This window comes from Herbaspirillum sp. BH-1, from assembly GCF_002870055.1.
Classification (GTDB): domain Bacteria; phylum Pseudomonadota; class Gammaproteobacteria; order Burkholderiales; family Burkholderiaceae_D; genus Herbaspirillum; species Herbaspirillum frisingense.
Map to the genome: position 1 here is coordinate 57,672 of NZ_PKOI01000001.1, position 57,671 is coordinate 115,342.

Below are 57,671 nucleotides of genomic sequence, written 5' to 3' on the forward strand. Positions count from 1 at the left end.
AAGTTTCCACCATGAAATGCCTCGGTGATCAGGACGACCATCACCGAACACGATCCTCCTCCGACCAAGTCCCTGTGCTTGCCCGCTGTGACCTGTGTGCAGCTTGATTTCAACGTAAGTCAAGCTGGACAGCTAGCATCGCTCATTGCGATTTATCTTTTAAAATCAATGGCTTGGTGATTCATCAACAAAATACCAACAAAATTGTTGAAAATTTTTGTAAAGCTAGAAAATTGTGTCGCGGAAAGTTATGATCCTGCCTGCTATTTCACTTTGGTGGCATTTACATTCCGATTCGATTCAATTAACAGCTCGTTGGCGCCCATGCACATACTGCAGGTACGAAACAAGACATCCCATCGCAAGCTGACCTCCTTCACAGGTGGTTCCCTTTTCGCTGTTTCCCTGCTGCTGACCGGTTGCGGCTCGGTGGGCATGAAGCCGTTCTCGCAAGACGAACTGGCCATCCAGACGGCCGCCGACCGGGCTGCCGCGCAGGAGGGCGTCGCCCCGATTGCCGGTCCATTGACCATGGATGAAGCCGTCGCCCGGGCCTTGAAGTACAACCTCGATCGTCGCGTCAAGATGATGGAAGAGGCCGTGGCGCTGGATCAGCTGGATGCCGCGAGCTGGGACATGCTGCCGCGCATGATGGCGCAGGCCGGCTACAGCAAGCGCAACAAGGATCTGATCACCCGCAGCGTCGACTCGGTCACGGGTCAACCTTCGCTGGCCAATCCCTATATCTCCTCCGAGCGTTCGCACGAGACCTACGACCTCGGGCTGACCTGGAACCTGCTTGATTTCGGCTTGAGCTATATCACGGCCAAGCAGCAGGCCGATCGCGTGCTGATTGCCGCAGAGCGTCGCCGCAAGGCCATGCACACCCTGGTGCAGGACGTGCGCACGGCCTTCTGGCGCACTGCCAGCGCACAGAAGCTGCATGATCAGGTCAAGCAGGTCATCACCGTCGCCGAAGACGCCTTGACCGATGCCCGCAAGGCCGAGACGGAGCGTGTACGTTCGCCTCTCGATGCCTTGCGCTATCAGCGTCAGTTGCTGGAAAACCTGCGCCTGCTGGAAAGCATCGAGCAGGAACTGGCCTCCGGCCGCATCGAACTCGCGCAACTGATCAATGCACCGCTGGGACAGCCATTCCAGGTGCAGGAACCCGATGACAAGGCTGATACCGTCCTGCTGGACATGCCGGTCCAGCGCATGGAAGAACTGGCGCTGACCCATAATGCCGACATCCGCGAACAGCACTATGCCAGCCGCATTGCGGTGGAAGAGACCAAGCGCACCATGCTGCGTCTTTTCCCCAACCTGTCGTTCAACTACACCCTCCGGCATGACAGCGATCGCTACCTGATCAACAACAGCTGGAACGACACCGGTCTGGCGCTCTCCTACAACGTATTCAACCTGCTCTCTGCGCCTTCGCAGAAGAGATTGGCCGAGGCAGGCGTCAAGCTGGCCGACCAGCGCCGGATTGCGACCCAGATGACGGTGCTCACCCAAGTGCATCTGTCGCGCCTGCAATACCAGACCGCCTATCACCAGTTCCAGCGTGCCGACCAGATCTGGCAGGCCGATTCCAAGATCGCGGACCACATGAAGAACCGTCAGCTGGCTGAAACGCAAAGCAAGCTGGAACAGGTTTCCAACAGCACCGTGGCCATTCTCAGCTTGCTGCGCCGCTATCAGTCGCTGTCGCAATTGCAGAACGTCAGCGGCCGCCTGCAGGCCACGATGGGGCTGGAGCCGGAGATCGGCAGCGTGAGCGAATTGTCGCTGGAAACGCTGACCCGCCAGGTGAATGCCTCGATGCAGGGATGGACGCAGGAAATGCAGCAGGAAGTGAACCAGAAAGTGAAACCGGAGGTGAAGCAGGCCACGCCCACACCCTCCGCAGCCCTTTCTGTTCCGGTAGCCACCGACACTGACGGGGCATCGCCGGCTTCCTTGCCTCCGGTGGCCGCCCTCTCCACGCAGCAATAGGGCAGGCATGCGCTCCCTCCGCCTTCAGACCAGGGTGCCGTTGATGATCTTGGCGCTCGCTACGAGCCATATGGTCGTCGCCCAGGGCGTGGCCCCCACGGCGCCGGCGCGCACAGCGGTGGAAAAGCAGGACATTCGTGCCCAGCTGTCGCCGCGCCGCTATACCACCATCGCTGCCGAAATCGGCGCCAAGATCAGCCGCATCGACGTGCCCGAGGGCGGCCGCTTCCGGGCCGGCCAGACCCTCGTCGCCTTCGACTGCTCCTTGCAGCAGGCGCAACTGCAAAAAGCCAAGGCCTCGCTGGGTGCCGCCGAACGAACCTTCGCTGCCAACAAGCGTCTGGCCGAATTGAACTCGGTCGGCAAGCTTGAGCTGGAAGTCTCGGAAGCCGAAGCCAGCAAGGCCCGTGCCGAAGTGTCGTTGATGAACATCTCTCTCGACAAATGCCGCATTGCCGCGCCCTTTGGGGGGCGTGTCGCCGAGCAGCGGGTGCGCGAGCAGCAATACGTGCAGCCGGGGCAGGCCTTGCTGGAGATTCTCGACGATTCGGCCCTGGAACTGGATTTCATCGTGCCCAGCAAATGGTTGGTCTGGCTGAAACCCGATCAACGTTTCCAGGTGGCCATTGACGAAACCGGCAAGACCTACCCGGCCAAGGTGCAGCGCATCGGCGCGCGCGTAGACCCGGTCAGCCAGTCGATCAAGCTTTCCGCTGTCATTGACGGCAAATTCAGCGAGCTGGTGGCCGGCATGAGCGGCAGGGTGTTGATGGCGCCACCTGGTGGATCGTAGACCGGGGGAAATGCCCGCCTGCGTTGCGCCCCGGATATTCCGTCGGCAGGCGCGGAGATCCGGTGGTCAGTCCTTTTCCATGACCGCTTGAGCAGACGCCTATCTTTTCATACATGAAGGCCGCAGAGCCGGTAGCACTTCAGGGGGTACATCATGAACGACATCCATTTTCCCTTTCGCTTGATGCACCAACTGCGGGCTTCGGACATCGCGCCATCGGCGCCATCACGACCGACCCTGCGCCGCGCTTCGCGCCTGCTGTCGCTGGAGCAGCGCTTCATGTTCGACGGCGCTGCCGTGGCCACGGCGGCTGATGCCGCCCATGCCCAGCCCGACCCCCATGCTGCCGCGATGGTGGCCGAAGCTGCCGCTTCCGTGCATCAGGTGCGGGAAGTCGACCCGGCTCGCAACGATGGCAAAAAGGAAGTCGCCTTCGTCGATACGTCGGTAGACAACTACAAGATGCTGGAAGCCGGCATCCGCGCCGGTGTCGAGATCGTCGAGATCGATGGCAGCCGCAGCGGGCTGGCGCAGATCGCTGCGTGGGCAGCCTCGCATGAGGGCTACGACGCGGTGCACATCCTTTCCCACGGCGCGGCCGGCAAGGTCTATCTCGGGTCCGACACGCTCTCGGCCGCCACCCTCGGTGACACCAGCGTACAGGCCGAACTCGCGCAGCTCGGTCACGCACTCAAGGCCGGTGGTGACTTGTTGATCTACGGTTGCGACGTGGCGGCCAGCGACAGTGGGCAACACCTGATCGCCGGGCTGGCTGCGGCCACCGGCGCCGATGTCGCCGCCTCGGACGATCCGACCGGCACGCAGTCGATGGGCGGCGACTGGGTGCTGGAAAAGAATGTGGGCGCCATCGAAACCAGGATCGCCGTCACCGACGAGGTCGTCCTCAACTATCACTCGGTGCTGGCCAATGCCACCCTGACCTTCGAGAGCGGAACCGGATTCTTTTCCAACGTGGGCTCGACGGCCATGTCCTTTACGGAAGCCAGCACAGGGGTGACCTTCACCTTTACCGCCCAGACGGCAGGCGGCGGCGCGGACCACGTGCAGCTGGGCAGCAATTACGGCGCCTCATACCATGGTGCCGAGGATGTCTATTTCGGCGTGGATGACATTGATGCCTCGGCCACCATGACCATTCAGAACGGCAAGGCATTTACGCTCAATTCGCTCTACCTGAGCAACCAGGGATCCAATGATGACCGTTTCGTCATCACCACGAACAAGGGTGGTTCCTACGTCAGCAATCTTCTTCCTTCGGGTGTCAATTCCTTTCAGGTCATCTTGCCCGGCACGGACGACTTCAAGGGCATCACCTGGTTCAAGATCACGCCGCAATCGGGTGCCTCCTATATGGAGATCGACGATATCGCCTTGACCAATATCGTCGATCTGCCGACGGTGACCGATGCCAGGATTTCCATTTCCTCCACGGGCTCCGGCCCAGGTGGCGTCTACAGGATCGGCGATACCGTCACCGCACAATGGAACAACACCGCCAGCGGCGACAACAACACCGGCATCGTCGGCGTGAAGATGGATTTCAGCCAGTTTGGCGGCGGCAACGCGGTCACGGCCACTGAAACCAGCCCCGGCAGCGGAATCTGGACCGCCAGCTATGTCATCACTGCCGGCTCCATCGAAGCTACCGGCATCAACGTCTCGGTGACGGCCGACAATGGCGCCACCACGACCACCAGCGATACGACCAACGCCACGGTAGACAATCAGCGGCCCACCACCACCATCGGCGGTCTGGCCTTGAATCCGGACACCGGTTCAAGCAGCACCGACTTCGTCACCAATACCGCCGCCCAGACCATTACCGGCACATTGAGCGCAGGCCTGACCGGTGGCGAGCAGGTGTATGGGTCGCTCGACAACGGCAGCACCTGGGTCGATATCACCAGCAAGGTCTCCGGTACGACGCTGACCTGGAACGGCGTGACGCTAATGGGCAGCAACACCCTCAAGCTCAGGGTGACGGACGCCGCCGGCAACGATGGTACGGTGACCAGCCAGGGCTACACGCTGGACACCACCGCACCGGCCGCACCCTCGGCACCGGACATGACCAGCGGCACCGACACGGGGGCCTCCAGCACCGACAACATCACCAAAAACACGACGCCGGTCTTCACCGGCACGGCCGAAAGCGGTGCCACGGTCACGCTCTACGATAGCGACGGCACCACCGTGCTCGGCACGACAACGGCCACCGGTGGCGTCTGGTCGATCACCGCATCGGCGCTCGCCGCTGGCAGCCATAGCCTGACAGCCAAGGCCACGGACGCTGCCGGCAATACCTCGGCGGCATCGTCCCCGCTGGTGGTCACCATCGACACCACCGCACCGACCGGCCTGGGCTTGAGCTCCAGCACCATCTCCAGCCTGAGCGCGGGCAGCGGCTCGGCCATTGCGACCCTCTCGTCCACCGATGCACTGGCGGTGACCTACAGTCTGGTCGCAGGCAACGGCACCAATGATGCCAACAACGGCAGTTTCAGCATTTCCGGCAATACCTTGCAGGTGGGCGGCGCCTCGCTGAGCGCGGGAACCTACAAGCTTTACGTCGCTGCCACCGATGCCGCCGGCAATGTGGCCAACCAGGCTTTCACCCTCACGGTGGTGGATGCCCCCAGCATAAGTTCCATCGTGCGTAGTGGCGGCGCCTCGTCCACCGTGGGCAATGCAGCCGCCTCCATCAGCTACACCGTCACCTTCAGTGAAGCCGTCACCGGCGTGGATGCCGGTGATTTCACCTTGAGCGCGAGCGGCACGGCAGGCGGGAGCATTGCCAGTGTCACGGGCAGCGGCACGACCTATACCGTCATGGTCAATGCGCTGACCGGTGACGGCACATTGCGCCTGGACCTCAACGGCAGCGGGACCGGTATCCGTAATGGTGGCAGTGTCGACATCGTCGGCGGCTACACCAGCGGCGCCAGCTACACGCTGGACCATACAGCGCCGGCTGCGCCCTCCACGCCGGACATGACCGCCGCCACCGACACCGGCATCTCCAGCACCGACAACATCACCCGGAATACCACGCCGGTCTTCACCGGCACGGCCGAAAGCGGTACCACGGTCACGCTCTACGATACCGATGGCACCACCGTGCTGGGCACGACCACGGCCACCGGAGGCAGCTGGTCCATCACCAGTTCCGCCCTGAGCGCAGGCGCACACACGATCACGGCCAGGGCCACCGATGCCGCCGGGAACACCAGTGCCGCGTCTTCCGGCCTGAACGTCGTCATCGACACGACCGCGCCTACCCTTTCCATCAGCAGCAATGTCGCCAGCCTGAAGGCGGGCGACACCGCGACCATCACGTTCACCTTCAGCGAGGACCCTGGCGCCACCTTTACCTGGAGCGGATCCTCCGGCGACGTCGTGGTCAGTGGTGGCACCCTGAGCGCTATCTCCGGTTCCGGCCTGACGCGCACTGCAATCTTCACCCCGACCGCCGGCGTGAATTCCGGCACGGCAAGCATTTCGGTGACTGGCGGCAGTTATACCGATGCCGCGGGCAACAGCGGTGGCGGCGGCCTGAGTCCATCGCTGACGTTCGATACCCTGGCACCGGCAGCGCCGTCCACGCCCGACATGAGCGCCGGCACCGATAGCGGCAGTTCCAGTACCGACAACATCACCAGCAATACCGCGCCCGTGTTCACCGGAACTGCGGAGAGTGGCTCCACCGTCACGCTGTACGACACCGACGGCACGACCGTACTGGGGACGGCCATCGCTACCGGGGGGAACTGGTCGATCACCAGTGCGGCCCTCAGCGAAGGCGCACATACGATCACTGCCAGAGCCACTGATGCGGCGGGAAACAGCAGCACCGTTTCGTCCGGCCTGAGCGTCACCATCGATACGAGCGCACCGATCCAGACGGTTGCCACTGTGGGCCTGTCTTCCGATACCGGATCTTCGGCCAGTGACTTCGTCACCCGGACCGCTGCCCAGACCATCTCCGGCACCTTGAGCGCCAACCTGGGGAGTGACGAGATCGTTCAGATATCGCTCGACAATGGCGCAACCTGGCAAGTCGCCACCGCGTCCGCAGGTAGCAATACGTGGTCGTACAACACCACGCTGAGCGGTAGCGATACGCTCAAGGTGCGGGTCGTCGATGCGGCCGGCAATATCGGTGCCGTGCATTCGCAGGCGTATGTGCTCGATACGACAGCGCCCGATGTCAATTCGGTTTCCGTCCCCGCCAACGGCTTCTACTACACCAACCAGAACCTGGACTTCACCGTCCACTTCTCCGAAGCGGTGACCATCGATACCACCGGTGGCACGCCACGCATCGCCCTGGTCATCGGGGCCACCACCGTCTACGCGACCTATCAGTCCGGTTCGGGAACCAGCGATCTGGTATTCCGCTACGTCATTGCCGATGGCGATCAGGATTTCAATGGCATCACCGTTGGCGCCTTGAACACCAGCGGCGGCAGCATGAGGGATGCCGCGGGCAACGACGCGACTCTGACCATGAACAGTGTCGGCAGCACTGCCTCGGTGAATGTCGACGGCACGGTGCCGCGCATCGTCGACGTCAGCGCCAGTACGGTCGATGGCGGCTACAAGGCAGGCGACACCGTCAGCGTCACCGTGACATTCAACCACGCCGTCACCGTGGATACGACGGGCGGTACGCCCAGCCTTGCGCTCAACAGCGGAGGCAGCGCCAGCTACACCAGCGGGTCAGGCGGCACGACCCTGGTCTTCACCTACATCGTCGGCGCAGGCCAGAATACCGTCGACCTCGATTACAGCAGCACCGCGGCGCTGGCCCTCAATGGCGGCACCATCAAGTCCGGCAGCGGCGGGCATCCGGACGCCCTGATCACGCTGCTCGCGCCGGGCGCAAGTGGTTCGCTCGGCGCCAACAAGGCCATTGTCATCGACACCACGCCGCCGGCGGCACCCACCGTCGAATCCGTCAGTACCAGCAGCCAGGCGCCGGTACTGAGTGGCGACGCCACGCTGGAAGCCGGCGGGAGCTTGACCATTACCGTCGGTGGTGCCACCTACCATGTCATCCCCAGCGGCGGTCACTGGAGTCTCGATCTGGCATCGGCCAGTCCGGCCAGCGGCAGCCTCGGGCAGCTTGTCCTGGGTCAGACCTATAACGTCACGGCGACGGTGACCGATGCGGTCGGCAACATCAACAGTGCCAGCGGCGTCCTGGCGCTGGCGGCGCCGGAGTCGCCAGCGTCGCCGCAGTCCCCTACGCCGGGCAACCCGGCCGTCCAGGTACCCCCTCCGCGGCCGGTTCTCACCTCCGTCAATCCGGCGCCCCCGGTGAGCGGCGCGGCCGCTGTCGCGAGCGTATCTACCGGCGAAGCCTCGCCACTTGCACCTGTCATCACCCCCTTTGCGCCTCCCGCCCTGGAGTCCACTCTGTGGAACGCCTCAATGTCGAACGGGACGGGTCTGATTTCGGCCTCCTTGTTCTCGCTGGCGCGCAGTACCGCTGCCTTCGATGGACAGGGCAATGGCGATCGCTTCAGCCAGACCAGCCTGACGCAGGGCAGCGGCTTCCATGTCGTCGTGCTGCCGGCATCCGCGAATGCGGACGGCCTGGTGCTGAACCGCGGCATTGGCGACCAGGCCCTGCAAGCGTCGGGACACACCGAATTCAGCATTCCCCCCGATGCGTTTGCGCATACCGACCCGAATGCAGCGATCCAGCTCTCTGCACGTCAGCCTGACGGCCGGCCCTTGCCGAACTGGGTGCGTTTCGACGCCAGGAACGGCAAGTTCATCATCGATGCGCCTGGCGGCATGAACGGCGACATCGCAGTCAAGGTCACCGCACGAGACGCCCGTGGCCAGGAAGTCACGACGATCTTCCGTATCCGCGTGAGCGACCGGCTGGCGCAATCGCATCCGCACACCGAGCATCAGGGACGCACAGGCTTGAGCGAGCAACTCCACCTGGCGGCACAGCAGCGTAGCCAGGCCAGTGCACTTGGGCCATTGGCTCAACTGGCCAACGCATTGCAATGGCCGAATTCCTGAACGCCAACGCGCAAGCGCAGACCCAGCATCCCCTGCTCCTGTTGCTGGAGCTGTCGCGTCGCGCGCGCGCCGCCCGTAGCGCGGAAGAACTTGCCTTCCTGGTGGTCAATGACAGCCATGCGCTGTTTGCTTATCGCCAGGGCGCATTGTGGTTCAACGACTGCGGCCTTGAAGCCTTGTCCGGGGTAGTCGAGCCCGAAACCAACGCGCCCTATGCCCAATGGCTGGACCAGGCCTGCCGCCATCTGCGTGCCACGCATCCCCGGCCCACAGCGGTCGGTGCGCATGATCTGCCCGGGCTGCTGGCGGGCGAATGGAGCGAGTGGTTGCCACCTTTTGGCCTCTGGCTGCCTTTTGCCCGGCGCGGTGAAGAGGACGACAGCGGCGGCGTGTTGCTGGCAGCGGATCGTTCCTGGTCTGAAGACGCCATTGCGCTGATGAAGGAGTGGATCGACACCTGGCACTTCGCCTGGGCAAAGCAGGCCAGACCGGCCGCCTGGTCATGGCGGCGTCTGCGTCACGCAGTGGCCGGCCTGCTGACATCGCAGCCTGGCAGGCCGTGGTGGAAGCAGCGCCGCGTCATCTTCACCGTGCTGGCCGCGGCCGTCCTGCTCTGCCCGGTGCGGCTTTCGGTATTGGCGCCGGGCGAACTGGTGCCGGCCAATCCGGCGGTCATCCGGGCACCGGTCGATGGCGTCGTTGCGCAATTCCAGGTCCAGCCGAATCAGACGGTCACGACAGGACAAGCCTTGTTCAGTTTCGATGAGGCACCGATTGCTGCGCGTCTGGAAGTCGCCGATCAGGCCCTTGCCACGGCACAGGCCGAGTATCGCCAGTATGCCCAGCAAGCCTTGTCCGACCCGCGTTCCAAGACGCAGCTGACGGTCTTGAGCGGCAAGATCGAAGAGAAACGCGCCGAAGCGCAGTATGCGCGCGAGCAGTTCAACCGTTCGCGCGTCACCGCGCCGCAAGCCGGAATTGCGCTGTTCGATGACCCCAGCGAATGGATAGGCAAACCGGTGCAGACGGGTGAACGCATCATGCGCATCGCCGCCCCGGATGACGTCGAAATCGAAGCCTGGCTGCCGATCGGAGATGCCATCCCTCTGCCGGAGCAGGCCAGGCTCAGCCTCTATCTGGCCTCCGCACCCCTTTCCGCTCTGTCCGCGCAAGTGCGTTATGTGGCGCACGATGCCGTCCCGCGTCCCGATGGCAGCTATGCCTACCGTGTCCGCGCGCGACTCGACGGCCAGGCCGATGAGCGTGTCGGCCTGAAGGGGACCGCCAAGCTCTCCGGCGGCTGGGTGCCGCTGGTGTACTGGATGCTGCGCCGCCCCTTGGCGACCATCCGCCAGCATCTCGGCCTATGAAGAAAGTCTTGCCGTCCTTGCGTGAGGAACTGGCGCTGCTGCCCGGGCCGGTCCTGTCGGACGGCCAGCCCAGCCACACGCTGCACGACCCGGTGCGTAACCAGTTTTTCCAGATCGACTGGCCAAGCTTCGAAGTATTGAGCCGCTGGCACCTCGGTGACCCGGCTGCCATCGCCGCCGCGGTCAGTGTTGAAACCACCTTGCAGTTGCAGAGTGCGGATGTCGAAGAGGTCGTGGTCTTCCTGCGCGACAACCAGCTGCTGCGTCCGCAGCCTGGCGCCGCTGCCGACTTTGCGGCCCGCCTGCAGCAGCGTCGGGGTGGCCGGGCGCAATGGCTGTTGCACAACTACCTGTTCTTTCGCGTCCCGCTGGTCAGGCCGGACGCCTGGCTGGGCCGCTGGGCGCCGCGTCTGGGCTTCTTTTTTTCCAGACAGTTTCTTTACCTGACCCTGGCTGCCCTGGGATGGGGATTGATCGAGGTCTATCGCCAATGGGAGCAGTTCACGGCCACCCTGGTGGACACCCTGTCATTGTCGGGCCTGGCCAGTTATGGCGTCACGCTCATCGCCGTCAAGGTGCTGCATGAGCTGGGACATGCCTTGACCGCCAAGCGCCTCGGCTGCAAGGTGCCGACCATGGGCGTGGCCTTTCTGGTGCTGTGGCCGGTCGCCTACACCGATACCAATGAAGTCTGGAAACTGACCGAACGCCGCCAGCGGCTGGCCGTCGTCGGCGCCGGTGTGCTGACCGAACTCATCGTTGCCGCCTGGGCTACCGCCGCCTGGGCAGTCTTGCCGGAAGGCACGCCCAAGTCGCTGGCCTTCCTGCTGGCCACGACGACATGGATCGCTACCGTGGCGATCAATGCCAGCCCCTTCATGCGCTTCGATGGCTATTTCCTCTTGTCCGATTGGCTGGAGATGCCCAACCTGCATTCCCGCGCCTTTGCGCTGGCACGCTGGGACATGCGCGAGCGCTTGTTTGCCCTGGGGGCGCCAGCACCGGAACATTTCCCGCCTGCCCGCCGCATCGGTCTGATCCTGTTTGCCTACGGCACCTGGATCTACCGGCTGACGGTGTTTCTTGGCATCGCGGCACTGGTCTACGCCTTCTTCATCAAGGCCGTCGGCATTCTGTTGTTTGCGATCGAAATGATCTGGTTCGTACTGTTGCCGTTCTATCGCGAGCTGCAGGTCTGGGGGCGCATGTGGCCCGTGATAAGGCGCCAGCCCCGTGCCCGGCGCAGTGGCGCAATCGCCCTGGTATTGCTGTTGTTGCTGGTGATTCCCTGGCCCACGCATCTTGGCACCAGTGCATTGCTGCGGCCCGCCGAGCAATTTGTCGTCTATGCCCCGCCGCATGCCCAGGTCGTTTCCCTGCTGGTGGCGGAAGGGCAGCGTGTGGAAGCGGGCGCAGTCTTGTTGAAACTCGCCTCGCCCGATCTCACCGGCCGCATGCAGAGTGCCATGGCCCGCCTCGAACGCCTGCGCTGGCAAACCACTGCGGCCCCGTTCGACAGCGAACAGCGGGCGCAATGGCAAGTCGCGCAGGAGCAGCTCAGCGCTGCCGAAGCCGAAGTCGCTGCCATCCACGCCGACGCCATCCGTTATGAACCGGTCGCGCCATTTGCTGGCGTCTTGCGCGATGTGGCGCCGGATCTGCAGCCGGGCGCCTGGCTCAGCAAGCAGGAGCCACTGGCTCGTCTGATTGCCGATCATGAGGTGATGGTGGTCGCTTACCTCAGTGAAGACGAAGTCAATCTGGTGTCAGTCGGTGATGGCGCGAAATTCTATGCCGACACACCGGAAGGCCCCGTCATCCCGCTTGAGGTCGCCGCCATCGACCGCGACGCCAGCCGCACCTTGCCCGAGCCGGAACTGGCGAACCTGTTTGGCGGCGGTATCGTGGCGCGGGAGAAGAATGGACAGTTCTATCCGGAACGTCCGCTCTATCGCGTCACGCTCAAGGCCCTGTCGACCAGGGGTTCGGTTGCGCAGCATACCTGGCGCGGCACAGCCGTCATTTCCGGAAAATGGACCGTGCCAGGCTGGCGCTATCTGCGCGGCGCATTGGCGGTCATGCGGCGGGAGGCGGGGTTCTGATCTGGCGCGCTACCTCAGTGACTCAGTGGACGACAAGTCCGCTCGTCGATGAAATGAACGGGGGAGGGCGAGGCTTTGCTAGTTGTTGCCTTCATTGCCGCTGCGCCTTTTTCCATTCAACGAACTCGGAGGGCCGCAAACCATAACGCGCCAGCACGCCTTCATGCAAGCGCTTGAGCTCGTCGATGATCAGCGCTTGCACCTGGGCTTGTTCATGGCCAGGCACCTGCTGTGCTACCGCCTGCTGAATGCTGGCGAGCGGTTCAATCCCTGGATGGGTGACGATCTCGCGTAGGGTCTGCCTGATCAGGTCGCGCCAGGTCAGCCGCAGGGGATCGGGCTCCGCCAGATCCTGCCTGATGGCCAGGTATTCCTGCGTCGAGCGTTCATAGGCCCAGGCATAGAGGTCGCGCAGCAACTCCACCCGGGTCATTTCGTACACCCCAAGCGTGGCACGGCTATATGCCTGCTCGGGGACATCCAGGAAGGTCAGCGGGCATAGATTGGCGCGGAACAGCGGCAGGTTGGCCGCCAGCCGGGAGGTACGCTTGTTGATGTCCGCGAACGGCTGCAGGTAGGGCAGTTGCACCATCATGAAAAAGGACTGTTCGAACGCGTCCGTGATCTGGTCCGCCTTCAGCAGCAAGATGTCCAGCGTGGCTTCGATCTGCTGCGGCGTGGATAGCGGGCGATAGACGCTCTTGCCAATGTCGACGGCATGCTGGCGGATGCGCCCTTCATCGGCCGGGTTGGGCAAGAGGTTTTCCGCCAAGGCGCTGTGCAGGTTGAACAGGGTGTAGCGATTCAGCCCCGCGCTGTCGATGTTCTCGACCAGGAATTCGATGGCCGTCTTGTGGTTCAGGATCATCTGGGTCTCGACGGCCCCCTTGCCACGCGCAGCCTTGCCATGTTCGATGAGCTCGCGCGTATCGAGGCGCGAGTAGGTATTGCCTTCCAGATGACTCGATGCCCATGACAGATCGATCAGCAAGCGGTTCAGGATTGCCCGACTGTAGGTGCCGGCCGGCGCGTCGACGTCCTTGGTCTGGCCCATCTTGTGCAGTTGGCGGCGCAGCGACTCCGACAGGTACCAGGTCTCATTGGGGCGATAGGCCTCCAGAAAATCGTGCTGGTAGCCCACCGGCTTGCGTGCCTGCACAGGCTGATTGATATAAGCCAGGATGTCCTGGCTGTCCGCAGAGAGCGGGATGAAGCCGGGAAAGACATCCTCGCTGCCAGGAAGAACCTCGGCCTCGCCCGACGCGCCGGCGCTGACATAGCGACGCGCCCGGCCTTCGCCGCGAGCCACGATCTGGCCGGCCTCGACCAGCTCGGCAAGGCGCCGCTGCGCTGTTCGCCGCGCGATGTCGGGGTGTTGCCCCAGAATGGCAGCCAGCGTCAATCCGTCGTGCGCACTCTGGATACTGCTCAACAAATCGGTCGAGGAAGACATCGGGGAGGGCCGCCATGGGGCAGAGTTGAGGAGAGATGGCGCGATTATGGCGCGATTTGTGGAATCGCGCCATATTTGCGCCTTTATCGCGCCACATTCCTGCCCGAATCGCGCCATTTTTAGCCGATAAATGGCGCGATTCCGGGGCTTAATACCAATGTCATTTCTTCACCTTTTGCAACTATAATGAGAAGCATTATCAATATAGCCTGTCGCCTGCCTCAGCCGTCGCGATTCCATGTCCACACTCCATCATTCGGGCCAGCCGATCGAGCGGCTCTACACGGAACATTGCGCCTGGCTGCAAGCCTGGCTGCGTAGCCGCCTCGGCAACGCCTGGGATGCGGCTGATTTGGCGCACGACACCTACCTGCGTATCCTCCGGCGTGAAACCGAACCGGATGCCGGCGATGCGCGTCGCTACCTGGTGCAGATCGCCAACGGCCTGATGATTGACCTGTTCCGTCGCCGCAGCATCGAGGCAGCCTATCTTGACGCCCTGGGCAACTTGCCCGCAGGGCAGGTGCCTTGCGAAGAAACCCGCATGCTGGCCATCGAGGCCCTGGTCGAGCTGGATCGCATCCTCCATGCCATGGCACCCAAGGCACGCCAGGCCTTCCTGTTGTGCAAGGTCGATGGCTTGAGCTACCGTGAGGTGGCACAGGTGCTGGCGGTGTCGGTATCCTCGGTGGAAAAGTACATCGCGGCGGCACTCGTGGCCTGCTACACCAGCCTTCACGGCAGTGCCGCCTGATGCGGCCGGAATCCGCCCGGCATCTGGAGGACGAGGCCGCGCTCCAGCCCGATCCCGAAGTCGTGCGCGCAGCCGCCCAGTGGATGGCGCGGCTCTGGTCTGACCAGGCCACCGCCGATGACGCCGCCGCCTGCAGCCACTGGCGTAGCCAGCGCCAGGAACACGAACTGGCATGGCAGCGGATGCAGGCGGTCGGCCAGCGCTTCAGCACCTTGCCCGACGCGGCAGCCGGCCAGGCCTTGAAAGCGGCACCCGAGCAGATGCAGCGGATGCGCCGCAAGAACCTGAAAATCCTCGGCGCCGTGCTGTTGACCGGCGGCCTGGCCGCCGTCCTCCGGCACAGCCAGACCTGGCAGGCCGTATCGGCCGATTACGCCAGCGCGGTGGGGCAGGTGCGCACGGTCCTGCTGCCGGATGGCACGCAGCTGGTGCTCAATACCAATAGCGCGGTGGACGTCCTCTACACGGCCACTGCGCGGCGGGTGATCCTGCATTTCGGCGAAATCATGGTCACTACCGGCCATGAAGACAGGCTGCCATCCCGACCCTTTACCGTGCTCACCCGCGATGGCGAGCTCACGCCGCTGGGAACCCGTTTCGCGGTGCGTCAGTATGAGCACGGCTCCAGCGTGGCCGTGTTCGAGGGAGCGGTGGAAGTGCGCACGCGCCGGGCCGCCGACACCGACGGTGTCACCGCCTTGCGCGTGGATGCCGGCCAGCAGGCCGAGTTCTCCTCGCAGGCCCTCGGAACCGCAGCGCCGCTGGACGGCAATGCCGGCAACTGGGTACGCGGCCTGTTGCAGGCGGAACAGATGCCCCTGGCCGAACTGCTTGCCGAACTGGGCCGCTACCGCCACGGTGTGCTGCGCTGCGCGCCGGAACTGGCGGCCCTCAGGGTCAGCGGCGTGTTTTCTGTCAGCGATACCGACCGTGCCTTGTCCAGCCTCACGCTGGGACTGCCGGTGCAATTGCAGTACCGCACCCGTTACTGGGTCAGCGTCGTCCCCACCCCTGAAAAAAAATAATTGCGCCGTCGATTGAGGTTTTCGCTTCCTGCCACGGAATAGGAAGACATACCCGAAAACACCTCAATCGAAAGGCTGGAAAAGCATGATCAAGGGAGTCAAGTCCGTACGACGGCAGCACGGCAGGCAAGGCAAGCCCAACACTTCGTCCATCGGCATGGGGCCTGGCACTGCCAGCACCACGGTACGCGCGCTGGTCTCCATGAGCCTGGCCGCGGCCCTGGCGGCCACCTGCGGCGAACTGCACGCGCAGGCGGTCGCGCCGACCCAGGTCAAGGTGCAGTTGCCGCCGGCCTCGCTGGACCAGACCTTGAACCGCTTTGCAGCGCTGGCCGGCGTCGAGCTGGCGGTGGACGGCGCGCTCACCGAAGGTCGCCGCAGTCCGGGGTTGCAGGGCAGCTACAGTATCGAACAGGGCTTCGCTGAAATTCTCAAGGGCCAGGGGCTGGTCGCGGTGCGTGGCACCGAGGGCGGCTATGCCTTGCGCAAGGCCGCCAGCGTCGCTCCTGAATCGGGGCAGGCACTACCGGCCGTCACCATCAGCGCCGAGAGCCAGCGCAGCGCCATCACCGACCAGAGCGGCTCCTATACGACGCGGGCATTGAGCATGGGCAAGCTGGAACAGTCCCTGCGCGAAACACCGCAGTCGGTGAGCGTGGTGACGCGCCAGCAGATGGATGACCAGAACCTGGTGCAGCTGGATCAGGTGCTGGCCCAGGCCACCGGCTTTACCCGCACCCAGCGCAATTTCGGTTCGCACACCTTTGTCATTCGCGGTTTCGCCATCAACAACAGCAATTACCTGCAGGATGGCGTGCCGGGCACGGTCTATGATCCGACCGGCTGGCTGCCCATCGACACCGCGATCTACGACCGCGTGGAAATCCTGCGGGGCGCCTCGGGACTGGTGGTCAGCGCGGCCGATCCCAGTGGCGCGGTGAACCTGGTGCGCAAGCGCCCGCGCGCCGAACCGCACTTCGACGTGAACGCCAGCGCCGGCTCCTGGGGCAACTACCGTACCGAAGTCGATGCCGGCGGCCCCATCAATGCCGAGGGAACCTTGCGCGGTCGCGTCGTGGCTGCCTACCAGGACCGTAACTACTTCTACGACGTTACCCATTCCAGCGAACCGCTCCTGTACGGCATGCTGGAAGCCGACCTCTCGCGCGACACCCGGCTTGGCGTAGGCCTACGGCATCAGGAAAACCGCATCGACGGCTACTGGCTGTTCGGCCTGCCCCGTTACGCCGATGGCAGCGCGCTCAATGTATCCCGCTCCACCTCGCTGGTACAGAGGTGGAATCGCAACATCGCTAACGTCACCGAGCTGTTCGCCGATCTTGAGCACCGCTTCGATGCCGACTGGAAGACCCGCCTCACCTTCAGTCATGCCGAGAGCAGCCTGGATCAGCGCGCCGCGCTGCCGCGTGGTACGGTCGATCCGGTCACGCAGAGTGGATCGCGCTTCTACAGTCTCTACTACAAGCAGATGGGCATTGTCAGTGATGGCGTCGATGCCAACCTCACCGGCCAGTTCAGGCTGCTGGGCGGAGCGCACCAGTTGATGGTGGGCGCCAGCGCGGTGCGTATGCGCTATCGCAACAGTACGGCCAGCATCAGCGCCAATTCCCGCATCGACATCAACCACCCCAATCCCGATGCCATCGCCGAACCCGCCGCCACGCCGGCCTGGAGTTCGGATTCGGATGTACGTGACGAACGCTACGGCGTCTATGGCAGCACCCGCCTGCAACTGGTCGAACCCTTTCACCTGCTGCTGGGCGGGCGTTTCAGCTGGCTCAAGTACCAGGAAAAGAGCCGCCTGACCGGCCTCAATACCAGCGACTACAAACAGGTCGGGCAATTCACGCCCTATGCCGGCGTGGTCTATGATCTCAATCGCCAGTGGTCGGTCTATGCCAGCTACACCGATACCTTCCAGCCGCAGTCTGCCTACCAGACCGCCTCCGGCACCACCCTCAAGCCTGCCATCGGCAGCAATACCGAACTGGGGATCAAGGGCGAACTCATGGACGGACGCCTGAATTTCTCCGCAGCCGTCTTCCGCATCCGCAAGAACAACATCGCCGTCATCGACACCGCCAACCTGGGCAACTGCCCCAACTCGCTGGCCTCGACCGATTGCTACCTCAATGCCAGCACCTATCGCAGCAAGGGATTCGAGACCGAGATCAGTGGCGAGCTGGCACGCGGCTGGAACGTGGCGGCCGGGTATACCTACCTGGTCACCCGTGACGATGAGGGCAAGAGCATCAGCGGTGAAAGCCCGCGCCATCTGCTGCGCCTGTCCACCAACTACCGCCTGCCTGGCGAGCTCAATGCCTGGACCATCGGCGGTGCGGTCTCGGCGCAGACCGGCTATGCCTTCGCCTCGGACGAGGACCCCAGTACCACTACCAGCGAAGGCGGTCGTGCGGTCTGGGATATCAATACCTCCTACCGCATCGACAAGCACTGGAGCGCTGCCCTGGCCGTGACCAACCTGTTCGACAAGCGCTACTACGGCATGGTCGGCGGACTGTCGCGTGGCAATTACTACGGCGAACCGCGTGCACTTACACTGAGCCTGCGCGGCAGTTTCTGAAGGGGACGGGCTTGTCCGGCGCGCACAAGGCGTTCCCTGCGGGGAGCACCGAAACCTTCCGGCAGCGCATGGACTGGCTGCATCTCTGGGGTGGCCTGATCGCTGGCTGGCTGCTGTTCGTCATCTTCGTGGCGGGCTCCCTGAGCGTGTTTCGCGCTCCCGTCACGCGCTGGATGCAGGCCAGCCCGGTCCTCCTGCAGGAGCAGGGCGAGACGCCGGTGGCGAACGTGGTCAGCGATGCTGCCCTCGATGCGCTGCTGGTGCAGTTGCATGCCCGGGCGCCAGCGGCCAAGAGCTGGAGCCTGACACTGCCGGCGCTGCCCGGCGATGCTGTGGAGTTGTCCTGGCGCGATGCCGACCGGCGTACCCACCAGCTCGCAGCCGATCCCGGCGACGGCAGCCTGTTGCCCGGCGCCTGGGGCCGCCGGACCGAAGGCGGACGTCATTTCATGCTGCTGCATTACATGCTGCACGCAGGGATGGCCGGCTTCTGGCTGGTCGGGGCGGTGGCCATGGCCGGCCTGGCTGCGCTGGTATCGGGCATCGTGGTCCACAAACGCATCTTCAAGGACTTCTTCACCTTCCGCCCCGGCAAGGGGCAGCGCTCCTGGCTGGACGCGCACAACGTCAGCGGCGTCCTGAGCCTGCCCTTCGTGGTCATGATCATCTACACCGGCCTGGCCTACTTCTATTCCAGCTACCTGCCCTTGCCGCTGCGCGCCAGCTATGGCACCGGTGACGCTGCCTACCAGCAGATGATCGCCGAACTCCATGGCGATGCCCGTGCCACGCCGCTACTGCTACCCTCGATAGGCGCCGGTGGGCTGGAAGCGATGGCGCAGCTCAGGCGCCAGGCGCTGGCGCTGACAGGTGACGAGGTGCGGCGCATCTTCATTCAAAGCCCTGGCCTGCCCGACATGGTAGTGCGCATGATGGGCAGGTCCCCCGATGAACTCGGTGGCAGCAGCATCCATCGCCAATCGGCGTTGATGGTGTACGAGCAGGCCAGCAAGAGCGTCGTCGAACTCGCCCGAGCCGGTCCGCCACCGCATTTCACCAGCGCGGCGGTGCATCCGCTGCTGGAGCAATTGCATGTGGCCGCCTTTGGCGGCTGGGCCATGAAGTGGCTCTATTTCCTGATCGGTCTGATCGGCAGTTCCGTCATCGCGACCGGCCTGCATCTGTTCATCGTCAAGCGCCGGCTCAAGAGCCAGCATGAATTCGGCGCTGCCACACCCCGGGTATATCGCGCCATCGAGGTGCTCAACATCACGGCCATCGCCGGCAGTTGCGTGGCCAGCATCGGCTTCCTGTATGCCAACCGCCTGATCGCGGCACAGTTTGCGCAACGCGCCGATCTGGAAATCCGCGCCTACTTCATCCTCTGGCTGGCATGCCTGGTGCATGCGGCCGTGCGCACGCCAGCGCGCGCCTGGCGCGAGCAGGCCGCCACACTCGCCTTGCTGTGCATGGGCCTGCCGTTGGTGAACTGGGCCAGCACCGGCCAGCATCTGCTGATCTATCTGCGTGCGGGGGACTGGCAACGCGCCGGGGTCGAACTGGTGGCACTGGTCATTGGCGTGATGGCGCTGCTGGCCATGCGGAAGTTGGGACGGGGGCGGACCGCATGAAGACCACCGGTTCACGTAGCGGTCGCGAGTTGCTCCTGCGCCTGCTGGTGGCGGCCCTGGGCGGCTACGCCTGGGCCGCGCTGGCAGCCGTGACCCTGTCGTGGGGATTGCCCTGGTGTTGCGGCTGGTCGCGCGCGCAGGGCGTGTTGACCGGGTCCCTGTCGAGCGTGGTGTTCTACCTGCTCGCGGTGGTCTGGGCTTTCAGTACCCACCGCTTGCACCTGGCGCTGTTGATCAGCGCGCTCCTGTGGGGTGTCATGCTGGGCTGGGTCAACTGAAGCGAGTCGCCGAGCGCCGCCGATGGCGGCACTTCGTTTGAGCGCATTCGTGACCAGCCCACGCCCCGCTCAGAAGGTCGCCCAATCCTCCTCTTTCGCCGCCTGCGCGGCACTCTGATGGTTCAGGCGCCGGGGCGCGGCGTGGCCCACCGCCTGGCTGGCAGTGGTGGTTTTGATGGCTGTAATGGCCGGCGGTGCTGCCGGGCGCGGCGCATCCTGGTAGCCGATAGCGTTCTGTCCCAGGTTGAAGATGCTCACGATCTGGGCCAGGGCATCGGCCTGGTCCTGCAGCGCGCGCGAGGCGGCAGCGGCTTCTTCCACCAGCGAGGCATTCTGCTGGGTCACATCGTCCATCTGCATGATGGCCTGGTTGATCTGCTCGATGCCGGCGGTCTGCTCCACGCTGGCCGCCGAGATCTCGCCGATGATGGACGTCACCTTGCGCGAATTCTCCACGATGCCGCTCATGGTAGTGCCGGCCTGATCGGCCAGGCGCGCGCCGACGCTGACTTTTTCCACCGAGTCTTCGATGAGCGCCTTGATCTCCTTGGCGGCTGCGGCCGAACGCTGCGCCAGATTGCGCACTTCGCTGGCGACCACCGCGAAACCGCGTCCCTGTTCGCCGGCCCGCGCCGCTTCGACGGCGGCGTTGAGGGCCAGGATGTTGGTCTGGAAGGCGATGCCGTCGATCACGCTGATGATGTCCACCACCTTGCGCGAGGAGTCATTGATGGCGCTCATGGTATCGACCACCTTGGCCACCACCTCGCCGCCTTCCAGTGCGACGGTGGAGGCGGTGGAGGCCATCTGCTTGGCGTCTTGCGCATTGTTGGCGTTGTGCTTGACGGTGGAAGTCAGTTCTTCCATCGAGGACGCCGTTTCCTCCAGGGCGCTGGCCTGCTGCTCGGTACGTGCCGACAGGTCCAGGTTGCCGGTGGCGATCTGGCGCGAGCCGGTGGCGATGCTTTCGCTGCTGGTGCGCACCGTCTGCACCACCTTGCGCAAGGACGCCTGCATCATGTGCATGGCATTGACCACGCTGCCCTGGGCCGCATGGCTGGTATCGATATGGGTGCTCAGGTCGCCCGAGGCGATGGCGTCGGCGGCGGCGGCCACATCGCGTGGTTCACCGCCGAGCTGGCGCGTCAGGTTGCGCGAGATGAACAGGCCCAGCGCCACGCCGAACAGCACGCCGCCGCAGGTCAGCACGATCAGCAGGCTGCGGATGTGGGCATAGATGAGGTCGGTCTCGTCGTTGAGCTTGTCGGCATTGTCCTTCTTGACCTCCATCATCTGCACCATCATCTTCTCGGCCTCGTTGGCCAGCGGACGCACGGTGGAGAACAACTGGCTGGTGGACTGGCGGCCATCGGCCAGGGATTCCTTGCGCAGCACCTCGGCCGTGGCGGTGATGGCACCCCGATAGGCCTCGAAGGCCTGCCTGGCCTTGCCCACCAGGGCCAGGCCTTCGGGCGTGCTGAAGCGCTGTTCGGCTGCGCTCAATGCCTTGTCGGTATTGTCCAGGCGCTTGGCGAGTTCATCCAGGCTGTTCGCACGTTCTTCGGCAGTCTCGGCCAGCATGGCGCTGCGGATGGCGCGATTGGACGAGCTCAGGTCCAGCGTGGCCTGGGCAGAATGGCGCAAGCCAACCACCTGCTTCTCGTACATCTCGGTGGCCAGGTCATTGATCTGCCCGGCCTTGAGGATGCCGATGGTACCGATGATGGCGCCGATCGTGGCCACGGCCAAGAAACCACCGAGGAGTTTGTGGCTGACTTTCAGATTGGTGAACCAGTTCATTGCTGCCCCTTATTTCAAATTGAGTTGCATGACATCGCAGTCGGTCGCGTGCATGTGGTCTGGGCCAGGTTGCGTAGGTGCGTGGGAACCTGCCAATCGCTGTGGAGGACAGGAGATCGGACTTGCCTCGGCCAGAGGGGTAGGGAGGTACTGCGGGTGATGAGCGGGAATTTCCAGGCCAGGCGTGATCCGAGATTCACCGTCGACGTGCGATCCTTGGTTCTTCTCGTGTCTGGCCAGCGGACTGTATTACAGATGAGCATCCCTGTTTAGTCCCATGCAGCCTGAAAAACTGTTTGTAAAAACCGTGGAATGCAGGGCCGTGAGGCCCGCTTCAGTTGGTCCATGAATGCATTCCGGTGCGCCTGCCGGGTTGGCGCAATGGCTCGCCTCCCCGCACTCGACCGGCCGAAGCGGCCGGGAGCAAGGATTGCCGTGACTTCGTAGCGGCACGGCACGCTGCCGTATCCGTGTGGAAACTATCAAGTTAAATTAACTATTTGTTTAATTTTTGCGCCCTAATCAATCCCCCCCTCCTGTATTACATTCCGCAGTTGATGCAGCTTTGCTGCCGAGCTGGTCGATCCGCCATCCGGATCGCGTGCTGCCGACGCAATCCTGTCGGCCTTGATGCCGTCTTGTCACCCGAGCCGGCCCAGGCGATGTCCTGGTCCTTGTACGGCCTGCCTTTTCCACCGGCAATATGGCCGACTCACATCTAGAGAAGAATTGCTATTCCGTACAATCCGTCATTTAAGGGAATAAGTTCATCCATATCATGTTGCGATAGAAAAAACTCGCATTGCGCCGCAACCGGATTCGGGCGCGGTCGCATCAGCATAGTGAATCAATGAGAAAACTTGGAATAGACGATCTCGCGCGAATGGCCACGTTTGCGCGCGTGGTGGAACTGGGTGCTTTTTCGCGCGCCGCCAAAGCCCTGGGCCTGACCACCTCTTCGGTCAGCCAGCATGTCAGGATGCTTGAGTTGTCATTGCAGGCGACGCTGCTCAATCGCTCCACCCGCAAGCTCAGTCTGACCGAAGCGGGTACGCTGTTCTACAAGCACTGCGCGCACATCGTCACCGCCGCCAGCGAAGCCGAGCAAAGTGTTGCGGTACTGAACAACGAGATGGTGGGAGAGTTGCGCATCGCCGTATCGAGTTTCATGTCCACCCGATACCTGATTCCGGCGCTGCATGATTTCATCAAGCACAATCCCAAGATCAAGTTGCGCTTCGAAGTGGCCGATCACAACATCGACCTGATCGATCACCGCATCGATCTGGCACTGCGTGCAGGTCGCAATCGCCAGCCGGGCGACATCTTCCTCGGACGCTTCGCCGACGTCCTGTGCGCCTCGCCGGAATACCTTGAGAGCCGGCCACCCATCCACTCGCCGGTGGATCTGTTGCAGCATGATTTCCTGCTCTTCAATCCCCATGGCGAACCTTGTTTCCTGGAATTTTCCAACGAGGCCTCAGGCACCGTGCGCGTGCGCCTGCAACCGCGCATCAGCGCCAATCATGCCCGCTCCCTGCGCTTTCTGGCGCTCGATGGTCACGGCATTGCGCGCCTGCTGCACAACAAGATCGACGAGGATCTCCAGAGCGGACGACTGCGCCAGGTGCTCCCGCAATGGTCGCTGGGCGGTTTCGACATCTTTGTGACCGTGCGTCATCGCGACAACATGCCGGCCAAGGTGCGGCAGTGCCTGGATCATATCGAGCATTACTTTGCATCGATCCTCCCGCTGCACGCCATGCCCGTCTGTGCTGCGGCTTCTGGCTGAGTCTGTATGGCTGCGACAATTTGTCGCGGGCGTGCTTGCGCCAGCGGAGTAAGCTATTGACCCTGCCTCATCCACAGGCATTGCTTCTTTCGCTCAGTCATTCAGTCTTCCAGTCATCTCCAGCCAGACCCACAACATGAAAAAACTCCGCCATCTCCTCCCCCTGGCCCTGCTGGCCAGCCTCGCCTTCACCTCATCGGCCTGGGCACATGCCCATCTCAAGTCTGCGGCACCCGCCGACCAGGCGGTGGTAGCCGCTGCGGCCGCTCCTGCCGATCTGATGCTGGTGTTTACCGAAGGCCTGAACCTGAACTTCAGCGGCCTCAAGCTGCTGGGCCCTGATCAACAGGAAATCAAGCTGGGCCAGGCCATGCTGATGGACCAGGGCAAGTCGCTGATGGTCTCGGTGCCGTCGCATCTGGGCGCAGGCAAGTACACCGTGCAATGGCATGTGCTCTCGGTTGACGGTCACAAGACCGAGGGAAGCTACCACTTCACCGTCGCCCCTTGAGTGGCGCGGTAGCGCTGCTGGGGCTGTGCCGCCTGCTGCTGGACGGCGCCGCGCTGTTGCTGTGGGGAATGACGCTGATGCTGCTGGTGCTGGTGCCGCAGCCCTTGCGCGATGCATTGTGGCAGCGTCTGGCGCTGTGCCGCCGTGTCCTCTGCACCCTGATCCTGCTGGCCGTGGTCGGCACCTTGCCGCTGCAGGCGGCGATCCTGGGCGAGGGCTGGCCTGACGCACTGCGAATGCAGATGCTGGCGGCGGTCGCCAATGGCACCTCGATCGGTACGGCATGGTGGTGCCAGCTGAGTGCGCTGGTCCTGCTGCTGGCGGCCGGTCTGTTCCGGATCACCCTGGCCCAGCGCGCCAGCCTGCTGGCCAGTGCCATTCTCCTGGCGGGACTCTCCCTGACCGGCCACGCAGCCATGCACCAGGGCTGGCCCGGCTTGCTTCACCAGGCCAACGACGTGCTGCATGTCTGGGCGGTGGGCGCCTGGGGCGGCGCCTTGCCGGTGGTGCTGCTGGTATTGCCGCGCCTGCAGCGTGGCGGGCCGGCGGCCGAGACAGCACAGGCGGTGACCATCCTGCGCCGCTTTTCCACCGCCGGGCATGGCGTGGTCGCGCTGGTGTGGTTGACCGGCCTGGTCAATAGCTGTTTCATCCTCGGCGGCTTGCCGCTGGACTGGTCGTTTGCCTACCAGCGCCTGCTGGCACTGAAGTGCGTGCTGGTGGGCGCGATGGTGCTGGTGGCACTCTTCAACCGCTATGGACTGGTGCCGGCACTACGCCGCCAACCGCGCGCCTTGGCGCTGCTGGCACGCCTGACCTGGCTGGAGATCCTGCTGTCGCTGCTGGTCATGGCACTGCTGGCCTGGCTGGGGATGCTGCAGCCGGACTGAGGCTGCAGCCAGAGCCGGTCTCAATCGTGCAGGCGACCCAGGAACTGGCGACAGCGTTCGCTGGCCTGGGCGCCGAAGAAGTGTTCCGGCGTCGTATCTTCCAGCACATGCCCGCCCTCCATGAAGACGATGCGATCAGCCACGTCCCGGGCAAAGCGGGTTTCATGCGTGACCACCAGCATGGTCATGCCTTCCTTGGCCAGTTCACGCATGACGTTGAGCACATCGTCGCGCAACTCAGGGTCCAGTGCCGAGGTCGGTTCGTCGAACAGGATCACTTCGGGCTCCATGGCCAGGGCGCGTGCGATCGCCACGCGCTGTTTCTGGCCTCCGGAGAGCTTGCCGGGATAGGCATCGGCCTTCTCCGCCAGTCCCACCTTGCCCAGCAGCGCCAGGCCGCGTCGCCTTGCCTCTTCGCGGGCCACGCCCTTGACCGAGACCAGCCCCTCGATCACGTTCTGCAAGGCCGTCATGTGAGGAAACAGGTTGAAGGACTGGAACACCATCGCCGTCTGCTGGCGGATCTGCAGGGTCTTGCGACGGCGCTCGCGTGGTGGCAGTGCCGCCGGTTCGGCCAGCTCCACGCCGCAGATCTCGATACTGCCGCGATCGGGCAGTTCCAGCAGGTTCAGCGAACGGATGAAGGTGGTCTTGCCGGACCCGGACGGCCCCATGATGACCACCACCTCGCCGCGCGCGACTTCCAGGTTGACGTTGCGCAGCACCTGATTGGTGCCGAAGGCCTTGGCCAGTCCGCGCACGCGGACGGTACATTGTGCGGCTTGGTTCATTGATAGCGCCTCGACAGTGTCTCTTCCAGCCAGGTCTGCAGCAGGGTGAGCAGTTGATTGATGATCCAGTAGATGGTCCCGACGATGATGAACATGTCCATGTAGCGGAAGGTGGTTGCACCCAGCTGGTCGGCTACGCGGGTCAGTTCCACCACCGTGACGGTGGAGGCCAGCGAGGTGTCCTTCATCAGCGCGATCAGGCGGCTTCCCAGCGGCGGGATGGCGATGCGCAAGCCCTGCGGCAGGATCACCCGCAGCAAGGTCTTCCAGTACCCCATGCCCATGGACCAGGCGGCTTCCCACTGGCCACGGTCCACCGCATTGATGCCCGAGCGGAAGTTCTCGCTCAGATAGGCGGCCGAGAACAGCGTGAGCGCCAACAAGGCGGCCGGGATCGGGTCGATGGTGATGCCGTAGTTGGGCAGGCCGAAGTAGATCAGCAGAATCTGGATCAGCAGCGGCGTGCCGCGAAATATCGAGACATAGGCAAAGGCCAGCCAGCGCAGCGGCCGCCAGTCGGAAATGCGGGCCAGGGCGATCAGCATGCCCAATGCCGAGCCCAGCAGGAATGAACCGAGCCCCAGGCCCAGCGTGACCAGCACTGCCTTTTCCAGCAGCGGCAGCGCCCTCAGGAACAAATCAACCATACTCCTCCTCCCTGCGATGGCGGACATCGCCTCCGATGTCGCCCTCGTTTTTGTCAGTCATGAATCGATCAGCCCGGTGTCTGTGCTTGTGCATACGCGGCCAGCGCCCGGTCGAGATCGGCGATCAGCAATGTGCTGTCTTCCAGTCCGATCGACAGCCGTACCACCGGCTGATCGGTTGCCGGGAAGGCGCGATTGGCCTGCAGTGCGGCCGGATAGTAGGCCGCCAGGCTATGCACGCCACCCCAGCTGGCGCCGATGACGAAGTGCTGCAAGCTGTCGAAGAAGCTGTTGAAGGCCTGCTCAGGCCCCGGTTTGAGGATCATCGAGAACAGGCAGCCATGGGTCCGGTAGTCGCGTTTCCAGAGTGCGTGGCCCGGGTCGGACTCCAGCGGCGGATACATCATGCGCTCTACCATCGGATGCTGTGCCAGATGGCGCGCCACCTGCAGGGTGGCACTGCCTTGCGCGGCCACCCGCAGCTTCAGGGTTTCCAGTCCACGCAGTACCAGGAAGCAATCTTCCGGGCTGACCTGCTGGCCCAGGATGCTCTGGGTTTCGCGCAGGATGTCATAGTGGGCATGATCATTCATGCTGATGCAGCCCATGAGCACATCGGAATGTCCGCCAAGGAACTTGGTGGCCGCCTGGATGCTGAAGTCCACCCCATGGTCGAGACCGGCAAAGCCAAGAGGACTGGCCCAGGTATTGTCGAGCATGGTCAGCACGCCGCGTTGACGGGCCACCGCAGTGATGGCCGGGATGTCCTGCATTTCCATGGTCACGGTGCCGGGGGCCTCCATGCAGATCATGCGGGTATTGTCCTTGATCAGCGCTTCGATGTCGGCGCCCATGTCGGGACGATACAGCTCGACCTCCACGCCCATCCGCGCCAGCCATTTCTCGGCGAAGCTCTTGAGCGCGCCGTAGCAGGCCGCCGAGACCAGCAGGTGGTCACCGCCCCGTACGAAGCCCATGACGGTCGTCATCAATGCCGCTGCCCCGGAGGGGGCGATGACGCAGTGGCGGCCATTCTCCAGTTGCGCCACTTTCTGTTCCAGCAGGCGGGCGGTGGGAGTCCCGGTCACGCCATAGCTGAAACCGTCGGGTTGGCGCTGCTTGCGCTGGACGAAATCCTCGAAATTGTCGAAGACCACGGTGGAGGCGCGCATCACCGCAGGAGACAGGCTGGCGAAGGCTTCTTGCTGGGAGGTCGGAGTGTTCGTGCTCATGCGATTATTTTGTTAATGTAAAAAAGACGGTCTCAGTATCCGCAAGCCGGAAGGGACCAGCAACAGCAGGCGCCACTAACTCTATAAGCGATACTTATACATGGACATGCGAGATATCCAGGTCTTCCGGGCCGTCATGCGGGCCGGTACGACCAGCAAGGCAGCGGCTTTACTGAACGTATCGCAACCGGCCATCAGCCAGTCGATCCGCAAGCTGGAGGCTTCTTCCGAACTGCGTCTGTTCGAGCGCACGCGCGGCCGGCTGGTACCTACGCAGGAGGCACTGGCCCTGATCGTGGAGGTCGACCGCTGCTTCGCCGGCTTCGAGATGATCGAGCACCGCATCCGCAGCTTGCGCTCGTTCGGCCTCGGGCGCCTGGCCATCGCTTCCTTTCCTGCACTGGGGATAGGCTTCATGCCACGCGCCATCGCCGCCTTCGGCCTGGCCGAGCGGCGCGTGCAGATGTCGTTCCAGATCATGAGTTCGCGCGAGGTCTACCAGCAGGTCAGCGCCGGGCAGCTGGACTTCGGCCTGATGGCTGATGAGCTGGCAGTGTCCGGGCTGGAGCATTCGCAGTTCATGAGCGTGCCGGGGGTGATCGTGATGAACGATCGCCATCCGCTTGCCGGCAAGCCGCTCATCACGGCCGATGACCTGCTGGAGCATCCCTTCATCGCTCTCAATCCGGAGGATGCCAGTCGCCGTCGGCTGGAGCAGGAACTGATCCAGCAGGGCAAGGTGCTGCGCCCCATCCTGGAGACACCCTATTCCAATTCGGTCTGCGAGTTCGCTCTGCGCGGGGTCGGCATGGGCATGGTCCATCCCATCCTGGCGCTGGACTACGTCACTCGGGGCCTGCGCCTGAAACCGATGGAAGTCGCAGCCCACTTCACCGCCTTGCTGGTATTTCGCCCTGGCGTTCCCATGTCCGAAAATGCCAAGGAATTGCTGCGTGTCATGCGCATCCAGATGGAGTCGGACATGAACGCGCTGCGTCAGGTGCTGTATCAGAAGCCGAGTGCGTTCTGAACAGGTCCTGGCCTGTCCGTAATGGTGCGTCGCGCACATCCTCTGTGCAAATCGGCAGCCTGCATGGACCCAGGCTGGGACTGCAAGCCACCTTCTCCTCACGTGGCGTAAGGGGTTGAGGCCAGCCGCGTTCTCCTTTACGGCTGCCCGGTGCTGGTGCGGCATTGCAAAATCCCTGGCCTGTTCGGTGCACACTCTATAAGTTCTGCTTATCAGGTTAGAAACCCGCTCTCATTGCCGGGGCACCGGCAGCGCCGCAAAATGGGCCTCGACATTCATCAATCATCGAGGGGAGCAGCACCATGCAAATGCGTCATTTCATGTTGAAACTATGCGGGTCGGCGCTATTGGGGTTGGCCGCCGGCACGACGGTGGCACAGAATATCCCGGCCGATATCCTGGCCAGTGCACGGGCGGCCGGCGTGATCCGCATTGCCAACACCCAGAGCAGCCCGCCCTGGAGCCTGATCGACGACAAGCTGCAGCCGGCAGGCTATGACGTGGAGGTCGCCAAGGAAGTGGCACGGCGCATCGGCGTGGCCAAGGTAGTGTTCGTGGCCGACAGCTTCAAGAATTTCGTCGAGGGACTCAAGGCCGGCAAGTATGACCTGGTCATGAATGACCTGACGCCAACGCCGGAACGCGAGAAGCAGGTCGATTTCGCGGCGCCCTACGGCGTGGAGGACTTCCGCATCTTCGTCCTGTCCAGCAATTCCACCATCAAGGATCAGCCCGATCTCAAGGGCAGGAAGGTCGGTGTCACCACCGGCACCAGTAACGAGACCTGGGCCCGTGCACATCTGAAGGAGTCCGATATCCGCACCTATGACAATGGCGGTTTCGTGTTCAATGACCTGGGCAACGGGCGTATCGATGCGGTCATCAGCTCCCATTTCGGCGGCATGAAATACGCCAACGTCAACAAGCTGCCGATCAAGGAAGTCGGGCCGGTCCTGATCTACCAGCTTTCCGCACCGGCCATGGTCAAGGGGCAGCCGGCACTGAAGGACGCGGTCAGCAAGGCAATTGCCGACATGACCCGCGATGGCACACTGGACCGGCTGGCACGACGCTGGGTCGGACCCGAGTTCGACATGGTGGGCGACATCCAGCGCGCTCTCAGACAGCAGTAACGCCCGAGGAAAAGGAGCCATCCATGGAGAATACCTTGCGCAGGTCGCTGCGGCTGCTGCTGAGGCTGCCCACACTGACATTAACACTAATACTGGGCCTGGCGGCGGGCGCGGTACTGATGCTGCCGATGCCGTCGGCGCAGGCAGCCGCTGACGATTCCCTGAGCCGCCTGCAGCAGGCCGGGGTGGTCAGGATCGCCAATACCCAGACCAGCCCGCCCTGGAGCTACCTGGACGACAAGAACCAGCCTGATGGTTATGACGTAGCGGTGGCCCGCGAAATCTTCCGCCGCATCGGCGTGGCCAGGATCGAGTTCATCGCTGACAAGTTCAAGAACTTCGTCGAAGGCATCAATGCGCGCAAATACGACGTCGTCGTCAACAGCATGGCGCGCACGCCGGAGCGGGAAAAGGTGGTGGATTTCACCTTGCCCTACACGGTGCAGGACTTCCGTATCTGGGTCAATGCCAGCAATACCGATATCCGTGACCGCGCCAGCCTGAAGGGCAAGAGCGTTGGCGCCAGTGCCGGCACCGCCAATGAAATGTGGGCGCACAAGAACCTCCCGGACTCGCAGGTACGCGCCTACGAAGGGGGCGGCTTCCTCTACAACGATCTGGTGAGCGGCCGTCTGGATTCGGTGATCGACTCCTATTTCAACGGCTACAAGATGAAGACCATCAACAACCTCCCGGTAAAGACGGTCGGTGCGCCGCTGGTCTATTCGCTCGGTGCAGCCGTATTGCCCAAGCACACCGACGCACTCAAGGCCGCCATGGACAAGGCGATCACCGACATGATCGCGGATGGCACGTTGCAGAAGATCGCGCAGCGCTATGTCAGCCCGGACTACGACATGGTCGGCAACATGAAGAAGGCGATCAATCACTGATCCGCGCAGATCCGGCGTGTTCCTCAATACCTGAAGCATCCGATACGCCGGATACATCCGATACATCCAATACATCCAATACATCAGAACATCAGAACATCACATGGCAAGCAATCCCATCAAGAGCGACGTCGATTTCGATGCCGACGGCAAGCAGATCGGTTTTCTGCGGCTTCCGCACTCCGTCCACCGGTCTGCCTACGGCTGGCTGCCCATTCCGGTGGCTTCGATCAAGCGCGGCGAGGGACCGGTGGTCATCGTCAGCGCGGGTACCCACGGCGATGAATACGAAGGACAGATCATCGTCTCGCGGATGATCCGCGAGATCCAGACCGAGATGGTCACTGGGCAATTGATCCTCCTGCCCATGGCCAATGCCCCGGCCGCCGAGGCCGGTCTGCGGACCTCGCCGCTGGATGACGGCAATCTCAACCGGCTCTATCCAGGCGATCCCGCCGGCACTCCCTCGCAGGTGATCGCCCACTACATCGAACATGTGTTGCTGGCCCGTGCCGATTACATGCTGGACCTGCATTCCGGCGGCAGTTCACTGATGTACGACGGCGCCAACATGATGGGCCTGGAACCACGCGATGCGGAAGAGGAACAGAAGGTCACCGGCCTGCTCAAGGCCTTCGGTCTTCCCAAGGCCTTCCTGTACCAGCCCAACCCGGTCAATGTCACCGCTGCGGCGCGCCGCCAGGGGGCGATCTGTTTCCTGACCGAACTGGGTGGCGGTGGTGGTGTCGATGCCGCTCTGGTGCGGCAGGGCATGCAGGGTGTGCTGCATCTGCTGGGCTATATCGGGCTGTTGCAGGGCAAGCTGGTGCCGCCGCGACCACCCGCCGATGCGCGGCTGATGGCCATCGACCGCAACCGGCATTATGTCTACGCCATGGACCACGGCGTCTATGAACCGCTGGCCGAGCTGGGCGAAGTGGTCAGGCAAGGGCAGGCGGCGGCCCTGATCCACTTCCCCGACAATCCGGTGCGCCCGCCCGAGACGGTGAGTTTTGCCGCCGATGGCGAGATCGTCTGCAAGCGCGCCATTGCCCAGGTCAGACGCGGCGATTGCATCTTCCAGCTGGCCAGCGAGCGCAAGTCCTCACTCTGAGGCGCTGCCATGTGCCCGCTGACCAGGCCGGACGAGATCACCTGACCCCGGCCGCTGCCCCCAGCCGATCGAAGTCCGCATCCAGCTTCTCCAGCGAGGTCCGGATATGCTGCTGGCGCGCCTTGATCCAGGTGTCCTGGCGGCTCACCCGTTCATTGGCCTCGCGCAGCATGCGGTCCATCTCGGCCGGTTGCGGGCCGCCCACGGTGGCGCGATTGCGCACGATGGCAACCGGGTCCAGGGTGCTGCGGAACTCCTGCTCCGACATCGGCAACACCTGCGGGAATTCGGAATTGAGTACCGCCTGCGTGTAGATGCGCTGCGCCTGGGCGTAGGGGAAGTCCAGCGGACGGATATCGTTGGCCTTGGCATATTCCACCACCTCCGACGCAAAATGATGGCCCACCCGGAACGGCAGCTTGTACTTGCGCATCAGCACGTCGGCCAGTTCCTGGGAGGCGGTCCAGTCGCTGTTGAGTTCTTCCAGCGCACGTTTGGGATCGATGACCAGGGCGTTGAGGATGCTCTCCCAGTTCTTCAGGACCTTGGCCGCATTGAGGACCATGGCCTTGTTGGCCTTCACGTCCTTGGGGTCGCTCATGCCGGGCGGGATGTTGTGCGCCTGCAGGGCTGCGCCCATGCCTTCGGTGAGTACCGTGGTGGCATCGCGACGGGTGCTGTTGAGCAGGCCCGGATTGCGCTTCTGCGGCATGGCCGAGGAGACGTAGGTGTTCTCGCCCCCTTCCTGCAGCAGTATCCAGGGACGGGGCTGGGCATACTGCGTCATCACGTCCTGGATGAAGGTGCCGGCATGCAGGGCGATGGACGAGACCACCGCGCCGGCTTCCACCGGCTCATCCACCGCCGACAGTTGCGAGGCATCGTAGGCGTTGTCGACGATGGCACCAAAGCCCAGATAGTCGGCCATGCGCTGGCGGTTCAGTGGCCAGCTGGTGCCGTTGAGCACGGTGGTTCCCATCGAGGAACGGTCGATGCGGACATAGGCCTCGCGGATGCGCTGGGCATCGCGGTCCAGCGCCGCAGCAAATCCCAGCAGGTAGTGGCCATAGCTGTTGGGCTGGGCCGCTACGCCGTTGGTGTAGTTGGGCACGATGGTGTCGCGCTGGCGCGCTGCCAGCTTCACCAGGGCTGCGGTGGTGGCATTGAGCTGGGTCGCCAGGGCCAGCATGTCGTCGCGCAGGATGGCCGAGCGCATGGTGGCCAGCATGTCCTGGCTGGAGCGGCCGGCATGCAGCAAGGTGATCTGCGGGCCGGCCGCCTGGATCAGCAGCGGCTCGAAGCTGATGACCAGGGTAGGGCGCTTGGCGCCCGGCTGTTCGGCATCGGCCAATACCTTGCGGATGCCCTTGACGATGAGCGGGGTCATCGATTTTTCCAGCAGGCCTTCGTCGGTATTGATGACGGCAGTGGCCTTGTTGATCTCGCCCAGCCAGAAGAATTCGTCGTGGCGTTGCTGCTGCTGTTGTGGCTGTGGTGGCTGCGGTTGCTGCTGTTGCTGGGCATGCAGCGGGGCCGTCAGGGCCAGCAGGGCGCTGGCAAGGGCAATCGTGGAAAGTTTGTACACCTGGGTCTCCGTGGGTCTTTGGCGATGATCGTTGTTGAGAGGGCAAACCGGGTTTGCCGGGTGCCAATCTTATCTGGCAATGGCGATTCTGTTTTGTCCCGCCTCGGCTGACCACCCAGGCGCAAGGTGCTGCCGGGATGGCCGCCCCCTGCGCCTGCCGGGCAAGGCGCCTCAGGACACGCTGTCGACCAGGGTTTCGCCGCCGGAGACTTCCACAACGGTGCCGGTGACGTAGGGATTGGTCATCAGGAACAGGGCGGCATGGCCGATGTCCTCGGCGCGGCCGACGCGGCGGGCCGGGAATGCTGCGGCCACTTTCTCCTTCAGGCCGGCGCGCACCTCGGCCGGCAGGAAGCCCCACATGTCGGTATCGGTGAAGCCGGGGCGCAGGGTGTTCACGCGGGTCGGTGCCAGTTCGATGGCCAGCGCGGCCGACAGGGCTTCCACGGCTGCAAAGGCAGGTGTGACGGCCGCGAAGCCGGGCTTGGGACGTACCGCCAGGCCACCGCTGAGGAAGGTGATCGAGCCCCCGGCACGCAGCAGCGGCGCGGCATGGCGGGCACAGGCCCAGCTGCCGAGGTACTTGCCTTCCATGTAGCTGCGCGCGCCTTGCATGTCGGCGTCCATGAAGCCGCCCCAGCTGCCGATGTCGGGTGCGGCGGTCACGACCAGGTGATCGAAGGCACCGATGCCCGCGAAGGCCTGGCGTACCGAGGCTTCGTCGCGCATGTCTAGGCTGACCTGTTCGAAGTTGCCCAGGTCTGCGCGTTCCTGAATGGTCGCCACCCGGCGGCTGGCAACCACGACCTGCGCCCCCGCTGCCTGCGCCGCCTGCGCAATGCCCAGGCCGATGCCGCTCTTGCCGCCGACCACCACCACCTTCTTGCCGGCGAGGTTCAGGGAGGGGGCTGCAGCGAGGGGCTGATGTGTAGATGTGCTCATGTTCAATTCTCCTCAAAGGAATGTTCAGGGGGCGGCGCCGCTGTAGCGCGCCGGTGCCGGTCGGGAAGCCAAAGGCTGCCCGGTCAACGTGAGGAAATCGTAATTCCTGTCGATGTTGATGATAATCAGCTGGAATTCGATTATTCTTATTCCAATATGGAATAAATTCCTGTTCGCCATCCTGATGACAGGACGAAGGCAAGGCAGGGCAACACCGAGGAAGACGGAAGATGGACAGATTTCATGAGCTGAGCGCCTTTGTCGCCGTGGTCGAGGCCGGTGGCTTCTCGGCGGCGGCGCGGCGGCTGGGCGATTCTCAGTCGGCCATCAGCAAGTCGGTCAACGCGCTGGAAAAGCGCCTGGGCGTGCAGTTATTGCAGCGGAGCACGCGCAGCGTGCGGTTGACCGAGCACGGGCGCCAATACTACGAGCGCACCCAGCCGCTGCTGGAAGAGATGGCCCAGGCCGATGGCGAGATCATGCGCACCACGCTGGAGATCTCCGGCCCGGTGCGGGTCGCGGCGGCGGCGACCTTCGGCCGGCTGCACGTCCTGCCGCTACTGCCGGCGCTGCTGGCGCGCTACCCCGGGGTGCGGCTGGACCTGCAACTGGCCGATGGCGTCAACGACCTGCTGGCCGAGGGCATCGACCTGGCCATCCGGGTCAGTCCGGAGCGCCATCCGGATGCGGTGGTCAAGCGCATCACCAGCAGCCCGCTGGTGTGCGCCGGTTCGCGCCGCTATTTCGCGCAGCACGGGGTGCCGGCCACGCCGCAGGCGCTGGCGCATCACAACTGCCTCATCTACAAGGACATGCGTGAATGGCACTTCACCGGTCGCCAGGGGCGGTTCAGCGTGCCGGTCAGCGGCAACCTCTCGTCCAATACCGTGGAGACCATCCTCAGCGCGGTGCAGGCGGGCCTGGGCATCGGCATGTTCAATCGCGCCTCGCTGGTGGAGCCGGAGCAAGGGCAGGGCAGGGGAACGCTGCAGGACGCGGAGATCATCACCGTCCTCGATGACTTCATCGACGACACCCGCGACATCTGCCTGGTCTGGCCGCGCCGCCGCTTCATCCCGGCCCGGGTGCGGGCGGTGACGGAGTTCTTCGCCGAGGCGCTGGCCCCGCGCCTGTAATCGCCCTTGCAATGGTTCTTCCGATGGTCCTTGCGGGCAGTCGGAAGGGGAGACGCGTTATACTGTGCTTATATACAGTTAAACGCCCCAGATGCATCCCATGGCCGCTGTTTTGGACCCCACCCACCGTTTTTACTACCTCGGCAACTTCCAGCAGGTTCTGGACTGGCTGGCGCAGCGCTATGGCGATCTGCTGAACGCGGAAGAACGCGACTTCATCACCGCCTTCCCCGGCTTGCCGCTGGCCTCGCGCGCGCTGTTCGTGCGCATGATGATGCGTAAAGGTGAACTCTTTCGCGTCAGTAAACTGGGCTATCCAGAGATCGATTGTTCATTGCAGGCTTTACGTGGCCTGCCAGGGGCCTGGGTCGAACATGACCCTGTGCTGAGCCTGCAGCAGTTCGCCCAGTTATCGACCCGGGCCGAGCTGCTGGTGCAGTTCGATTCGCCGGCCTTGCGCTCGCCTGCGTGCAAGGCCCTGCGCAAGGACGCCTTGTTGTCCCTGCTGGCCGAGGATGCTGCCCACGGTCATCCGCGGCCTTTTTCGCAATGGCAGCACAAGGGCAGCGACCAGGCCGTGCGCTTGCTGAACCGGCCGCTGTGCGAACGCCTGCGGCTGATGTTATTCGGTAACCTGCGCCAGGACTGGAGCGAATTCGTGCTGGCCGATATCGGCACCCTGCGTTATGAGCGGGTCACGCTGGGGCCGGAGGCCAGGGGTTTTCGCAGCCGTGCCGACATCGATCTCTACCTGCAGCTGCACGCCTGTCGCCAGGCCTACGAGGCCGGCACCGCTGCGGGCAGCCTGTTGCCCATGCTGCCCCACGGCGCGTTCGACAATCCCTGGCTGGACAGCCGGCGCCAGCGATTGATGTTCCGCATCGGCCAGTTGTTCGAGAAGCAGCAGGACCTGTCCCAGGCCCACGCCGTCTATGCAGGCTGCGCCTATCCGGGTGCCAGGGCGCGTGCCATCCGCGTGCTGGAAAAACTGGGCCGCTTCGGCGCCGCGCACAGCTTGCTGCGCACTGCGCAACAGTCGCCGGAAAGCGAAGCGGAGCGCCAGCATCTGGCACGCATCGCACCACGACTGGCGCGTCAGCTGGGGCAGCCGGCACCGGGGCGGCGCCGCGCCGCTATTGTCGATCGCCTGGACCTGCACCTGCCCCGCCAGGGCGCTGCACGGGTCGAACTGGCGGTGGGCGATTACCTGCAACGGCAGCAGCCAGAGGCCGCAGTGTTCTATGTCGAGAATGTGCTGGCCAATGCCCTGTTCGGCCTGCTGTGCTGGGAGGCCATCTTCGCCGCCATTCCCGGTGCCTTCTTCCATCCCTTCCAGCGCGAGCCGGCTGACCTCTTCAGCGCCGACTTCCATGGGCGCCGGCGTGCGCAGTTCGAGCGTTGCCTGGCACGGCTGGAGGATGGCAGCCATCGCGCCGCCATCCTGGCCACCCATGATGCCAAGGTCGGCGTGCAATCGCCCTTCGTGGCCTGGGGTGGGCTCACCCGTGAGCTGCTGGAGCTGGCGCTGGACTGCATCCCGCCCGCGCACCTGCGCTTGTGGTGCCTGCGCATCCTGGAGGACGTGCGCGAGAACCGCAGCGGCTTCCCCGATCTGATCCAGTTCTGGCCGCAGCAGCGCAGCTACCGCATGATCGAAGTCAAAGGCCCCGGCGACAAGCTGCAGGACAACCAGTTGCGCTGGCTGGACTATTGCGCCCGCCACGGCATGCCGGTCTCGGTCTGCTACCTGCAGTGGGAGGCGCTGGCCGCATGAGTTCTGTCGCCGTGTTCACCACGCCTCCCGCATCCACCGCATCCACGGTGGCGCCTGCTACGGACGAGGCGCCGCGCTACCGCGTCTCCGTGCGGGCCCTGTGCGAATTCACCGCCAAGGTCGGTGACCTGGACCTGCGCTTCACGCCCACCCCGACCGCGCAGGAGGGCATCGCCGGCCACGCCATCGTCGCCGCCCGGCGCGGCGAGCACTACCAGAGCGAGGTGGCGCTGGCGGCCGAGCATGGCTCCTTGCACGTGCGCGGTCGCGCCGACGGATACGACCCGCAACAGCAACTGCTGGAAGAGGTCAAGACCTATCGCGGCCAGCTCTCCAGCCAGCCCGAGAACCATCGACAGTTGCACTGGGCGCAGTTGCGCGTCTATGGTCACCTCATGTGCGAGAAGCTGGACCTGCCGCAGATCAGGCTGGCGCTGGTGTATTTCGAGATCGGCAGCCAGCAGGAAACCCGCTTCGAGGAGACCCGGCCCCGCGACGAACTGGCCAGCCTCTTCGCCAGCCAGTGCCAACGCTTCGCCGACTGGGCCGAGCAGGAACTGGCGCATCGCGCCGCCCGCGATACTGCCCTGCAGACCCTGGCGTTTCCGCATGGGGAGTTCCGGGCCGGTCAACGGCAACTGGCGGAGGCCGTGTTTCGCGCCCATCGCAGCCGCCGCTGCCTGCTGGCGCAAGCGCCGACCGGTATCGGCAAGACCCTGGGCACCCTGTTCCCGGCGCTCAAGGCGGCACCGGAGCAGCGACTGGACAAGATCCTCTTCCTCGCCGCCAAGACGCCCGGCCGGCAACTGGCGCTGGACGCCGCCACCACCCTCAAGAACAGGGAGGGCCAAGGCCTGCCGCTGCGGGTGCTGGAGCTGTGCGCCCGCGACAAGGCCTGCCAGTATCCGGACCGCCTGTGCCGGGGCGACTCCTGCCCGCTGGCGCAGGGCTTCTACGATCGCCTGCCGGCAGCGCGCTCGGCCTGCCTGGAGGCTGCGCTGCTGGACCGCCAGCGCCTGCAGGAGATCGCCCTGGCGCACCAGGTCTGTCCCTACTACCTGGGCAGCGAGATGACGCGCTGGAGCGACCTGATCGTCGGTGACTACAACTACTGGTTCGACGGCGGCGCCATGTTGCACGCGATGGCACAGGCCCACGAATGGCGCGTCAGCGTACTGGCCGATGAGGCGCATAACCTGGTGGCCCGCGCCCGCAGCATGTACAGCGCCCAGTTGAGTCGCGCCGGCCTGCGCGCGGCACGGGCGGTGGCACCCCCCGCCGTGGCACGGCCGCTGCAGCAGCTGGCGCGTGCCTGGACCACGGCGACCAAGGGCGCCGACCTGCCCTATCAGGTGCTGGAGGCGCCACCGGCGCGCCTGGTCGATGCCCTGAGCAACTGCATCGCCACCCTCAACGACTACCTGGCCCAGGTGGCGGTGCCGCTGGAACCGGCCCTGCGCGATTTTCATTTCGATGCCATGGCCTTCGTCCGGCTGGCCGAGTCCTTCGGCCCGCATTCGCTGTTCGACCTGACGCGCCACGACCAGCGTGACAACCTGCTGTGCATCCGCAATGTGGTGCCGGCGCCTTTCCTGGGGCCGCGCTTTGCCTTTGCGCAGTCGACCACACTGTTTTCGGCCACGCTGGCACCCTGGCATTATTTCGCCGACCTGCTGGGCATGCCGCCGTCGACCGCCTGGATCGATGTCGATTCTCCATTCCACGCCAGCCAGTTGCAGGTACGGGTGGCGCGCGAGATATCCACCACCTGGCAGCGCCGCGCCGCGTCCATCGACCCCATCTGCGCCCTGATGGCGCAGCAGTACCGGCAGCAGCCGGGCAACTACCTGGCCTTCTTTTCCAGCTTCGACTATCTGCAGCAGGCCCGCGATGCGCTGAATCGACAGCATCCCGACATTCCCACCTGGCAACAGTCGCCACGAATGGCCGAAGCCGAGCGTGACGCCTTCCTGGCGCGTTTTACCTGCGGCGGGCAGGGCATCGGCTTTGCCGTGCTGGGTGGTTCCTTTGGCGAGGGCGTGGACCTGCCGGGCGAGCGCCTCATCGGCGCCTTCGTCGCCACGCTTGGGCTGCCGCAGTTCAATCCGGTCAATGAACAACTGCGCGAACGCATGCAGACCCTGTTCGGCGCCGGCTACGACTACACCTATCTCTATCCCGGACTGCAGAAAGTGGTGCAGGCGGCAGGGCGCGTCATCCGCACCGAAACCGATCAGGGCACGGTCTGGCTGATCGACCAGCGCTTCGCCCGCCCGGAAGTCCAGGCCCTGTTGCCAGGCTGGTGGCAGGTGGAGCAGGGCTAGCGCGGCTGCTCGTTCTTCTGCCTCTTCCATGGTCCGCTTGTTGCTTGATGTGGTGTGATGTTGCTTGATTGTTACGCTTTTGCATGAAGTCACAACAGCGCAGCATGTCGGCACAACAATCCATCCTGTGCTCTCTCAGCCACTATCAGGGTTTTCCCGAGTGACAAGTTTTTCGGATCGCATACGATAGCGATGCGTTTTCGCGGCTAGAGACGAGCCGCCAGCACATCGGTCGCCAAGGCGCGCAGGCAGGCGTTCAATGAAATGTTGTTCATCTTCAGTCAGAAATTTGTGAACGGTGTGCGGGCAGATGTGCCAAATCTGCGACGGATTTAATTGCAATGTGTCACTAATAGGCGACAAAGGCGTTGCGAGAAAGATAAGATGCTGACCTTGTTCTTCAGCATTTCCTACCGGGAACTGAACAGCTTCTTTTCGAAAATTTTCAAGTTTTGCTCAATTGAAGGTTGCGATATCAGGATTTGTTTGTTTTAATGACAACATCTGAAATGTGGTCGTTTTTATAACATTTCTTCATCCTGGCCCATGGGGACTTCTTCGCTGCACGCGGGGAAACTGACCGCCGACAGAGCGGAGCGATGCACGTAGCCAACCAATGGCGAAAATTGAGAAGGCTTAGCGATTTTTAACAAGGTTTAGGGCAGGTCCGATGCCTCTGGCCAAAAGCCGGCACCCGTGATCCTGAGCAGGGAGCAAAGAAATGGGAAACGATATCTCCAACTTGCTGAGCAAGTTCGGGGCAACTGTGGATGGCTATCTAGAAATCGAGGCCGCGATCGACTACAAGGAGCCGGTGCGCAAGCCCGCTGCGCCCAAGGTGGTGGTCGAGGCTGCGCCCGCAGTCCAGCAGCAGGCTGAACGGGTGGCCGAGCAGGTGGCACAGGCTGCTCCGGCCGTGGTCAAGAGCGTGCCGCCCATCATGGTGGCCAAGTCGGTGGCGCCCCAGCAGCGTATCGAACCCGTGATGGATCCGGTGGTGGATGTGGATGTGGCGGCGGCCAAGGTCGAGGCCCCTGTTTCGGCACCGCATCCCGCCCCCATGGCGGCCCTGGTCTCGTCGACCCTGGCGCCAGCGTCCAGCCCCTTGCCTGCGGAAATCCCGGCGCAGCCACAAGTTCAAGCTGAAGCTGAAGTTCAAGTTCAAGCCCAATCGGATTCACCCGAGCCCCAGCCGGCCGACGCCGCCCTGGTCACGCGTGAGGCCATCGCGCCCGCGCCGGCACCCCTGGCGGCTGCGCTGGTGACAGCGACCGCTCCTGCCGTGATGCCCACGGTGGTGGCGGATGCCGCCGTGCCTTCCATGCTGCGTTCGCTGCTGGGGGAAGTCGCCCAGCAACGTCAGTCCAAACAAGCGGCCGGCGCCAACCATGCGCTGGCCAGCCTCACGCCCTCCACGCCGGCCCAGGTCATTGCCATCGTCTCGCCCAAGGGCGGGGTGGGCAAGACCACCCTGTGCTCGGCACTGGCCTGCGCGCTGGCGCGGCACGGCCGGGTGATCGCCATCGATCTCGATCCCCAGAATGCCCTGCAATACCACCTGGGTGTGAGCGCATTGCCCGAACCCGGCAGCGCCGGCCCGGCGCCCGCGGCGGTCCCCGCCGAGGCGCCCGACTGGCGTGCCACCTGGCGTGAAGGCAGCGCCGGCACCAAGGTGGTCACCCATGACGTGGTGGCGCACCAGGGCGAGGCCGGGATTGCCCGGCAGATGGCACTCGATCCGCACTGGCTGACGCGTCAGCTGCAGGCCATGGACCTGCAGCCGGGCGACGTGGTCATGCTGGACCTGCCGGCCGGGCAGAGCGCCTACTTCGACCAGGCCCTGCAAGCGGCCGACCAGGTGGTGGCGGTGGTGACCCCCGATGCCGGTTCCTTCCTGGCGCTGGAACATATGCGCCAGGCCCTGCATGGCCGCAACAACTGCCGCTACATCGTCAACAAGTACAACGCCGCCCGCACCTTCAGCCAGGACATGCTGGAAGTCCTCAAGCGCTGGATGGGGTCGCGCCTGGCTGGCGTGATCGCACTGGACCACGCCATCAGCGAAGGCCTGGCCTACGGCTTCAATCCGCTGGTCAAGGCCGGGCATTCGCCGGCCTATGACCAGCTCCGGACCATCAGCGAGCAATTGCACGCCGAGGTCGTCAAATCCGCCCTTGCAGGTGGACGCGCATCATGAGTCAACCGCAAGCGCAGTCGCCATCCCGTTCCTCCAAGACCCGCCAGGCAGCTACTGCCGCCGACCCGGCCGCACCCACCTCCAACCGCCTGCAGACCTGGATCCAGACCTGGGGCGAGCGCCTTGAAGCACTGCCCCGGCGGCCGCGTCGCTGGCTGCAGCTGGGCCTGCTGCTGGTGGCGGTACTGCTGGCACTGCTGCTGGTGTCGGTGCCGCTGGAGTTCTATACCCAGTGCATCTTCGCGATCGGCTGCTTCGTGGCGGCGCTGATACTGCGCAAGCAGTCCGGCCGCTTCCCGGTACTGGTGCTGATCACGCTGTCGCTGATCGTCTCGATGCGCTACATGTACTGGCGCATCACCTCCACTCTGGCCTTCGAAGACTGGCTCGACATCATCTTCGGCTATGGCCTGCTGGCCGCCGAAATCTATTCGCTCATCGTGCTCACGCTGGGTTACCTGCAGACCGCCTGGCCCTTGCGTCGCAAGCCGCAGATGCTGACCATGCCGCCCTCGGAATGGCCGACGGTGGACGTCTTCATCCCGTCCTACAACGAGTCGCTGGACATCGTTTCGCTGACCATCTTCGCTGCCCAGGCCATCGACTGGCCGCAGGAGAAGCTGCGCGTGCACGTGCTGGACGACGGCCGTCGCGAAGACTTCCGCGAGTTCTGCAACAACATCGGCGTGAACTACCTGGTGCGCTCGGACAACAAGCACGCCAAGGCCGGCAACCTCAACGAAGCGCTCAAGGTCACCGACGGCGAATTCGTGGCCATCTTCGATGCCGACCACGTGCCGACCCGTTCCTTCCTGCAGATCTGCATGGGCTGGTTCTACAAGGACCCCAAGCTGGCGATGCTGCAGACGCCGCACTTCTTCTTCTCGCCCGATCCCTTCGAGAAGAACCTCAATACCTTCCGTTCCGTACCCAATGAAGGTGAACTGTTCTACGGGCTGGTACAGGATGGCAACGACCTCTGGAACGCCGCCTTCTTCTGCGGCTCCTGCGCCGTCATGCGCCGTACCGCATTGATGGAGATCGGCGGCATCGCCGTCGAGACCCTGACCGAGGACGCCCACACGGCGCTGAAGATGAACCGTGCCGGCTACAACACCGCCTATCTGGCCATCCCCCAGGCGGCCGGTCTGGCCACCGAGAACCTGGCGCGTCACATCCGCCAGCGGGTGCGCTGGGCGCGTGGCATGGCGCAGATCTTCCGGGTCGACAACCCCCTGCGCGGCAAGGGCCTGAAGCTGGGGCAGCGGTTCTGCTACCTCAACGCCATGCTGCACTTCTTCTATGGCTTGCCGCGCCTGATCTTCCTGACCGCACCGCTGACCTACCTGTTCTTCGGTGCCCACATCTTCCACGCCTCGGCGCTGATGATCACGGCCTATGTGCTGCCGCACGTGCTGCACGCCAGCCTGACCAACTCGCGCATCCAGGGGCGTTTCCGCCATTCGTTCTGGAACGAGGTCTACGAGACCGTGCTGGCCTGGTACATCCTCGGCCCGGTGCTGCTGGCGCTGGTGAACCCCAAGCTGGGTGGCTTCAACGTCACCGACAAGGGCGGCATCATCCTCGACAAGCACTTCGACTGGAAGCTGGCGCGCCCCTACATCGTGCTGCTGCTGCTGAACCTGCTGGGCATGGTCTTCGGCGTCTGGCAGCTGGTGATGGGCGACCCCAATGCGATGACCACCATCCTCATCAACATGGCCTGGACGCTGTACAACGTCATCATCAGCAGCGCCGCCATGGCGGTGGCTTCCGAAACCCGCCAGGTGCGCAGCGAGCCGCGCGTGGCTGCCGAGCTGCCGGTGCGCATCAAGCTGGCCGATGGCAATGAGGTCAGCGGCACCACGCTGGACTTTTCGCAGAAGGGCATTGGCCTGCGCCTGCCCAAGGGCGTGACGATCGCCCGTGGCCAGCACATCAATGTGACGCTGTTCCGCAACCAGCAGGAGAAGGAATTCCCGGCCGTGGTGGTGTTCAGCCGTGGCGAAATGGTCGGCGCCCAGTTCCATGAGCTGACCCTGCGCCAGAACAGCGAACTGGTCCGCCTGACCTTCTCGCGCGCCGACATCTGGGCCAACAACTGGGGCAAGAGCCGTCGCGATACGCCGTTGAAGGCTTTGCGCGAGGTCTCGCTCATCGGTGTGAGCGGCGTCAAGGAACTCATTCGGGCCACCCTGATCCAGCTGCGCCTGTGGCGCGATACGCGGCGCCCGCCGGCGGCGGCTGCCGCCAAGCAGGATCCGGTGGTGGAAGCCGCGCCGGCAGCTGCGGCAGCAGCGGCCGCAGGCACTCCCGTAGCAGCAGCGGCAGGTGCGGTCCCGGCCGATGTGGTGGTTCAGGCATTCGACAAATCAATGGAAAAACAATGAAAAACAAGCAGTCTCCTGGAAAGAACCCGACTTTCCGTCGGCGCTCCATCTGTCTGATCATGGCCGGCGTAGTGGCCTCGGGCAGCCTGCCGATCCAGGCCCTCGCGGCTGCCGCGGCGGCCCCTGCAGCTCCCTCTGCCGCCGGTGGTGCTACTGGTGCGGCCACCTCGCCGATGGCCGGTGATCCCTACAACTTCAGCCTCACGCAACTGGGCCGTGGCTATCCGATCACGCTGCACGGCGTGGATGCCACCGACAGCGTCGGCTTCGACGTGCCGGCCAACCAGGTGGTGACCGGCGCCAACGTGACCCTGCAATACACCTATTCGCCGGCGCTGCTGCCGGACCTGTCGCAGATCAACGTGATGGTCAACGACGTGGTGGCCGGCAGCATCCCGCTGCCCAAGGAAAATGCCGGTGCCCTGCAGACCAGCAAGGTCGAGATTCCGGCCAAGCTGATCACCGAGTTCAATCGCCTGAGCCTGCAGTTCATCGGTCACTACACCATGGGGTGCGAGAACCCGTTGCATTCCAGCCTGTGGGCACGCGTGAGCAACGAATCGGTGCTGGCCCTGCAGACCACGCCGCTGCCGATGAAGGACGACCTGTCAATGATGCCGCTGCCGTTCTTCGACCGCCGCGACATGCGCATGCTGAACCTGCCCTTCGTGTTCGCCGCCGCGCCTGACAATGGCACCCTGGAAGCCGCCGGCACGCTGTCGTCCTGGTTCGGGGCGCTGGCCAGCTATCGTGGTTCGCGCTTCCCGGTGCAGATCAACGCCTTGCCGGCCAAGGGCAATGGCGTGGTGCTGGTCAGCAGCGAAGGCGCCAGCCAGATCGGCGCACTGGAAATCGCCGCCCCCAAGGGCCCGACCCTGACCATGGTGACCAACCCCAACGATCCCAACGGCAAGCTGCTGCTGGTGACCGGCCGCAATGCCGAAGAGGTCAAGCGTGCCGCTGCGGCCGCCGCCCTGGGCAACAAGGCGGTGGCCGGCAATTCGGTGGTGATCGACAAGCTGCAACCGGTGGCGCCGCGCAAGCCTTACGATGCGCCCAACTGGCTGCCCACCGACCGTCCGGTGAAGCTGTCCGAACTGATCGATGCCAAGCGTCTCAATGTGTCCGGCTACAACCCGGGCGACATCACCATTCCGCTGAACTTCCCGCCGGCGCTGTCGAGCTGGCGCCAGGACGGTGCCAAGCTGGACCTGCACTATCGCTATACACCGCAGCCGCGTTCGAGCAATTCCTCGCTGATCGTCAGCTTCAACGATGGTCTGATCAAGTCCGACGTACTGCTGCCCCGCGACAAGCTGGACCAGGGCCTGCTGGCCGCCATCAAGAGCGATGCCCTGGAGCGCGAGATGAGCGTGCGCCTGCCGCTGGAGACCGCGGCCCTGCAATCGCGCCTGCAACTGCGCTACATGTATGACTACGTCAAGCAGGGCGAGTGTGCCGACATCATCATCGACAACGTGCGCGGCAGCATCGATCCTGAATCCACCATCGACCTGCGCGGCTACGACCACTTCATGGCCATGCCCAACCTGGGCGTGTTCAAGGATGCCGGCTTCCCCTTCACACGCATGGCCGATCTGTCCGAGACTGCCGTAGTCCTGCCGGACAACGCCAGCGATGCCGACCTGGCGGCCTACCTGACCGCGCTGGGCCGCTTCGGCAGCGCCACCGGCTACCCGGCCACGGGTGTGGCCGTGACCCAGGCCGCGCAGATCGCCAAGTTCGCCGACAAGGACCTGCTGGTGATGGCCTCGGGCCAGAACCAGCCCCTGCTCAAGCAATGGGCCGACCATCTGCCCACCCTGGTGACCGGCGACAAGCAGCGCTTCGACCTGTCGGACCTGGCACTGCGCGTGGGTGGCTGGCTGGGCCTGGACCCGAAGGCTGCGCAGCGTCGCACCCGTCTGCAGATGGCCTTCTCGGGCGGTGACCCGACTTCCTACCTGACCGGCTTCGAGTCGCCGCTGGACGGCAGCCGCAGCGTGGTGGTGCTGGCCGGTGGCGACAAGCTGGGCCTGTCGCAGATCATGTCGGCCCTGGCCAGCAAGGAAGCCGAATCCGGTGCCGTCCAGGGTAGCCTGGTGGCGGTGCGCGGCGAGAGCATCGAACCGCTGCTGGCAGAGCAACAGTATTTCGTGGGTAGTATGTCGCCGCTGCGCATGCTGCGCTGGTGGCTGTCGCAGCACGTGGTGAGCATGTTCCTGATGGTGGCCCTGGGCATCCTGTTGCTGGGTGGCCTGGCCTACCTGACCCTGCGCGCCAAGGCGAGAAAGCGCCTCAATGCGTAAGGCCGGGCATTCGGTAGTGAACAGGGCCGCCTCCCCACGCCGGCGCCGGGTGGTCGGCCTGCTGGGCGCACTGGGCGGCTTGGCAGCCACACCGTGGCTGCCAGCCCTGGCCGCGACCCAGCAGAACTGCACAGCCCAGGATTGGCCGGCATGGCAATCCTGGGCTGCAGCACATGTACAGGACGATGGCCGGGTGCTGCACTCCAGCCTGCTGCCCAATCACACTACCTCCGAAGGCCAGTCCTACCACATGCTGCTGGCGCTCATCGCCAACGATGCCACGCGCTTTGCCAAGGTCTGGAACTGGACCCTGCACAACATGCTCGGCAACGACCCCGGCAAGATCCTGCCGGGCTGGTTGTGGGGGCAGGGCAGTGACGGCAAATGGCAGATGCAGGACGCCAATTCGGCCTCCGACGCCGATCTCTGGATCGTCTACACCCTGCTGGAAGCGGCGCGCCTGTGGCAGCGTCCGCAATACCGCAAGCAGGCGCTGGAGCTGCTGGACAATATCGAAGCCAAGCTGGTGGTGGACCTGCCCGGCCTGGGCAAGATGCTGCTGCCGGGGCCGCAGGGCTTCAACCAGCGCAATGCGCTGTGGACGCTCAATCCCAGCTATCTGCCGCTGCCGCTGCTGCGCCGCCTGCAAAAGGAACGACCCAACGGTCCCTGGCAACAACTGGCCGACAATACACTGCGCATGATCCAGGGCTCGGCGCCTCGCGGCTACGTGGCCGACTGGGTGGCCTACCGCATGCTGACGGTGCAGTCCGGGCAGTTCCAGGTCGATCCCGCCAAGGGCGACCTGGGCAGCTATGACGCCATCCGCGTGTATCTGTGGGCCGGCATGACCTCGCCCCGCGATCCGGCGGCCGCGCCGCTGCTGGCGGCACTGGATGGCATGCGCCAGAGCCTGGCCGCGACCGGTGTGCCGCCCGAAAAGGTCCAGGTGACCACGGGCGCGACCGAAGGACAGGCACCGTTCGGCTTTAGCGCCGCGCTGTTACCCTATCTGGTCGCCAAGGGCGAAACCGCCATGGCGGCGCAACTGCAGCGTGCCGTCACGCAACAACTGGAGAACGGACTGGCGCAGCCTGACCCGCGCCCCGAAATCCTGTATTACAACGTCATGCTGGGCCTGTTCGGATTGGGATGGGTCGAGAAACGCTATCAGTTCCGCGATGACGGAACGCTTAATTTGTCCTGGGAGAAGTCATGCGCGCGCGCCGTTCAACGCTAGCCATCGGAGTCCTGAGCGCGCTGCTGGGTGTGGCCGCTCATGCGGCCGAGCCGGAGCTGGCGGCTCAACTGATCGAACAGGGCCAGTACTGGCAGGCACGCGACAACTCGCAGCGTGCCGCCGAGGTGTGGCAGAAGGTCTTGCAACTGGATGCCAACCAGGTCAACGCCCTCTACGGCATGGGCCTGGTCGGCGTGAAACAGAACAAGCCGCAGCAGGCCAAGCAGTACCTGGACCGCCTGCAGGCGCTGTCGCCACAACCCTGGCAGGCCAACCAGCTGGCGCAGGACATCGCCCTGGCCAAGCCGGAAAACAAGGCCCTGCTGGCCGAAGCCCGCCGCCTGGTCGACGCCGGTGAACGCGACCGCGCCACCGACACCTTCCGCAAGATGTTCAACGGACTCACCCCGCAAGGCACGATAGGGCGCGAGTACTACAACAACCTGGCCTTCAACGACGCGGCCTGGCCCGAAGCGCGCAAGGGCATGGAACGCCTGCTGCGCGAAACCCCGGACGACAGCATCCTGGCCCTGTTCTACGCCAAGCAGCTGGCACGCCACGAAGATAGCCGTCTGGAAGGCATCCGCCAGCTGGCACGCCTGTCGAAGAAGACCGACATCGGCGGCGACGCCGACGAAAGCTGGCGCCTGGCGCTGATCTGGCAGGGGCCGCCGTCGCCGGCACAGTATTCGCTGTTCGAAGAATTCATCAAGAGCCATCCCGACGACCAGCAGATCCGCGATTTGCTGGCCAAGGGCCGCCAGCAGGTGGCCGTCGGCCAGCAGCCGACCGTGGTTGGACGCGGCCTGCAGGCCCTGGAAAAGGGCGACCTGCAGGAAGCCGAGAAGGCCTTCCAGGAGCGCCTGTCCTCGCATCCCGACGATGTCGATGCCCTGGGTGGCATGGGCGTCATCCGCCAGCAGCAGAACCGCCTGGCCGAGGCTGAGCCCTTGCTGGCCCGCTCGGTCGCCAGGGGCGGCACGTCCTGGAAGAAAGCCCTGGACAGCGTGCGCTACTGGCTGCTGATCCAGCGTGGCCGTGACCTGCAGGCACGCGGCCAGACCGCGCAGTCGCAGGATGCCCTGGCCCAGGCCATGCGCCTGGACCCCAAGAGCCTCGATGGTCGCGTGGCCATTGCCGATATCCAGGCCAGTGCCGGCCAGTACGAAGCCGCCACTGCCAATTACCGCCAGGTGCTGGCGGCGCAGCCCAAGCAGGTGCCGGCCATCCGTGGCCTGGTCAACGTGCTGGCGCAGACCGGCCACGCCGATGAAGCCCTGCGCCTGCTGGACCAGCTGACCCCGGCGCAGCAGAACGAATTCGGCGACCAGGGGCGCCTGCGTGCCCTGCGCGCACGTCAGCAGGCCAGCCTGGCCGAGCAGCGCAACGACATCGATGGCGCCCTGGCAGCCATGCGCGAGGCCGTCAAGAACGACCCCGACAACGTCTGGACCACCTTCGACCTGGCCCGCCTGTACGTCAAGGCCGGGCAGGCCAAGCAGGCGCGCACCACCATCGACGACTTCACCCGCGAACATCGCGACAACGTCGAAGCCCTGTATGCCAGCGCCTTGCTGTCGGTGGAAATGGAGCAGTGGCAGGACGCCCTGGACACGCTGCGCCGCATCCCCGATCAGCGCCGTACCGCCGCCATGAACGAGCTGGCCAGCCAGGTGACACTGACCATCCAGGTCAATCACGCCACCGAACTGGTCAAGACCGGCCAGCGCCAGGAAGCCCTGGTCCTGCTGGATCGCGTGCAGCCGCAGGCGGCCGGCAATCCGGAGCGCACCGGTACCCTGGCCTCGGCCTATGTCGATGCCGGCGACGCCCCGCGCGCCATGGCGATGATGCAGCCGCTGGTCAATCCACCGGCCACGCCCTCGGTCAATACGCGCCTGCAATACGCCTCCATCCTGCTGCGCGCCGGCGAAGATGCGCAGGTCTACAACATGCTCACCGCCTTGCAGAACCAGAGCATGAATGCGGCCACCCGCAAGCAATACGACGACCTGCGTTTCCTCTACCGCGTGCGCCAGGCCGAACGCCTGCGCCAGGGCGGTGACCTGGCCGCCGCCTACGACACCCTGGCTCCGGCACTGGCACAGCGCCCCACCGACAACGACGCCATCGCTGCCCTGGCCCGCATGTTCAATGCGGCTGGCGACAACCTGCGCGCACTGGCCCTGTACCAGCCGCTGGTGCAGCGCAATCCGCGTGACGCCAACGTCCTGCTGGGCGCGGCCGACACCGCCGTGCAGGCCCGCGAGAATGCCTACGCCCTGAAGCTGCTGGACCAGTTCGGCAAGCTCGACAGCAGCGACCCCACCACCCTGACCGAGGCGGCACGCATCTATCGCGCCCTGGGCAAGACCGGTGAGGCCACCGCACTGCTGCGCAAGGCCGTGGCGATTGAGAACGGTGCGCGCCAGCGCACGCTGGCGGCGCAGGGCAATGGCTTCGATCCGGCCATCAATCCCTTCCGCACCCAGCGTCGCCTGCCGGGCAGCGACGACATGGCCGCCATTCCGCCGCCGGCCGAAACCATGCTGCGCCCGGTGGCCATGGCTGCGCCGGCCGTGGTCGATACACTGCCCATGCCGGCCAATCCGGCCATGGCGCAGCGCCAGTTGCAGGCGCAGCAGGCCCTGCAAGCACAACAAGCCCAGCAGGCCCAACCAGCGCCGGCCTACGGCACCGCACTGGGTCCGGTGTTCAGTTCGGCCGCACCGGTGGCTGCAGCACCGGTGCAGGGCGGGGCATATGCCCAGGCCCAGCCGGGCGTGCGCGCCAGAAATGCCAACGTCGCCAACGTCGCCAACGCCCCCACCACCGCGCTGCCCGGCGCGGCCACGGCCACCCAGCGCGCCCTGCTGGCCATGCAGGGAACGTCCGCCAATGGCGCCGCCGTGGACAACCTGAGCCCGGCCCAGCGCGCCCTGAACGACATCCTGCAATCGCGCAGCGCCTACGTCACGCAAGGTGTGGTAGTGCGCGGCAATGCCAGCGAGTCGGGCCTGAGCCGCATGAACGACATCGAGGCCCCGCTGGAGGTGAACATGCCCGTCGGTAACGACCGCGTGGCCGTGCGCATCACGCCGGTCTCGCTGGACGGCGGCACCCTCGGCGACGAACCGGCCAGCCGCTTCGGCGGTGGTGGCAGCAGTGCCACCGGCCTGGGCAAGCAGAGCGCCAGCGGCGTCGGGGTGGCGGTGGCCTACGAGCGTCCCGAGGATGGCGTCAAGGCCGACCTCGGCACTACGCCGCGTGGCTTCAAGTACCCCAACATCGTTGGCGGGGTGAGCGTGGAGCAGTCCTTCCCTGGCAGCAGCACCAACCGCTTCGCAGTGAACGTGTCGCGCCGCGCGGTCAACGACAGCATCACCTCGTTTGCCGGCAGCACCGATCCCCGCGCCGGTCTGTCCTGGGGCGGCGTGACCGCCAACGGCGGTCGTGCCGAGATGAGTTCGGACGATGCCCAGACCGGGGTCTACGCCTATGGCGCGCTGCACAGCCTGCGTGGCCGCAACGTGGAATCCAACACCCGGGTGGAACTGGGTGGCGGTGCCTACCAGTACCTCACCAATGCCGAGGACGAGAAGATGACCGCCGGCGTGTCGGCCACCGTCATCAGCTACGCCAACAACCAGAACTTCTATACCTACGGCCATGGCGGTTACTTCAGTCCGCAGGCCTACCTGGGACTGGGCGTGCCGGTCACCTGGGCCAAGCGTTCCGACAAGTTCACCTTCCAGCTCAAGGGCTCGGTGGGGATGCAGTATTTCCGCCAGGATGGGGCTGACTACTTCCCCACCGATGCCGCACTGCAGGCCGCCAGTGGTCGTCAGTACGCGCAGCAGACCAAGACCGGCCTGGGCTACAGCCTGGAAGGCAACGGCGAATACCGCTTCGCGCCCCGCCTGTTCGTCGGTGGCGCGCTGCGTCTGAACAATTCGAGCGACTTCCGTGAACTCAACGTCGCCATGTATCTGCGTTACACGCTGGAGGACATGCAGGGCAGCTTCCTGACCCTGCCGGTCAGTCCGTACCGTTCTCCTTATTCCAACTGATCCTTTTTATCGACATATCGCTATGGCTACTGCATCCGTTCTGGCAGGTCTGACTATCCTGGTGCTTGGCGAGAGCCACATGAGTCTGGCCGACCACCTCACCGAACCCCTCAACGCCAAGCTGACCCAGCTGGGCGCCAAGGTCCATTCCATCGGCGCCTGCGGCGCCAGCGCCGGCGACTGGCTGACCACCAAGAAGGTCGATTGCGGCGCCGACCAGGTCGACAACGGCAAGATCCAGATCAAGGGTCGCGAAGCCACCACCACCCCGATCGGCCAGCTCATCGCCAAGGACAAGCCGGATCTGGTGGTGCTGGTCATCGGCGACACCATGGCCTCCTACGACAAGCCGGACTTCCCCAAGGCCTGGGCCTGGCAGAGCGTGACCGGCCTGACCAAGGCGATTGCCGCCACCGGCACCAAGTGTGCGTGGGTCGGCCCGGCCTGGGGCAAGGCCGGCGGCATGTACGGCAAGAACGACGCGCGCACCCAGCTGATGTCGCGCTTCCTGGCTTCCAACGTGGCGCCCTGCACCTATATCGATTCGCTGACCATGTCCAAGCCCGGCCAATGGGTTACCACCGATGGCCAGCACTTCACCGTGGCCGGCTACAAGTCCTGGGGCAATGCCATCGGCGACGCGCTGGCCAAGCTGCCGGCCGACGCCGTGAGCAGCAAGGGAGCCAAGAAATGAAGGTGATGCAGGCACTGGCCGCCGCTGCGGCCCTGCTGTGCGGCGCCAGCGCGCTGGCTGCCGACATCCCGCTCTATCCCACCGGCCCGGCCGAGGATGCGGCCTTCATCCGCTTCGTCAACGCGACTTCCGAGCCCTTGCAGGTGCTGGCACAGAAGGGCCAGCCGCCGCTGAAGCTGGAAGCGGCCAAGCCGGTCTCGTCCTTCTTCCCGGTGACGGCCAAGTCGACCATCAAGGGTACCCTCACGGTCGGCGCCAGGAGCCTGGAGCTGGGCGTGCAGGCCAAGCCCGGCGAATTCGCCACGGTGGTGGTGCTGCCCGGTGCCAAGGGCATCAGCCAGGTGACGGTGCAGGACAACCCGGACGACTTCAACGGCCTGAAGGCCTCGCTGGCCTTCTTCAACCTGGATGCTTCCTGCGCCGGGGCGGCACTGCGCCCGGCCGGGCGTAACGCCGACCTGTTCAAGGACGTCAAGCAGGGCAGCCTGCAACGGCGCTCGATCAACCCGGTCAAGCTCTCGGTGCAACTGGTGTGCGGCGGTGCCAACACCGGCTCGGCGCTGGACCTGGGTGAACTGAAGGCGGGCGAACGCTACAGCGTGCTGCTGCTGCCATCGGACAAGGGACCGCGCCTGCTGGCGGCGACCGACAAGCTGGCCAACTGATCCATCGCCCGACTGCGCTGCCGCCATGGTCTTTGCCTCGCTTGAATTCCTGACGCTGTTCCTGCCGCTGTTCCTGTTGGTCTATGCGGTGGTGCCGCAGCGCGGGCGCAACCTCGTGCTGCTGCTGGGCAGCTGGCTGTTCTACGGCTGGCTGAGCCCGCTGTTCCTGTCGCTGCACGTGGTGCTGACCATCGTGGCCTGGGTCGGTGGCCTGCTGGTGGACCGCTCGCGCGAGGACGGGCGAGGGCGCGTGCGCCTGCTCACGGCGCTGGTGGTCTTCAATACGGCGGTGCTGGTCTGGTACAAGTACGCCAACATCGTCGCTGCCACCATCAGCGACCTGATGGTCCAGTACGGCGCCATGCCGCTGGCCTGGCAGAAGGTGGCGCTGCCGGCCGGCCTGTCCTTCATCGTGCTGCAGGCGATCTCCTATCTGGTGGACGTACACCGGCGCACGGTGGCGGTGGAGCGCAGCTTCATCAACTACGCCACCTACATTTCCATGTTCGGCCATTCGATCGCCGGCCCCATCATCCGTTACGACTGGGTGCAGCGCGAACTGACCCAGCGCTGGTTCAACTGGGAGAATTTTTCCCTGGGCGCGCGCCGCTTCATGGTCGGCATGGCCATGAAGGTGCTGGTGGCCGACACCCTCTCGCCGGTGGTGGATGCCGCCTTCCACCTGCAGCAGCCCGGCTTCGTGGACGCCTGGATCGGTTGCCTGGCCTATTCGCTGCAGCTGTTCTTCGACTTTTCCGGCTACAGCGCCATGGCCATCGGCCTGGGGCTGATGCTGGGTTTCCACTTCCCGGAAAACTTCAACCATCCCTACCTGGCCGGCAGCATCCAGGATTTCTGGCGGCGCTGGCACATCTCGCTCTCCAGCTGGCTGCGCGACTATCTCTACATCGGCCTGGGCGGCAACCGCCATGGGGTGTGGAAGACCTACCGCAACCTGTTCCTGACCATGGCCATCGCCGGTCTCTGGCATGGCGGCGACAGCTGGAACTACCTGCTCTGGGGCTCGGCCCACGGGCTGGCCCTGTGCCTGGATCGCGCCTGGTCGCGCTCATCCTTGCCCGCCATTCCGGGCTGGCTGGCGCATGTGCTCACGCTGCTGTTCGTCTGCCTGGCCTGGACCCTGTTCCGCTCGCCCGACTTCGCCACTGCCGCCACCATGTATGCCGGCCAGTTCGGGCTGCACGGCATGGGCTTGAGCGATGCACTGGCCGTGGTCTTGCGCCCGGTGCAGGCGCTGGCCGTGCTGCTGGGCCTGTTCTGGATCGTCGCGCCCCTGTGGCAGGAGGCCAGCCAGGTGCGCTGGGCCGATAGCGTGGTGTATCTCTGGTTCCTCCGGTTGTGGCCGGTGGCCGGCTTCCTGCTGTCCTTCGCGCTGATTGCCAGCCGCGAGACGGTGCCTTTCCTTTACTTCCAGTTCTGATCCCGCGAGTCCGCCATGAGCACGCCTCCCGTCTCCGCTCCCGCCACGCCGGCCGCCCCCAGCGCCCTGGCCCGGCGCGCCAGCCGCTGGGCCGGCCTGGTCCTGGCCGTGGTGCTGGCAGCCGGCCTGCTGGGTTGTGGCTGGCTGGTCTATGCCAGCAAGATCGAATGGCTGCCCGCCAGCTGGACCCGTGACGATGCCCTGCACGGTGAACTGACCCATCGCATCGCCAAGCAGCTGTCCAATGCCTGGCTGCCGGAACAGGCCGCCCGGCTGGAACGCGCCGGCAGCTGGCTGCTGCTGCATGACACCGGCCCCCGGGTGCGCAGCGGTTGCCCTGGCTGGCTGTTCCTGACCGAGGAATTGCAGGTCCACCGCGACGCCCAGGCCAACGCCCAGGCCAAGCTGCAGGCCGTCATCGCGCTGCGCCAGAAGCTGGCCCAGCGCGATATCGCCCTGCTGGTGGCGGTGGTGCCCGACAAGAGCCGCATCGCCGCCGCGCAGTTGTGCGGCCTGTCGCGCCCGGCCCAGCTGGAAACGCGCGCCACCCAATGGGTCGCCGGCCTGCAGCAGGCCGGTGTGCGCACCATCGACCTGGCCCCCACGCTGGCACCGCTCGGTGCCTCGGCCTGGCTACGCACCGATACCCACTGGAACGAAACCGGCGCGCAGGCCGCGGCTGCGGTGATTGCCGCGCAGGTGCGTGCCGCCGGCCTGCAGCCCACGCCGGCGCAGGCCTATCAGGCCCAGCCCGGCCCGCTGGCGCGCCGCCCCGGCGACCTGGTCCACCTGGCCGGCCTGGACTGGCTGCCACTGCGCTGGCAACCCCAGCCGGAAGAGGTCGCGGCTACCGAATTCAAGGAAGTGGCAGCAGCGGGGCCTGCACCGACTGCACCGGCCGAAGCCACCAAGGGAGGCGACGACCTGGACGACCTGCTGGGTGACCAGCAGCTGCCCAATGTGGCCTTGATCGGCACCTCGTTCTCGCGCAATTCCAACTTCGTGGGCTTCCTGCAGCAGGCGCTGGGTGCCAGGATCGGCAGCTTCGCCAAGGATGGCGGCAAATTCTCCGGCAGCGCCAACGAGTATTTCTCCAACCCTGCCTTCACCCAGACACCGCCCAAGCTGGTGGTATGGGAAATCCCCGAGCGCGATCTGCAGACGCCGTATGAGGCGATCAGGCTGGGGCGGTGAATAACAAGGTAGTTTGTTGTTCATAAGCAATAATCTGTTCCTCGCTTCCATCGCTCTCCCCCCCGCTTTGCTGGAGGCCAACCCCCGGGCCTGCTAAACTTGCCGATCCGCCCACTGTGCAGGGCGGGTTCCAGGCATGGTCCTGGCCAACCTCCACGACAAATTGACAGAAGAATTCGACCCCGCTCCCCTTGCGGACGAGCATGAATCAGGCTCCTTCGAGAGCTATTTCCGCGATCCCGCGCAGGCCGCCGAAGCGCCCCTGGCCTGGGGCCTGGGCCAGCGGCTGGATGTGCTGGACGCCCTGCGCGGCCTGGTCTCCGGCGGCCAGGCGGCGGCACGCCTGCGCATCTGGGTGTTCCTGGAACTGGCGGCCCAGCCGCAAGGCAGGCTGCAGCGCGAGGACCTGAACCAGCTGTTCTACGCCCTGAAACCCGAGGCCATGGACGCCGCGCTCAAGCGCCTGCGCGACCTGGGCCTGCTGGTCTGGGATGCTACCGACCAGGATTACCAGCTCTCGCCCATCGCCCAGCAGGTGCAAGCCCTGCTGGCACCGCTCACGCGCGCCGTCGGCGAGGACGACGAGATGGCCGCGCTGCTCTCGCAGGTGGCCGGGGCCCAGGCCCTGGGCCTGTCCGACGCCAGCCAGATCCGCCACCTGCATGCCCAGCTGGCGCGCCTGCATGACCAGTTCGCCGATGCCATCGAAAGTGGCTCGGAAGCCCTGCTGCGTGAAGCCCAGCCGCGTTTCGAGCGCGCCCTGAAACTGGTCAACCGTGCCGGCGAGGCCCTGACCGCCCTGATCCGCAGCGAACATGCCGATGCCCGCCTGGAGCGCGAAGCCCGCGCCCTGGGCAATGGCCAGGCCCGTCTGTTGACCATGGCCAGCCAGTTCACCCGCGCCCTGCAACAGGCTGACCGCCAGCGCGTCACGCTCGGCAGCACCGGCGTGACCAGTTCGGACGTGCGGCGCTGGCTGCAGAGCCATCCCGACCTGTCCTCCCTGATGGGGGAGGCGCTGTCCATGGGCGTCAAGCCGGTCTTCGTCAGCGGCCACGAATTGCTGGACGTGGCCGAGGGCGAGTTCGAACGCGACCGCCCCGACGCGCAACGCTCGCAAGGCCTGCCGCCCCCCGCCCAGGCAGTGGAGGGCAAGATCGAAGCGCTGCGCATGCCGGTCGAACTGGGTGACCTGATCGCCCAGCTGGGCCGGCTGGGCGCCATGCCGCAAGAGAGTGGCGCGGAACCACCTCAGCCACAGCCGCTGTCGACCGTGGTACTGGGCGGCAGCTTCGGCAAGGCCGCCTATCGCCTGCAGTTGCTGCCGCTCTTGGGCGACCGCCAGGCGCAGACCCTGCAGGGCCAGACCGGCGACCTGGCGCGCCTGCCGTGGCAGGCCGGTTTCCTGCCGCTGGTCGAGAAAATCGATGACCCGGATGTCGCCGCCATCAGTGGCGGCGCCATCCATCCAGATCCATCCCCGGAAAGACCGAATGAGTGAGACCCTAGACGAGGCCGGCCTGCTGGCCGCCGAACTGCTGGCCCGCCGCTGGCTGCCGCGCAAGCATCCGCGCGTGCGCCGCGCCCTGATCGATGCCGACCTGTGGCAGGCGCTGCAGGACCGGCTGGCGCAGGTGGGCCTGCGGCTGGTGGACAATATCCACGCCGACCACATCAGCGTGGCGCTGGTGCGCCCGGCCGAGTACGCCGTCTTCGGCGAAGCCGGCATGAATGCCAACAACAACATCGACCTGCCACGCGATGCGATCTCGCTGCTGGTGGTGCTGTGGTCGCTGATCGTGCTG

Annotated in this window: 38 protein-coding genes (1 of these 38 only partly in view); 31 read left to right on the top strand and 7 right to left on the bottom strand. The window is 64.7% G+C overall.

Annotated elements, in window-relative coordinates:
- Nucleotides 1-324: 324 nt before the first annotated feature.
- From HBH1_RS00390 to HBH1_RS00410, 5 genes are all read left to right on the top strand, one after another.
- Nucleotides 325-2,001: a TolC family protein gene (locus HBH1_RS00390; RefSeq protein ID WP_102661153.1), complete on the top strand. Its 1,677-nt coding sequence runs from the start codon at nucleotides 325-327 to the stop codon at nucleotides 1,999-2,001.
- Nucleotides 2,002-2,071: 70 nt separating this feature from the next.
- The gene (locus tag HBH1_RS00395) at nucleotides 2,072-2,794 is read left to right on the top strand and encodes an efflux RND transporter periplasmic adaptor subunit (protein WP_233207475.1); all 723 of its coding nucleotides are present in this window, start codon (nucleotides 2,072-2,074) and stop codon (nucleotides 2,792-2,794) included.
- Nucleotides 2,795-2,947: 153 nt separating this feature from the next.
- Nucleotides 2,948-8,854 carry an Ig-like domain-containing protein gene (locus HBH1_RS00400; RefSeq protein ID WP_102661155.1) on the top strand — a complete coding sequence of 1,969 codons (5,907 nt, stop codon included), beginning with the start codon at nucleotides 2,948-2,950 and terminating at the stop codon, nucleotides 8,852-8,854.
- A complete protein-coding gene (locus tag HBH1_RS00405) occupies nucleotides 8,839-10,224 on the top strand; it encodes an efflux RND transporter periplasmic adaptor subunit (RefSeq protein ID WP_102661156.1) in 1,386 nt (461 codons plus the stop codon). The genes HBH1_RS00400 and HBH1_RS00405 overlap by 16 nt, the downstream gene beginning before the upstream one ends.
- Nucleotides 10,221-12,326 (top strand): site-2 protease family protein, encoded by a 2,106-nt coding sequence (locus HBH1_RS00410; protein WP_102661157.1) that lies wholly within the window; start codon nucleotides 10,221-10,223, stop codon nucleotides 12,324-12,326. The genes HBH1_RS00405 and HBH1_RS00410 overlap by 4 nt, the downstream gene beginning before the upstream one ends.
- Before the next feature lie 91 nt (nucleotides 12,327-12,417).
- Here HBH1_RS00410 and HBH1_RS00415 read toward each other — a convergent pair whose 3' ends face one another.
- The gene (locus tag HBH1_RS00415; RefSeq protein ID WP_102661158.1) at nucleotides 12,418-13,779 is read right to left on the bottom strand and encodes a Fic family protein; all 1,362 of its coding nucleotides are present in this window, start codon (nucleotides 13,777-13,779) and stop codon (nucleotides 12,418-12,420) included.
- A gap of 238 nt (nucleotides 13,780-14,017) precedes the next feature.
- On the opposite strand from HBH1_RS00415, the gene HBH1_RS00420 reads away from it, so the two are divergent.
- The 5 genes from HBH1_RS00420 to HBH1_RS00440 all read left to right on the top strand — a co-directional run bounded on the left by HBH1_RS00420 (nucleotide 14,018) and on the right by HBH1_RS00440 (nucleotide 20,072).
- Entirely contained in the window at nucleotides 14,018-14,533 is a 516-nt protein-coding gene (locus HBH1_RS00420; protein WP_102661159.1) for a sigma-70 family RNA polymerase sigma factor, read from the top strand.
- Entirely contained in the window at nucleotides 14,533-15,558 is a 1,026-nt protein-coding gene (locus tag HBH1_RS00425; protein ID WP_102661160.1) for a FecR domain-containing protein, read from the top strand. Before HBH1_RS00420 ends, HBH1_RS00425 begins: the two co-directional genes overlap by 1 nt.
- Before the next feature lie 85 nt (nucleotides 15,559-15,643).
- Nucleotides 15,644-18,163: a TonB-dependent siderophore receptor gene (locus tag HBH1_RS00430; RefSeq protein ID WP_233207476.1), complete on the top strand. Its 2,520-nt coding sequence runs from the start codon at nucleotides 15,644-15,646 to the stop codon at nucleotides 18,161-18,163.
- 68 nt (nucleotides 18,164-18,231) lie between these two features.
- A complete protein-coding gene (locus tag HBH1_RS00435; RefSeq protein WP_102661544.1) occupies nucleotides 18,232-19,794 on the top strand; it encodes a PepSY-associated TM helix domain-containing protein in 1,563 nt (520 codons plus the stop codon).
- Nucleotides 19,791-20,072, top strand: a complete 282-nt coding sequence (locus tag HBH1_RS00440) for a DUF3649 domain-containing protein (RefSeq protein ID WP_102661161.1) — start codon at nucleotides 19,791-19,793, stop codon at nucleotides 20,070-20,072. Before HBH1_RS00435 ends, HBH1_RS00440 begins: the two co-directional genes overlap by 4 nt.
- 69 nt (nucleotides 20,073-20,141) lie before the next feature.
- Here HBH1_RS00440 and HBH1_RS00445 read toward each other — a convergent pair whose 3' ends face one another.
- Complete coding sequence (locus HBH1_RS00445) at nucleotides 20,142-21,872, bottom strand: methyl-accepting chemotaxis protein (RefSeq protein WP_102661162.1); 1,731 nt, start codon at nucleotides 21,870-21,872, stop codon at nucleotides 20,142-20,144.
- Between the two features lie 883 nt (nucleotides 21,873-22,755).
- On the opposite strand from HBH1_RS00445, the gene HBH1_RS00450 reads away from it, so the two are divergent.
- The 3 genes from HBH1_RS00450 (at nucleotide 22,756) to copD (ending at nucleotide 25,065) form a co-directional block, all read left to right on the top strand.
- Nucleotides 22,756-23,664 carry a LysR family transcriptional regulator gene (locus tag HBH1_RS00450; RefSeq protein ID WP_102661163.1) on the top strand — a complete coding sequence of 303 codons (909 nt, stop codon included), beginning with the start codon at nucleotides 22,756-22,758 and terminating at the stop codon, nucleotides 23,662-23,664.
- A gap of 136 nt (nucleotides 23,665-23,800) precedes the next feature.
- Complete coding sequence (gene copC / locus HBH1_RS00455; protein WP_102661164.1) at nucleotides 23,801-24,175, top strand: copper homeostasis periplasmic binding protein CopC; 375 nt, start codon at nucleotides 23,801-23,803, stop codon at nucleotides 24,173-24,175.
- Nucleotides 24,172-25,065 carry a copper homeostasis membrane protein CopD gene (copD, locus tag HBH1_RS00460; RefSeq protein WP_102661165.1) on the top strand — a complete coding sequence of 298 codons (894 nt, stop codon included), beginning with the start codon at nucleotides 24,172-24,174 and terminating at the stop codon, nucleotides 25,063-25,065. Before copC ends, copD begins: the two co-directional genes overlap by 4 nt.
- 20 nt (nucleotides 25,066-25,085) lie before the next feature.
- On the opposite strand, the gene HBH1_RS00465 is transcribed toward copD, so the two are convergent.
- The 3 genes from HBH1_RS00465 to HBH1_RS00475 all read right to left on the bottom strand — a co-directional run bounded on the left by HBH1_RS00465 (nucleotide 25,086) and on the right by HBH1_RS00475 (nucleotide 27,735).
- Nucleotides 25,086-25,856, bottom strand: coding sequence for an amino acid ABC transporter ATP-binding protein (locus tag HBH1_RS00465; RefSeq protein WP_102661166.1), 771 nt, complete (start codon nucleotides 25,854-25,856; stop codon nucleotides 25,086-25,088).
- Nucleotides 25,853-26,503, bottom strand: coding sequence for an amino acid ABC transporter permease (locus HBH1_RS00470; RefSeq protein WP_077237688.1), 651 nt, complete (start codon nucleotides 26,501-26,503; stop codon nucleotides 25,853-25,855). The genes HBH1_RS00465 and HBH1_RS00470 overlap by 4 nt, the downstream gene beginning before the upstream one ends.
- 68 nt (nucleotides 26,504-26,571) lie before the next feature.
- Entirely contained in the window at nucleotides 26,572-27,735 is a 1,164-nt protein-coding gene (locus HBH1_RS00475) for a trans-sulfuration enzyme family protein (protein WP_102661167.1), read from the bottom strand.
- 100 nt (nucleotides 27,736-27,835) lie between these two features.
- Here HBH1_RS00475 and HBH1_RS00480 point away from each other — a divergent pair, with 100 nt between their 5' ends.
- The 4 genes from HBH1_RS00480 (at nucleotide 27,836) to HBH1_RS00495 (ending at nucleotide 31,905) form a co-directional block, all read left to right on the top strand.
- Entirely contained in the window at nucleotides 27,836-28,765 is a 930-nt protein-coding gene (locus HBH1_RS00480) for a LysR substrate-binding domain-containing protein (protein ID WP_102661168.1), read from the top strand.
- A 302-nt stretch (nucleotides 28,766-29,067) separates the two neighbouring features.
- Nucleotides 29,068-29,898: an ABC transporter substrate-binding protein gene (locus HBH1_RS00485; RefSeq protein WP_233207477.1), complete on the top strand. Its 831-nt coding sequence runs from the start codon at nucleotides 29,068-29,070 to the stop codon at nucleotides 29,896-29,898.
- 23 nt (nucleotides 29,899-29,921) lie between these two features.
- A complete protein-coding gene (locus HBH1_RS00490; protein WP_102661169.1) occupies nucleotides 29,922-30,791 on the top strand; it encodes a transporter substrate-binding domain-containing protein in 870 nt (289 codons plus the stop codon).
- Between the two features lie 103 nt (nucleotides 30,792-30,894).
- Complete coding sequence (locus HBH1_RS00495; RefSeq protein ID WP_077237693.1) at nucleotides 30,895-31,905, top strand: succinylglutamate desuccinylase/aspartoacylase family protein; 1,011 nt, start codon at nucleotides 30,895-30,897, stop codon at nucleotides 31,903-31,905.
- 37 nt (nucleotides 31,906-31,942) lie between these two features.
- On the opposite strand, the gene HBH1_RS00500 is transcribed toward HBH1_RS00495, so the two are convergent.
- Nucleotides 31,943-33,490, bottom strand: a complete 1,548-nt coding sequence (locus tag HBH1_RS00500) for a lyase family protein (protein WP_102661170.1) — start codon at nucleotides 33,488-33,490, stop codon at nucleotides 31,943-31,945.
- Nucleotides 33,491-33,661: 171 nt separating this feature from the next.
- On the bottom strand, nucleotides 33,662-34,432 hold the full coding sequence (locus tag HBH1_RS00505) for an SDR family oxidoreductase (protein ID WP_102661171.1): 771 nt from the start codon (nucleotides 34,430-34,432) through the stop codon (nucleotides 33,662-33,664).
- Between the two features lie 230 nt (nucleotides 34,433-34,662).
- On the opposite strand from HBH1_RS00505, the gene HBH1_RS00510 reads away from it, so the two are divergent.
- The 14 genes from HBH1_RS00510 to HBH1_RS00575 all read left to right on the top strand — a co-directional run.
- Nucleotides 34,663-35,568 carry a LysR family transcriptional regulator gene (locus HBH1_RS00510; RefSeq protein WP_102661172.1) on the top strand — a complete coding sequence of 302 codons (906 nt, stop codon included), beginning with the start codon at nucleotides 34,663-34,665 and terminating at the stop codon, nucleotides 35,566-35,568.
- 91 nt (nucleotides 35,569-35,659) lie between these two features.
- Entirely contained in the window at nucleotides 35,660-37,342 is a 1,683-nt protein-coding gene (locus tag HBH1_RS00515; protein WP_369878585.1) for a VRR-NUC domain-containing protein, read from the top strand.
- The gene (locus HBH1_RS00520) at nucleotides 37,339-39,666 is read left to right on the top strand and encodes an ATP-dependent DNA helicase (protein ID WP_233207478.1); all 2,328 of its coding nucleotides are present in this window, start codon (nucleotides 37,339-37,341) and stop codon (nucleotides 39,664-39,666) included. The genes HBH1_RS00515 and HBH1_RS00520 overlap by 4 nt, the downstream gene beginning before the upstream one ends.
- Nucleotides 39,667-40,387: 721 nt before the next feature.
- Nucleotides 40,388-41,863 (top strand): cellulose biosynthesis protein BcsQ, encoded by a 1,476-nt coding sequence (bcsQ, locus tag HBH1_RS00525; RefSeq protein ID WP_102661174.1) that lies wholly within the window; start codon nucleotides 40,388-40,390, stop codon nucleotides 41,861-41,863.
- The gene (bcsA, locus tag HBH1_RS00530) at nucleotides 41,860-44,253 is read left to right on the top strand and encodes a UDP-forming cellulose synthase catalytic subunit (protein ID WP_102661175.1); all 2,394 of its coding nucleotides are present in this window, start codon (nucleotides 41,860-41,862) and stop codon (nucleotides 44,251-44,253) included. Before bcsQ ends, bcsA begins: the two co-directional genes overlap by 4 nt.
- Entirely contained in the window at nucleotides 44,250-46,562 is a 2,313-nt protein-coding gene (gene bcsB / locus HBH1_RS00535; RefSeq protein WP_102661176.1) for a cellulose biosynthesis cyclic di-GMP-binding regulatory protein BcsB, read from the top strand. Before bcsA ends, bcsB begins: the two co-directional genes overlap by 4 nt.
- Nucleotides 46,555-47,802 (top strand): cellulose synthase complex periplasmic endoglucanase BcsZ, encoded by a 1,248-nt coding sequence (gene bcsZ / locus HBH1_RS00540; RefSeq protein ID WP_102661177.1) that lies wholly within the window; start codon nucleotides 46,555-46,557, stop codon nucleotides 47,800-47,802. Before bcsB ends, bcsZ begins: the two co-directional genes overlap by 8 nt.
- Entirely contained in the window at nucleotides 47,778-51,872 is a 4,095-nt protein-coding gene (locus HBH1_RS00545; RefSeq protein ID WP_102661178.1) for a cellulose biosynthesis protein BcsC, read from the top strand. Before bcsZ ends, HBH1_RS00545 begins: the two co-directional genes overlap by 25 nt.
- A gap of 22 nt (nucleotides 51,873-51,894) precedes the next feature.
- Entirely contained in the window at nucleotides 51,895-52,566 is a 672-nt protein-coding gene (locus tag HBH1_RS00550) for an SGNH/GDSL hydrolase family protein (RefSeq protein WP_039876752.1), read from the top strand.
- Complete coding sequence (locus HBH1_RS00555; RefSeq protein ID WP_102661179.1) at nucleotides 52,563-53,231, top strand: alginate O-acetyltransferase AlgF; 669 nt, start codon at nucleotides 52,563-52,565, stop codon at nucleotides 53,229-53,231. Before HBH1_RS00550 ends, HBH1_RS00555 begins: the two co-directional genes overlap by 4 nt.
- Nucleotides 53,232-53,256: 25 nt before the next feature.
- Entirely contained in the window at nucleotides 53,257-54,672 is a 1,416-nt protein-coding gene (locus tag HBH1_RS00560) for an MBOAT family O-acyltransferase (RefSeq protein WP_102661180.1), read from the top strand.
- A 15-nt stretch (nucleotides 54,673-54,687) separates the two neighbouring features.
- Nucleotides 54,688-55,866, top strand: coding sequence for an alginate O-acetyltransferase AlgX-related protein (locus HBH1_RS00565; RefSeq protein WP_233207479.1), 1,179 nt, complete (start codon nucleotides 54,688-54,690; stop codon nucleotides 55,864-55,866).
- A 136-nt stretch (nucleotides 55,867-56,002) separates the two neighbouring features.
- On the top strand, nucleotides 56,003-57,367 hold the full coding sequence (locus HBH1_RS00570) for a hypothetical protein (RefSeq protein ID WP_199181503.1): 1,365 nt from the start codon (nucleotides 56,003-56,005) through the stop codon (nucleotides 57,365-57,367).
- On the top strand, nucleotides 57,360-57,671 hold the start of the coding sequence (locus HBH1_RS00575; RefSeq protein ID WP_102661181.1) for a hypothetical protein. It continues 399 nt past the right edge of the window; the window shows 312 of its 711 coding nt (coding positions 1-312); the start codon lies at nucleotides 57,360-57,362; the stop codon falls past the right edge of the window. Before HBH1_RS00570 ends, HBH1_RS00575 begins: the two co-directional genes overlap by 8 nt.

Excerpts from the sequence above, each read along its gene's own strand:
- HBH1_RS00520 (WP_233207478.1), top strand. The coding sequence starts at position 37,339 with ATGAGTTCTGTCGCCGTGTTCACCACGCCTCCCGCATCCACCGCATCC.
- bcsB (WP_102661176.1), top strand. The coding sequence starts at position 44,250 with ATGAAAAACAAGCAGTCTCCTGGAAAGAACCCGACTTTCCGTCGGCGC.
- HBH1_RS00405 (WP_102661156.1), top strand. The coding sequence starts at position 8,839 with ATGGCCGAATTCCTGAACGCCAACGCGCAAGCGCAGACCCAGCATCCC.
- HBH1_RS00550 (WP_039876752.1), top strand. The coding sequence starts at position 51,895 with ATGGCTACTGCATCCGTTCTGGCAGGTCTGACTATCCTGGTGCTTGGC.
- HBH1_RS00470 (WP_077237688.1), bottom strand. The coding sequence starts at position 26,503 with ATGGTTGATTTGTTCCTGAGGGCGCTGCCGCTGCTGGAAAAGGCAGTG.
- HBH1_RS00505 (WP_102661171.1), bottom strand. The coding sequence starts at position 34,432 with ATGAGCACATCTACACATCAGCCCCTCGCTGCAGCCCCCTCCCTGAAC.
- HBH1_RS00445 (WP_102661162.1), bottom strand. The coding sequence starts at position 21,872 with ATGAACTGGTTCACCAATCTGAAAGTCAGCCACAAACTCCTCGGTGGT.
- HBH1_RS00395 (WP_233207475.1), top strand. The coding sequence starts at position 2,072 with ATGGTCGTCGCCCAGGGCGTGGCCCCCACGGCGCCGGCGCGCACAGCG.
- HBH1_RS00475 (WP_102661167.1), bottom strand. The coding sequence starts at position 27,735 with ATGAGCACGAACACTCCGACCTCCCAGCAAGAAGCCTTCGCCAGCCTG.
- HBH1_RS00440 (WP_102661161.1), top strand. The coding sequence starts at position 19,791 with ATGAAGACCACCGGTTCACGTAGCGGTCGCGAGTTGCTCCTGCGCCTG.
- HBH1_RS00390 (WP_102661153.1), top strand. The coding sequence starts at position 325 with ATGCACATACTGCAGGTACGAAACAAGACATCCCATCGCAAGCTGACC.
- HBH1_RS00425 (WP_102661160.1), top strand. The coding sequence starts at position 14,533 with ATGCGGCCGGAATCCGCCCGGCATCTGGAGGACGAGGCCGCGCTCCAG.
- copC (WP_102661164.1), top strand. The coding sequence starts at position 23,801 with ATGAAAAAACTCCGCCATCTCCTCCCCCTGGCCCTGCTGGCCAGCCTC.
- HBH1_RS00485 (WP_233207477.1), top strand. The coding sequence starts at position 29,068 with ATGCAAATGCGTCATTTCATGTTGAAACTATGCGGGTCGGCGCTATTG.
- HBH1_RS00490 (WP_102661169.1), top strand. The coding sequence starts at position 29,922 with ATGGAGAATACCTTGCGCAGGTCGCTGCGGCTGCTGCTGAGGCTGCCC.
- HBH1_RS00430 (WP_233207476.1), top strand. The coding sequence starts at position 15,644 with ATGATCAAGGGAGTCAAGTCCGTACGACGGCAGCACGGCAGGCAAGGC.
- HBH1_RS00495 (WP_077237693.1), top strand. The coding sequence starts at position 30,895 with ATGGCAAGCAATCCCATCAAGAGCGACGTCGATTTCGATGCCGACGGC.
- HBH1_RS00555 (WP_102661179.1), top strand. The coding sequence starts at position 52,563 with ATGAAGGTGATGCAGGCACTGGCCGCCGCTGCGGCCCTGCTGTGCGGC.
- HBH1_RS00450 (WP_102661163.1), top strand. The coding sequence starts at position 22,756 with ATGGCCACGTTTGCGCGCGTGGTGGAACTGGGTGCTTTTTCGCGCGCC.
- HBH1_RS00415 (WP_102661158.1), bottom strand. The coding sequence starts at position 13,779 with ATGTCTTCCTCGACCGATTTGTTGAGCAGTATCCAGAGTGCGCACGAC.
- HBH1_RS00420 (WP_102661159.1), top strand. The coding sequence starts at position 14,018 with ATGTCCACACTCCATCATTCGGGCCAGCCGATCGAGCGGCTCTACACG.
- HBH1_RS00510 (WP_102661172.1), top strand. The coding sequence starts at position 34,663 with ATGGACAGATTTCATGAGCTGAGCGCCTTTGTCGCCGTGGTCGAGGCC.
- HBH1_RS00560 (WP_102661180.1), top strand. The coding sequence starts at position 53,257 with ATGGTCTTTGCCTCGCTTGAATTCCTGACGCTGTTCCTGCCGCTGTTC.
- HBH1_RS00480 (WP_102661168.1), top strand. The coding sequence starts at position 27,836 with ATGGACATGCGAGATATCCAGGTCTTCCGGGCCGTCATGCGGGCCGGT.
- HBH1_RS00435 (WP_102661544.1), top strand. The coding sequence starts at position 18,232 with ATGGACTGGCTGCATCTCTGGGGTGGCCTGATCGCTGGCTGGCTGCTG.
- HBH1_RS00410 (WP_102661157.1), top strand. The coding sequence starts at position 10,221 with ATGAAGAAAGTCTTGCCGTCCTTGCGTGAGGAACTGGCGCTGCTGCCC.
- HBH1_RS00565 (WP_233207479.1), top strand. The coding sequence starts at position 54,688 with ATGAGCACGCCTCCCGTCTCCGCTCCCGCCACGCCGGCCGCCCCCAGC.
- bcsZ (WP_102661177.1), top strand. The coding sequence starts at position 46,555 with ATGCGTAAGGCCGGGCATTCGGTAGTGAACAGGGCCGCCTCCCCACGC.
- HBH1_RS00515 (WP_369878585.1), top strand. The coding sequence starts at position 35,660 with ATGCATCCCATGGCCGCTGTTTTGGACCCCACCCACCGTTTTTACTAC.
- HBH1_RS00465 (WP_102661166.1), bottom strand. The coding sequence starts at position 25,856 with ATGAACCAAGCCGCACAATGTACCGTCCGCGTGCGCGGACTGGCCAAG.
- bcsA (WP_102661175.1), top strand. The coding sequence starts at position 41,860 with ATGAGTCAACCGCAAGCGCAGTCGCCATCCCGTTCCTCCAAGACCCGC.
- HBH1_RS00570 (WP_199181503.1), top strand. The coding sequence starts at position 56,003 with ATGGTCCTGGCCAACCTCCACGACAAATTGACAGAAGAATTCGACCCC.
- bcsQ (WP_102661174.1), top strand. The coding sequence starts at position 40,388 with ATGGGAAACGATATCTCCAACTTGCTGAGCAAGTTCGGGGCAACTGTG.
- HBH1_RS00400 (WP_102661155.1), top strand. The coding sequence starts at position 2,948 with ATGAACGACATCCATTTTCCCTTTCGCTTGATGCACCAACTGCGGGCT.
- HBH1_RS00545 (WP_102661178.1), top strand. The coding sequence starts at position 47,778 with ATGCGCGCGCGCCGTTCAACGCTAGCCATCGGAGTCCTGAGCGCGCTG.